46 protein-coding genes and 1 pseudogene (1 of these 47 running past the window's edge) are annotated in these 57,671 nt (G+C 67.9%); 31 read left to right on the forward strand and 16 right to left on the reverse strand.

Annotation, left to right across the window (positions count from 1 at the left end):
- The coding region (locus tag BDO18943_RS20055) for an MMPL family transporter (protein ID WP_175023722.1) at positions 1-1,719 on the reverse strand (1,719 nt) is incomplete at its 3' end.
- 323 nt (positions 1,720-2,042) lie between these two features.
- Here BDO18943_RS20055 and BDO18943_RS20060 point away from each other — a divergent pair.
- Positions 2,043-2,639, forward strand: coding sequence for an MlaC/ttg2D family ABC transporter substrate-binding protein (locus tag BDO18943_RS20060; protein WP_011353639.1), 597 nt, complete (start codon positions 2,043-2,045; stop codon positions 2,637-2,639).
- Positions 2,640-2,719: 80 nt separating this feature from the next.
- On the opposite strand, the gene BDO18943_RS20065 is transcribed toward BDO18943_RS20060, so the two are convergent.
- Entirely contained in the window at positions 2,720-3,358 is a 639-nt protein-coding gene (locus BDO18943_RS20065) for a TetR/AcrR family transcriptional regulator (protein WP_175023723.1), read from the reverse strand.
- Positions 3,359-3,503: 145 nt separating this feature from the next.
- Between BDO18943_RS20065 and BDO18943_RS20070 the strand changes: the two genes are divergently transcribed.
- Complete coding sequence (locus BDO18943_RS20070) at positions 3,504-5,024, forward strand: MFS transporter (RefSeq protein WP_175023724.1); 1,521 nt, start codon at positions 3,504-3,506, stop codon at positions 5,022-5,024.
- Between the two features lie 53 nt (positions 5,025-5,077).
- Here BDO18943_RS20070 and BDO18943_RS20075 read toward each other — a convergent pair whose 3' ends face one another.
- From BDO18943_RS20075 to glcD, 8 genes are all read right to left on the reverse strand, one after another.
- The gene (locus tag BDO18943_RS20075; RefSeq protein WP_175023725.1) at positions 5,078-5,722 is read right to left on the reverse strand and encodes a response regulator; all 645 of its coding nucleotides are present in this window, start codon (positions 5,720-5,722) and stop codon (positions 5,078-5,080) included.
- 29 nt (positions 5,723-5,751) lie between these two features.
- Complete coding sequence (locus BDO18943_RS20080) at positions 5,752-7,137, reverse strand: cache domain-containing protein (RefSeq protein ID WP_175023726.1); 1,386 nt, start codon at positions 7,135-7,137, stop codon at positions 5,752-5,754.
- Between the two features lie 157 nt (positions 7,138-7,294).
- Positions 7,295-8,857, reverse strand: coding sequence for a sensor domain-containing diguanylate cyclase (locus BDO18943_RS20085; protein ID WP_175023727.1), 1,563 nt, complete (start codon positions 8,855-8,857; stop codon positions 7,295-7,297).
- A gap of 563 nt (positions 8,858-9,420) precedes the next feature.
- On the reverse strand, positions 9,421-11,595 hold the full coding sequence (locus tag BDO18943_RS20090; RefSeq protein ID WP_175023728.1) for a malate synthase G: 2,175 nt from the start codon (positions 11,593-11,595) through the stop codon (positions 9,421-9,423).
- Between the two features lie 46 nt (positions 11,596-11,641).
- The gene (locus tag BDO18943_RS20095) at positions 11,642-12,046 is read right to left on the reverse strand and encodes a GlcG/HbpS family heme-binding protein (RefSeq protein ID WP_175023729.1); all 405 of its coding nucleotides are present in this window, start codon (positions 12,044-12,046) and stop codon (positions 11,642-11,644) included.
- A gap of 20 nt (positions 12,047-12,066) precedes the next feature.
- Entirely contained in the window at positions 12,067-13,287 is a 1,221-nt protein-coding gene (gene glcF, locus BDO18943_RS20100) for a glycolate oxidase subunit GlcF (RefSeq protein WP_089451552.1), read from the reverse strand.
- Between the two features lie 23 nt (positions 13,288-13,310).
- Positions 13,311-14,387, reverse strand: a complete 1,077-nt coding sequence (glcE, locus tag BDO18943_RS20105; RefSeq protein WP_175023730.1) for a glycolate oxidase subunit GlcE — start codon at positions 14,385-14,387, stop codon at positions 13,311-13,313.
- Entirely contained in the window at positions 14,387-15,886 is a 1,500-nt protein-coding gene (gene glcD, locus BDO18943_RS20110; protein WP_175023731.1) for a glycolate oxidase subunit GlcD, read from the reverse strand. Before glcD ends, glcE begins: the two co-directional genes overlap by 1 nt.
- A 219-nt stretch (positions 15,887-16,105) precedes the next feature.
- Here glcD and glcC point away from each other — a divergent pair, with 219 nt between their 5' ends.
- From glcC to BDO18943_RS20135, 5 genes and pseudogenes are all read left to right on the forward strand, one after another.
- The gene (glcC, locus tag BDO18943_RS20115) at positions 16,106-16,876 is read left to right on the forward strand and encodes a transcriptional regulator GlcC (protein ID WP_175023732.1); all 771 of its coding nucleotides are present in this window, start codon (positions 16,106-16,108) and stop codon (positions 16,874-16,876) included.
- Between the two features lie 273 nt (positions 16,877-17,149).
- Positions 17,150-17,593 (forward strand): annotated as a pseudogene (locus BDO18943_RS20120) (DUF6306 domain-containing protein); the annotation flags it as partial.
- 1,105 nt (positions 17,594-18,698) lie between these two features.
- Positions 18,699-20,723, forward strand: coding sequence for a diguanylate cyclase family protein (locus BDO18943_RS20125; protein WP_175023734.1), 2,025 nt, complete (start codon positions 18,699-18,701; stop codon positions 20,721-20,723).
- Positions 20,724-20,825: 102 nt separating this feature from the next.
- Positions 20,826-22,334, forward strand: a complete 1,509-nt coding sequence (locus tag BDO18943_RS20130) for an NAD(P)/FAD-dependent oxidoreductase (protein WP_175023735.1) — start codon at positions 20,826-20,828, stop codon at positions 22,332-22,334.
- Positions 22,331-22,783 (forward strand): GtrA family protein, encoded by a 453-nt coding sequence (locus BDO18943_RS20135; protein ID WP_175023736.1) that lies wholly within the window; start codon positions 22,331-22,333, stop codon positions 22,781-22,783. Before BDO18943_RS20130 ends, BDO18943_RS20135 begins: the two co-directional genes overlap by 4 nt.
- Positions 22,784-22,998: 215 nt before the next feature.
- Here the strand turns inward: BDO18943_RS20135 and BDO18943_RS20140 are convergent, their stop codons facing one another.
- Positions 22,999-23,640, reverse strand: coding sequence for a GntR family transcriptional regulator (locus tag BDO18943_RS20140; RefSeq protein ID WP_043186335.1), 642 nt, complete (start codon positions 23,638-23,640; stop codon positions 22,999-23,001).
- 131 nt (positions 23,641-23,771) lie between these two features.
- Between BDO18943_RS20140 and BDO18943_RS20145 the strand changes: the two genes are divergently transcribed.
- Positions 23,772-24,248 carry an OsmC family protein gene (locus tag BDO18943_RS20145; protein ID WP_089451558.1) on the forward strand — a complete coding sequence of 159 codons (477 nt, stop codon included), beginning with the start codon at positions 23,772-23,774 and terminating at the stop codon, positions 24,246-24,248.
- Between the two features lie 28 nt (positions 24,249-24,276).
- A complete protein-coding gene (locus tag BDO18943_RS20150; protein ID WP_175023737.1) occupies positions 24,277-24,921 on the forward strand; it encodes a glutathione S-transferase family protein in 645 nt (214 codons plus the stop codon).
- A gap of 91 nt (positions 24,922-25,012) precedes the next feature.
- Here the strand turns inward: BDO18943_RS20150 and BDO18943_RS20155 are convergent, their stop codons facing one another.
- The gene (locus BDO18943_RS20155; protein ID WP_089451560.1) at positions 25,013-25,963 is read right to left on the reverse strand and encodes a LysR family transcriptional regulator; all 951 of its coding nucleotides are present in this window, start codon (positions 25,961-25,963) and stop codon (positions 25,013-25,015) included.
- Positions 25,964-26,076: 113 nt separating this feature from the next.
- Between BDO18943_RS20155 and BDO18943_RS20160 the strand changes: the two genes are divergently transcribed.
- From BDO18943_RS20160 to BDO18943_RS20230, 15 genes are all read left to right on the forward strand, one after another.
- Positions 26,077-27,828 (forward strand): IlvD/Edd family dehydratase, encoded by a 1,752-nt coding sequence (locus BDO18943_RS20160; protein ID WP_175023738.1) that lies wholly within the window; start codon positions 26,077-26,079, stop codon positions 27,826-27,828.
- Between the two features lie 104 nt (positions 27,829-27,932).
- Positions 27,933-29,291 (forward strand): MFS transporter, encoded by a 1,359-nt coding sequence (locus tag BDO18943_RS20165; RefSeq protein ID WP_175023739.1) that lies wholly within the window; start codon positions 27,933-27,935, stop codon positions 29,289-29,291.
- Between the two features lie 45 nt (positions 29,292-29,336).
- On the forward strand, positions 29,337-30,266 hold the full coding sequence (locus BDO18943_RS20170; protein WP_089451563.1) for a dihydrodipicolinate synthase family protein: 930 nt from the start codon (positions 29,337-29,339) through the stop codon (positions 30,264-30,266).
- 21 nt (positions 30,267-30,287) lie between these two features.
- A complete protein-coding gene (locus BDO18943_RS20175) occupies positions 30,288-31,217 on the forward strand; it encodes a Gfo/Idh/MocA family protein (protein WP_175023740.1) in 930 nt (309 codons plus the stop codon).
- Positions 31,218-31,291: 74 nt separating this feature from the next.
- Entirely contained in the window at positions 31,292-32,305 is a 1,014-nt protein-coding gene (locus BDO18943_RS20180; RefSeq protein ID WP_175023741.1) for an arabinose ABC transporter substrate-binding protein, read from the forward strand.
- A 20-nt stretch (positions 32,306-32,325) separates the two neighbouring features.
- On the forward strand, positions 32,326-33,879 hold the full coding sequence (gene araG / locus BDO18943_RS20185) for an L-arabinose ABC transporter ATP-binding protein AraG (RefSeq protein ID WP_175023742.1): 1,554 nt from the start codon (positions 32,326-32,328) through the stop codon (positions 33,877-33,879).
- Between the two features lie 33 nt (positions 33,880-33,912).
- Positions 33,913-34,932, forward strand: a complete 1,020-nt coding sequence (gene araH, locus BDO18943_RS20190; RefSeq protein WP_175023743.1) for an L-arabinose ABC transporter permease AraH — start codon at positions 33,913-33,915, stop codon at positions 34,930-34,932.
- Between the two features lie 45 nt (positions 34,933-34,977).
- On the forward strand, positions 34,978-35,877 hold the full coding sequence (locus BDO18943_RS20195; RefSeq protein WP_175023744.1) for an SMP-30/gluconolactonase/LRE family protein: 900 nt from the start codon (positions 34,978-34,980) through the stop codon (positions 35,875-35,877).
- A gap of 172 nt (positions 35,878-36,049) precedes the next feature.
- The gene (locus BDO18943_RS20200; RefSeq protein WP_175023745.1) at positions 36,050-36,565 is read left to right on the forward strand and encodes a MarR family winged helix-turn-helix transcriptional regulator; all 516 of its coding nucleotides are present in this window, start codon (positions 36,050-36,052) and stop codon (positions 36,563-36,565) included.
- 220 nt (positions 36,566-36,785) lie between these two features.
- Complete coding sequence (locus BDO18943_RS20205) at positions 36,786-37,616, forward strand: p-hydroxycinnamoyl CoA hydratase/lyase (protein WP_175023746.1); 831 nt, start codon at positions 36,786-36,788, stop codon at positions 37,614-37,616.
- Between the two features lie 37 nt (positions 37,617-37,653).
- The gene (locus BDO18943_RS20210; RefSeq protein ID WP_175023747.1) at positions 37,654-39,102 is read left to right on the forward strand and encodes an aldehyde dehydrogenase; all 1,449 of its coding nucleotides are present in this window, start codon (positions 37,654-37,656) and stop codon (positions 39,100-39,102) included.
- Positions 39,099-41,000, forward strand: coding sequence for a feruloyl-CoA synthase (locus tag BDO18943_RS20215; RefSeq protein ID WP_175023748.1), 1,902 nt, complete (start codon positions 39,099-39,101; stop codon positions 40,998-41,000). The genes BDO18943_RS20210 and BDO18943_RS20215 overlap by 4 nt, the downstream gene beginning before the upstream one ends.
- A 202-nt stretch (positions 41,001-41,202) precedes the next feature.
- The gene (gene mhpT / locus BDO18943_RS20220) at positions 41,203-42,408 is read left to right on the forward strand and encodes a 3-(3-hydroxy-phenyl)propionate transporter MhpT (RefSeq protein ID WP_175023749.1); all 1,206 of its coding nucleotides are present in this window, start codon (positions 41,203-41,205) and stop codon (positions 42,406-42,408) included.
- A gap of 70 nt (positions 42,409-42,478) precedes the next feature.
- On the forward strand, positions 42,479-43,627 hold the full coding sequence (locus BDO18943_RS20225; RefSeq protein WP_175023750.1) for a porin: 1,149 nt from the start codon (positions 42,479-42,481) through the stop codon (positions 43,625-43,627).
- A 28-nt stretch (positions 43,628-43,655) separates the two neighbouring features.
- Positions 43,656-45,377, forward strand: a complete 1,722-nt coding sequence (locus BDO18943_RS20230; RefSeq protein ID WP_175023751.1) for a tannase/feruloyl esterase family alpha/beta hydrolase — start codon at positions 43,656-43,658, stop codon at positions 45,375-45,377.
- A gap of 67 nt (positions 45,378-45,444) precedes the next feature.
- On the opposite strand, the gene BDO18943_RS20235 is transcribed toward BDO18943_RS20230, so the two are convergent.
- Positions 45,445-45,921 carry an Lrp/AsnC family transcriptional regulator gene (locus BDO18943_RS20235; RefSeq protein ID WP_043186374.1) on the reverse strand — a complete coding sequence of 159 codons (477 nt, stop codon included), beginning with the start codon at positions 45,919-45,921 and terminating at the stop codon, positions 45,445-45,447.
- A 158-nt stretch (positions 45,922-46,079) separates the two neighbouring features.
- Here BDO18943_RS20235 and BDO18943_RS20240 point away from each other — a divergent pair, with 158 nt between their 5' ends.
- On the forward strand, positions 46,080-47,312 hold the full coding sequence (locus BDO18943_RS20240; protein WP_175023752.1) for a diaminopropionate ammonia-lyase: 1,233 nt from the start codon (positions 46,080-46,082) through the stop codon (positions 47,310-47,312).
- A gap of 49 nt (positions 47,313-47,361) precedes the next feature.
- Entirely contained in the window at positions 47,362-48,537 is a 1,176-nt protein-coding gene (locus BDO18943_RS20245; protein WP_175023753.1) for a M20 aminoacylase family protein, read from the forward strand.
- Between the two features lie 43 nt (positions 48,538-48,580).
- Here the strand turns inward: BDO18943_RS20245 and BDO18943_RS20250 are convergent, their stop codons facing one another.
- Positions 48,581-49,297 (reverse strand): GntR family transcriptional regulator, encoded by a 717-nt coding sequence (locus tag BDO18943_RS20250; protein WP_175023754.1) that lies wholly within the window; start codon positions 49,295-49,297, stop codon positions 48,581-48,583.
- Positions 49,298-49,469: 172 nt separating this feature from the next.
- On the opposite strand from BDO18943_RS20250, the gene BDO18943_RS20255 reads away from it, so the two are divergent.
- The 5 genes from BDO18943_RS20255 (at position 49,470) to BDO18943_RS20275 (ending at position 55,511) form a co-directional block, all read left to right on the forward strand.
- The gene (locus BDO18943_RS20255) at positions 49,470-50,768 is read left to right on the forward strand and encodes an MFS transporter (protein WP_043186384.1); all 1,299 of its coding nucleotides are present in this window, start codon (positions 49,470-49,472) and stop codon (positions 50,766-50,768) included.
- A gap of 33 nt (positions 50,769-50,801) precedes the next feature.
- Positions 50,802-51,530: a maleate cis-trans isomerase family protein gene (locus BDO18943_RS20260; RefSeq protein ID WP_043186387.1), complete on the forward strand. Its 729-nt coding sequence runs from the start codon at positions 50,802-50,804 to the stop codon at positions 51,528-51,530.
- Between the two features lie 10 nt (positions 51,531-51,540).
- Positions 51,541-52,956: a dihydropyrimidinase gene (gene hydA, locus BDO18943_RS20265; RefSeq protein WP_175023755.1), complete on the forward strand. Its 1,416-nt coding sequence runs from the start codon at positions 51,541-51,543 to the stop codon at positions 52,954-52,956.
- A gap of 78 nt (positions 52,957-53,034) precedes the next feature.
- Entirely contained in the window at positions 53,035-54,231 is a 1,197-nt protein-coding gene (locus tag BDO18943_RS20270) for a serine hydrolase domain-containing protein (RefSeq protein ID WP_175023756.1), read from the forward strand.
- A 77-nt stretch (positions 54,232-54,308) separates the two neighbouring features.
- The gene (locus BDO18943_RS20275) at positions 54,309-55,511 is read left to right on the forward strand and encodes a serine hydrolase domain-containing protein (protein WP_235996123.1); all 1,203 of its coding nucleotides are present in this window, start codon (positions 54,309-54,311) and stop codon (positions 55,509-55,511) included.
- 196 nt (positions 55,512-55,707) lie between these two features.
- On the opposite strand, the gene BDO18943_RS20280 is transcribed toward BDO18943_RS20275, so the two are convergent.
- Positions 55,708-57,066: an aspartate aminotransferase family protein gene (locus BDO18943_RS20280; protein ID WP_175023758.1), complete on the reverse strand. Its 1,359-nt coding sequence runs from the start codon at positions 57,064-57,066 to the stop codon at positions 55,708-55,710.
- Between the two features lie 296 nt (positions 57,067-57,362).
- Positions 57,363-57,671: the 3' portion of a GNAT family N-acetyltransferase gene (locus BDO18943_RS20285; RefSeq protein WP_175023759.1), read on the reverse strand. 201 nt of this gene lie beyond the right edge of the window; only the last 309 of its 510 coding nucleotides appear in the window; its start codon lies beyond the right edge, outside the window; it ends in the stop codon at positions 57,363-57,365.

Consider the following 57,671-nt stretch of genomic DNA (forward strand, 5'->3'; position numbering starts at 1 on the left):
GGTCGCGGGCGGCGCGGCCGGCTGCGTCAGCGCGGGCAGCAGGTCGCTCGCGGCGGCGGCGATCGCCGCGCGCTTGGCCGGCTGGTCGGCGGGGATGAAGGTCGATAGTGTGGTCGTGCGGCCGACTTCGGGCAGCGCGTCGAGGCGCTTCGCGGCCGCGTCGGCCTCCGCGAGCGACGGCGCGAGCAGCGTGACGTCGTTGACGGCGGCTTCCGGCGAATCCTTCAGTGCGAGCAGCGTCGCCATCGATTCGCTGTGCGGATCCTTCAGGTTCAGCGGGTTGAAGTCGAAGCGCAGGAACGCGAGCAGCGGCAGCGCGCCGATCACGACCGCGAGCGTGCCGATCAGGATCGGCTTGCGATGGCGATCGAGGAAATCGTCGACCGGCGCGAGCCACGGGAAGCCGGGCGTTTTAGATTCGCCCGGCGGCGCGAACAGGCGCAGCAGCGCGGGCAGCAGCGTGAGCGTGGTGAGCAGCGCGACGAACATGCCGACGCCCGCGATCAGGCCGAGCTCGGACACGCCGCGATACGCGGTGGGGATGAACGAGAAGAAGCTCGCCGCGACCGCCGTGGTGGCCAGCGCGAGCGGCATGCCCATCGAGTGCGCGGCGCCGATCAGCGCGTGATCGATGCGTGGATCGCGGAAGCGCTCCTCGCGGTACTTCACGCCGTACTGGATCGAGAAGTCGACGCCGAGGCCGACGAACAGCACCATGAACGCGACCGAGATCATGTTCAGCGAGCCGACCATCGCGAGGCCGAGCGCGGCGGTCACGACGAGGCCGACGAACAGCGTGACGAGCACCGAGCCGATCATCCGCTTCGAGCGCAGCGCGAGCCACAGGATGACGAGCACGGCGAGCAGCGTGAAGACGCCGTTGAGCGCCGCGCCATCTTGAACCGACGCGAATTCGTCGTCGGCGAGCGGCTGCTCGCCGGTCAGGCGCACGGCTGCGCCAAAGTGCTTCTCGAGGTTGAGCGAACGGGCCGCGTCGCGGATCACCTGGCTCGTTTCCGCGCCGGCCTTCAGTGCACCGTAGTTGACCACCGGCTGCACGGTGACGAATGCGCGCGCGGGCTGCCGCGCGGCATCGCTGTCGACCAGCGCGCGCCACGAGAACGCGGCCGGCTTGCCGGCCAGCACGTCGTCGACCGTCGCGGCACTGCGCGAGAGCAGCTTCGCCATCGTGGACAGTTTCACCTGGCCGGTCAGCAGCGGCTGGCCGAGCGTGGTGGACAGCGTGGTGGCGAGCCCGGTCAGGCTCGGGTTCTTCGCGAGTTCATTGACGAGCGGACGCGCGCTCGCGAGCTGCGACGTGGTATCCGTGACCTCCTGCGGCGACAGGAACAGCAGCCCGTTGTGCTCGAAGAACGGACCGCCGCCGGGCTCGGCGACCTGGCCGATGCGGCCGGCTTCGGCATCCTTCTGCAGGGCTTCGGTCAGCGCATGCGCGGCGGCGTTCGCGAATTCGGGCGCAGGTGCCTCGACGACCGCGAGGATCGTGCCGTTGCGTTGCGGGAACGCTTTATCGACGGCCTGGCCGAGTGCGGCAAATTGCGGTTCCGCATCGACGAGCTTGCTGATGTCGGTGTTGATCTTGAAATGCTGCGCGACATAGACGCCGCTGAGCGCGGCGATGACGAGCGACAGGACGACGACCCAGACGGGGCGTCGCACCGACCATGCAACGAGTCGGACGATGAGAGATGTCACCATGTGGCGGTGGGGAGCGGCTGGCAAGGGCAAAGTAGCCAAGTATACCGGCGCAGCGTGGCGGCGGTCGTGACGTTGGGGGTTTCGGGGAGGGAAGGAGACTTGTTCACAGCGGCGGAATCGATACCGATGGCCGGCTGGTTTGTAAGGGGATATTTACATAATCGCCGCCGCGCTGCTTCGACGTGCCGCTGCACGCCTGTGACAAACGAAGCTGAAAGGTAACAGTCGGTCACGGCGGCACACCGAGGCGTCAGGCCCGGTATACTTTGCTTCGTCGGCCGGTGCAATGAACCGGTCGTTTTTTCTCATCGAGCGATATTCGTATGAAACGTCATCTGTTTGCTTTCGTCGCGGCGGCCGCCGTGTCGGTTTCCGCTTTCGCGCAGAGCGCGCCGGTCGATATCGTCCGCAATGCGGTCGAGGGCACCGTTACCGCGATGAAGGCCGATCCGGCCGCCCGCGGCGGTGACATGGCGAAAGTCACGCAAGTCGTCGAGCAGCGCTTCCTGCCCGCGACCAACTTCGAGCGCACGACCCGCATCGCGGTCGGCGACGCGTGGAAGCAGGCCACGCCGCAACAGCAGCAGGAGCTGTACAAGCAGTTCAAGCTGCTGATGACGCGCACCTACGCCGCGTCGCTCGCGCAGCTCGGCAGCCAGGACGCGAAGTTCTCGTTCAAGGCCGGCGGCGCGTCGGGTGCCGACGCGCTCGTCCAGTCGACGGTCACGACGCCGGGCGACAGCCAGTCGGTCGGCTATCGTCTCGGCAAGGTCGGCAACGACTGGAAGATCTACGACATCGACATGTCGGGCGCGTGGCTGATCCAGGTCTACCAGGGGCAGTTCAAGAGCCAGCTCGCGTCGGGCGGGATCGACGGGCTGATCGCGTATCTGCAGAAGCACAATTCGCGGACGAACTGACGGCCGTTGCCAGGCCGCAGTCCGGATCGACGAAGGGCGCCCTCGGGCGCCCTTTTTCATGGCTGTGCGCTGGCTGCGCGTCACGCGCCGATGCCGAGCATCCGCAGGCAATCGTCGACCACGGCATCGACGAACGCGGCACGATCCGTTTCCGCGGCCGCGATGATGTGATCGGTCGCGCCATGCACGCCCGCATAGATCAGCAGCGCAGTTACTTGCGGATGCGCGAGCCGCCAGGTGCCGGCCCGAGCGCCGCCGTCGAGAATCGCGCCGAGCTGCTCGAGGATCGCGTTCTTGTCGGCATTCGCGCGATCGTGGTGATGGTGGTTCGCGTAGACGATGTCGTGCGTGCGGTAGGTCGCCGCATAGGTTTCGATGTTGGCGCGGATCCACGCGCGCAGGCGCGCGAGCCAGTCGTCGGCGTCGCACGCGTCCACCGCGTGCTGCAGCCGGTCGAGGAACGACGACGTGTAGCGCTGCGCGAGCGCGGCGAGCATGTCGGACTTCGATTCGAAGTAGTGATAGAACGTGCCTTTCGCGACCTGCGCGTGCTCGACGATCTCGCTGATGGTCGTCGCTTCCACACCCTGCGCGAGGAACAGCGTCTCGGCCGCCGCCATCAGTTCCTCGAGGCGCACTTCCGCCGGCTTCGTGCGCGGCTTGCCTGCCGGCGCGTCGTCTTTCACTGTCGTGGTCCCTGCCTTTGTCCTGTCCGTCATCGCGCGGCTCGACGCCCGTTCGTGCAAAGCCCGCAGTTTAGGCCAGCACCCCCGCTCGCGGCCAACGCAATCCATTGACTGACGGTCAGTCGATATATATGATGAGAATCATTCTCATCCTCATGCCCGTGAAGGGCAGCCCGCCATGCCTCGCTACCGTCGCGCCGCACTCGTCCTGGCCGCCTGTCTCGGCACCTTTCTCGCCACGCTCGACATCAGCATCGTCAATGTCGCATTGCCGACGCTGCAGACGGCGCTCGACACCGATATCGGCGGCCTCCAGTGGGTCGTCAACGCGTATGCGCTCGCGCTGTCCGCGTTCATGCTGTCGGCCGGGCCGCTCGGCGATCGCTACGGACACAAGCGCGTGTGGCTCGCCAGCGTGGTTTTGTTCACGGCCGGGTCGGTGGTCTGCGCATGCGCGGGCAGCATCGAGCCGCTGCTGATCGGGCGCGCGATCCAGGGGCTTGCCGGCGCATTGCTGATACCGGGCGCGATGCCGATCCTCACGCATGCGTTTCCCGACGCGCGCGAGCGCGCCCGCGCGATCGGCGGATGGTCCGCGTTCAGCGCGCTCGCGCTGATCCTCGGGCCGCTGGTGGGCGGCCTGCTCGTCGAGCACGGCGGATGGCAGAACATCTTCCTCGTCAACGTGCCGATCGGCATCGTGACCGTGCTGCTCGGCGCATGGGGCATTCCGGAGCGCCGGCATCCGCAGCATGCGGCGTTCGATCCGCTCGGCCAGGTGCTGAGCGTGGTGTGGCTCGGATTGCTCACGTACGGGCTGATCGGCATCGGCGAAGCCGGCGCGGCGCACGCGAAGGTGCTCGCGCCGCTGGCGGGCGCCGCGGTGGCGTTCGTCGTGTTCGTGCGGGTCGAAACGCGCGTCGAGCGGCCGCTGTTGCCGGTCTGGCTGTTTCGCGACCGGCGGCTGGTGCGCGCCAATCTCGCGTCGTTCGTGCTCGGATTCTCGGGGTACAGCAGCCTGTTTTTCCTGTCGTTGTTCTTGCAGCAGGCGCAGGGGCGCACGCCGGCTGAGGCCGGCTGGCAACTGATGCCGCAGTTCGTGATGACGGCGATCACGTCGATGCTGTTCGGGCGCATCGCGGCGCGCATTCCGTTGCATACGCTGATGGTGGCCGGGTACGGCCTGATCGGCGCGATGCTCTCGGTCATGGCCGGTTTCGGCGCGGGAACGCCGTATGTGCCGGTCGGTGTCGCGCTGGCGGTGCTCGGGGTCGGCATGGGGCTCGCGGTGCCCGCGACCGGCATGACCGTGATGGAACTGGCGCCGGCCGAACGCGCGGGCATGGCGTCGGCGACGATGAACGCGTTGCGTCAGACCGGGATGAGCATGGGCATCGCGGTGCTCGGCAGCATGATGAGCATCGGTGCGCTGCACCGGATGACGGCCGCGATGCAGGCGGCGGGGAGTGCGCAAGCGGATACGCTCGCGCGGCAGGCGGTGATGGAGCATGTGTTCGCTGCCGGCCGGCCGGAATTGCTCGGTGCGTATCGGGAGGCGATGGCGCACGGGTTTTCGATCGCGGTTTTGTGTTCTGGAATCCTGAGTGTTGCAATGGTGGCGATGCTGATGGTGCGGCGTGAATCGGAGAAGCAATCGGGACGCGCGGCGGCGTGCGTGACGTCTTCACTGCCGGAATGATCCGGCGTGTGACAGGTCGGGCCTTTCGCCGCGGATCGCCGCGTCGGGCTCGCCTACCTGCGCCGATGCTCCACGGCGAATTTGATCAGCTCGGCCTGCCCTTCGATCTCCAGCTTGCGCTTCAAATTGAGCCGGTGCGTCTCGACCGTACGCACCGACAGCCCCGTTTGCTGCGCGATCTGCTTGCTCGACAGCCCTTCCGCCAGCGCATCGAGGATGTCGCGTTCGCGCGGCGTGAGCCGGTCGAGCGGTGACGCGGTCGCGCTCGCGTGGATCATCCGCGCGGCGAGCCCTTCGCTGAAGAACGTCTGGCCGGCCAGCACCGCGCCGATCGCGCGCACGATCTCGCTCGCGGGCGAATCCTTCAGCAGGTAGCCGCTCGCGCCGGCGCGCACGGCCTGCGTCACGTATTCGATGTTGTCGTGCATCGACAGCATCAGCACGCGGATGCCCGGAAAGCGTTCGTGAAACACGCCCGCGAGCGTGATGCCGTTCATCCCGTTCATGCCGACGTCCATCAGCGCGAGATCGGGTTCGAGCGACGCGGCGAGCGTGAGCGCCTCGTCGGCGTTGCCGGCTTCGCCGACGACGGACAGGTCGGCCGCTTCGAGCCGCATCCGCAAGCCGTCGCGCACGAGCGGGTGATCGTCGACGAGCAGCAGTCGGGCGACGGGCCGGGCGGTGTCGGGGGCGCTCATGCGTGAAAGGTCTCCTGTGATGGGGCGCGTCATGACGCGGTGCCGGGCAGCGGCACGCGCGCGGCGACGATCGTGTGGCCGACCTGCGACGTGATCGTCAGCATGCCGCCGAGCGCATCGAGGCGCTCGCGCATGTTGCGCAGGCCGATGCCGCGGCGCGCGTCGGCCTGCGAGCGTTCGGCGTCGAAGCCGCAGCCGTTGTCGGCGATGGTCAGCGTGACGGATTGCGCGCCGACGTCGAGCGTGACGGCTGCGCGCGACGCCTGCGCATGATGCACGATGTTGCTGAGCGCTTCCTGCGCGATCCGGAACAGCGCGGTGTTGACCGCCGCGGGCAGCGGCCGGGCGCCGCTGTGCGCGACCTGCGTATAGCCGATGTCGATGCCGCTTTCGGCGCCGAGTTCACGCACCAGCTGCTCGAGTGCCGCCGCGAGGCCGAGATCGTCCAGCATTGCGGGACGCAGCGCATGCGAGATGCGCCGCACTTCGCGCAGCGTGTCTCCGAGCCGCACGACGCCCGATGCCAGCGCCTGCTCGGCCTCGGGCATGCGCGCCGAGCCGCGTTCGAAGCGTGCGAGCGCGGATTCGAGCATCAGCTTCGCGGACACCATCATCTGGCTGATGCCGTCATGCAGCTCGCGCGACAGCCGCGCCCGCTCCTGCTCCTGCGATTCGACGACGCGCTGTGCGAGCAGCTTGAGCTTCGCGTCGGCACTGCGCGACTCGCTGACGTTCAGCACCAGCGCGCACACGACGATCGCCGCCGCGCCCGTGAGCGCGATCGCGGTGAGCCAGCTCATCGTGCGCTCGATGTTCGCGGACGCGCGCGCGTCGATGCGCTGCAGCGCGGTGTCGACGTCGTCGAGATAGATGCCGGTGCCGACCATCCAGCCCCAGCGTTCGAGCGCGACGACGTAGCCGAGCTTCGGCGCGACGCGGCCCGTCGACGGCCGCTGCCAGGTGTAGCGCACGTAGCCGCCGCCGCTCGACGCGGTGCCGATCAGCTTCTGGATCGTCAGCGCGCCCTGCGGGTCGCGCATCGACCAGTAGTTGTGGCCGACGCGCTCGGGCTCGCGCGGATGCATCAGCGCATTGCCGTGCAGGTCGTACACGAAGAAATAGCCGTCGGGGCCGAAATCCATCTTCTGCAGCATCGCGAGCGCCTGCGTGCGCAGCATCGCGTCGTCGCGCGCGTTGCGGCCGCTCGCGTCGTAGAGCGGCATGATCGCGCTCGTCGCGAGCTCGACGTAGTGCTTCAGCTCGACTTCCTTGCTCGACAGGTACGCGGCCTGGATCGTCGCGTGCTGCGTGCGCGCGAGGGACGTCGCCTGCTGGCGCACGCCGAAGCCGATGCCGGCGATCGCGAGCAGGAACGGCACGATGGCCAGAAGGAAGATCTTTGCCTTGAGTCTCATGGTGGTGCGAAACGGCCGCGCACCTGCGCGGGCCGACCGGGCGCGTCAGTCGCGCGGCGGCGTGTCGAGGCGACATTGTCGGCGATTTTGCGCACGGGAGGCGACCGCGGCCCCGGCAACCGCCCCGCCGCCGCCCGGGGCGTGGGCTTCCGGCCGCTCAGGCCTGCCGCGCCGTGAGGCCGCCGGAAGCGGCCGCGTGCACGACGATGCGGTTGCGCCCGCTTTCCTTCGCGCGATACAGCGCGTCGTCGGCGAGCTTCAGCGCGCCCTGCATGTCGTCGTCGCGTTCGGGATAGCTGGTCGTCACGCCGATGCTCACCGTCAGGCGGCCGGACGTGCCGGCGTCGTGCCGGATGCCGAGATCGAGGATGCCGGTACGGATCGTCTCGGCAATCGTCACCGCGCCGTCCGTGTCGATGTCGGGCAGCACCACGACGAATTCCTCGCCGCCGTAGCGCGCCGCGTAATCTGCCGGGCGGCGCAGGCAGCCGGCGATGCAATGGCCGACCGCGGCAAGCGCGTCGTCCCCGGCCTGGTGCCCCTGCGTGTCGTTGTAGCGCTTGAAGTAATCGACGTCGATGAACAGCAGCGACAGCGCGTGCTGCGCGCGCGCGGCGCGGCGCCATTCGCGCGCGAGCGTAACGTCGAGCATCCTGCGGTTGTCGAGGCCCGTGAGGCCGTCGGTGCGCGCGAGCGCCTGCAGCTCGGTTTCCGCACGGTGGCGCTTGCGCAACTGCACGTCGAGCAGCAGCGACAGGCCGACGAAGCCGATCGCGAGCGCGGCCATCGCGGAGCCGATCGGAATCGCACGGTCGTACCACGCGGCGTAGGTGTCGGCTTCCGAGCGCGCGACCATGATGATGAGCGGCAGGTTCTCGAGGTGCCGGAACACGTACAGGCGCCGCACGCCGTCGATCGACGCGGTGTCCGCGAAGCTGCCGTCGTTGGCGCTCATGAACCGCCGGAACGTGCTGGCGCGGCTGATGTCGCGGCCGACGATCTTGGGGTCGTACGGCTCGCGCGCGAGCATCTTGCCGTCCGTGTTGATCACCGCGATCGAGCCGCGATCGCCCAGCGACAGGCGCGAGAACAGGTTCTGGAAATATTCGAGCCGGATCGACACCACGGCGACGCCGCCGAACGAGCCGTCGGGCCGCGTGATTCGCCGGCTGAGCGCGACGCTCGGCGAGCCGCCGCGCAGCCGCGAGTGATACGGGGGGCTGACGTACAGGCCGGCGTCGGGGTGGTCGCGGTGCACGACGAAGTACGGTTCGTTGCCGAAGTTGGCCTTGCGCGGCACGTCGCTCTTGCCGTCGACCTCGATGTCGCCCTTCGCGTCGAGCACGTAGATGCCGCCGAGGTATTTGGCGGTCGTCGCACGGTCGAACAGCACCTGGCGGCGCAGCGGCATCGGCAGCTTGACGACATCCGGGTCGTTCTCGCCTTCGACGACGGCCTGCAGCGACAGCGAATAGATCTCGATGTTGCGCTCGATGTCCCACGACGCCATCAGCGCAAGATTTTGCTGCATCGCGGCCGAGCGGTCGCGCGCGTCGATGCGGCCTTCGTACAGCACGATCCCGCACAGGAGCAGCAGGACCAGCGCGATCAGCAGCCCGGTATAGAAGATCAGGTGCGGCAGCAGGAACCGGCGCAGATGAGCGGCGACACGGCTTGTCAGGCCGGATTCGCTGGGCATTGCGTAGTCGGTTTCTGCCATGGTCCGTGGATCGATGGGCATTGCCGCCGGGGGGCGGGCCGATGCGATTGTTCGTATGCCGTGCCGGCGGCGATCCGTTACGCGGCCATTCCGACGCCTTCCTGCCGGCCGGCGGAGAAAATGGACGCCGATTATCGGTAATCGCGGCCAGATATACCGGTAAATCAAGCATTCACAGGTGACATCTGCGCCGATTCAACGATCCGACGAATCGGGCAGCGCGAATGCAACGGAGTATAGCGCGCGCGTTCACGCGCGCGAAAAATGTTGCGGGCCGTTGATCCGGATCAAATTACAGTGAAATCCCGGACTTGCGAATATCGGGCAGAGCGTTTTAGCACAAGGCTTTGCGGCAAGAGCGGCCGTGGCGCGCGGCATGCCGCTGCCGATTCCATCCGGTTAACGGCACTTGAACGCGAAAAATGAAGGGGTGCGATATACGCCGATTATTCGTTTCAACCGCCGGGCGCGCGCGAAAATGAAAACGGGCGGCCATTACGGCCGCCCGTTTCGTGAAGCAGGGATGGGCACCGGCATGCCGGAAGCCCGCAGCACGCCGATACTTACGCGCCGTGCTGTTCCGCCTTGAACGCAAGCCGGAACCGGTGCAGCAGCGGCTCGGTATAGCCGCTCGGCTGCGACGTGCCCTGCAGCGCGAGCGCGCATGCGGCCTTGAACGCGGTCGACTGGTCGTAGCCGGGCGCCATCGGGCGATAGTTCGGGTCGCCGGCGTTCTGCTGGTCGACGACGCGCGCCATCCGCTTGAACACGTCGAGCACGAACGCCTCGGTGATCACGCCGTGGCGCAGCCAGTTCGCGATGTGCTGGCTCGAGATGCGCAGCGTCGCGCGGTCTTCCATCAGGCCGACGTCGTGGATGTCGGGCACCTTCGAGCAGCCGACACCCTGTTCGACCCAGCGCACGACGTAGCCGAGGATGCCCTGCGCGTTGTTCTCGACTTCGCTCAGGATCTCGGCCTCGCTCCACGCGGCTCGCTCGACGACCGGCACGGTCAGCAGGCCTTCGAGCAGCGTGTCGCGTTCGCTCGCGTACGGCGTCTTCTCGAGTTCCTGTTGGACGGCCTGCACGTCGACCAGGTGGTAGTGCAGCGCGTGCAGCGTCGCGGCGGTCGGCGACGGCACCCACGCGGTGTTCGCGCCGGCGCGCGGATGCGCGATCTTCTGTTCGAGCATCGCGTGCATCAGGTCCGGCATCGCCCACATGCCCTTGCCGATCTGCGCGCGGCCGCGCAGGCCGGCCGACAGGCCGGCGAGCACGTTGTTGCGCTCGTACGACTGGATCCACGCCGACGACTTCATGTCGCCCTTGCGGATCATCGGGCCCGCTTCCATCGCGGTGTGCATCTCGTCGCCGGTGCGATCGAGGAAGCCGGTGTTGATGAACGCCACGCGCGCGGCGGCTGCGGCGATACACGCGGCGAGGTTCACGCTGGTGCGGCGCTCCTCGTCCATGATGCCCATCTTCAGCGTGTTGCGCGGCAGGCTGTACAGATCCTCGATGCGTGCGAACAGCGTATCGGCGAACGCGACTTCGACCGGGCCGTGCATCTTCGGCTTCACGATGTAGATCGAGCCCGTGCGCGAGTTGCGCTTCGCCTTCAGGTCGTGCAGCGAGCACAGCACCGTGACGACGCCGTCGAGGATCCCTTCCGGAATCTCGTTGCCGTCGCGATCGAGCACCGCGCCGTTGGTCATCAGGTGGCCGACGTTGCGCACGAACAGCAGCGAGCGGCCGTGCAGCGACAGCGTGCCGCCGTCGGGCGTGGTGTACTCGCGGTCGTCGTTCAGGCGGCGCGTGAAGGTCTTGCCGCCCTTCGCGACTTCTTCGACCAGCGTGCCCTGCATCAGCCCGAGCCAGTTGCGGTAGAGCTGGACCTTGTCGTCGGCGTCCACCGCCGCGACCGAATCCTCGCAGTCGATGATCGTGCTGACCGCGGCTTCGAGCACGACGTCCTTCACGTTCGCGAGATCGGCGCGGCCGATCGGCGTCGACGCGTCGATCTGGATCTCGAGGTGCAGGCCGTTGTGCTTCAGCAGGATCGCGGACGGCGCGTCGGCCGCGCCCTGGTAGCCGACGAACTGCGCCGGCTGCGCGAGATGCACGACGCCCTTCGCGGTTTCGACGGCGAGCTGGCCGTCCTGCACGCGGTAGCGCAGCGCGTCGCGGTGCGACGCGCCGGCGAGCGGCGCCGCGTTGTCGAGCACGTTGCGCGCGTAGTCGATCACGTGCTGGCCGCGCGTCGGGTTGTAGGTCGCGGTGCGTTCGGCGCCGCCGTCTTCCGGCAGCGCGTCGGTGCCGTACAGCGCGTCGTACAGGCTGCCCCAGCGCGCATTCGCGGCGTTCAGCGCATAGCGCGCGTTCGACAGCGGCACGACGAGCTGCGGGCCGGCCTGCGTGGCGATCTCGCTGTCGACGTTCGCGGTGGCTGCCGCGACGTTCGACGGGACCGGCACGAGGTAGCCGATCTGTTCGAGGAACGCGCGATACGCGGCGTGGTCGCGCACGGGGCCGGGGTGCGCGCGGTGCCAGGTGTCGAGTTCCTGCTGCAGGCGGTCGCGTTCCGCGAGCAATTCGCGGTTGCGCGGCGCCAGGTCGTGCACCAGGGCCGAGAAACCGCTCCAGAACGCGGCCCTGTCGATGCCGGTGCCCGGCAGCGCTTCGTTTTCAATGAACTGGCTCAGCGCTGGCGCGACTTGCAGTCCTGCTTGGTCGATCATCGTCAATCCTCCCGGGGAATAAAGATTCGCGCGCGGCTTGGGCTGGTTATGCCGCGACGCTTTGTGTGCCGGCGCGGGCGATCTGCGCGTCCTGTTCGGACTTTACGCCAGACACGCCGATCGCGCCCGCGATCCGGCCGCCGACCGTGACCGGCACGCCGCCTTCGAGCAACCCCGTCAGCGGCACGCTGAGAAACGCGGTGCGGCCACCGTTGATCATATCCTCATACGCCTTCGTCTCGCGCCGGCCGAGCGCCGCCGCGCGCGCCTTGTCCTGCGCGATATAGGTGGTGGCCGGCGATGCGCCGTCCAGGCGCGCAAACGCGAGCAGGTGACCACCGTCGTCGACGATGGCGATCGACACGGCCCAGCCGTGGCGTTCCGCTTCCGCGCGGGCGGCGGCAAGCATGCGGTCGGCGTCGGCGAGTTCGAGTTCGGGTTTCGTTTGCATGGCAATCCTCCGGAATCAGGTCAGTTGACGAGATGGTTGTCGACGAGCTCGATCCAGTGGCGCACGGGCGTGCGGCCCGCGCCGTTCAGGTGAGTCTGGCAGCCGACGTTGGCCGTGACAATCAGGTCCGGCCGCGCGGCTTCGAGCGCGTCGAGCCGGTTGTCGCGCAGTTGCGTCGCGAGCTCGGGCTGCGTCAGCGAATACGTGCCGGCCGAGCCGCAGCACAGATGGCCATCGGCGACATTCGTCAGATCGAAGCCGAGCTGCGTCAGGATGCGTTCGACGGTGCCGCCGAGGCGCTGGGCGTGCTGCAGCGTGCACGGGCAATGGACCGCGATGCGGCGTGGCGTCGAACCGGCCAGCGCGTCGAGCGGCTCGGCCGCGATCATCTCGGCGAGATCGCGCGCGAGCGCGCTGACGCGTCGTGCTTTCTCCGCATAGACGGGGTCGGAGCGCAGCAGGTCACCGTATTCCTTGACGAATGCGCCGCAGCCGCTCGCCGTCAGCACGATCGCTTCCGCACCCGCTTCGATCGCGGGCCACCATGCGTCGATGTTGCGGCGCGCGCGGGCGAGGCCGGCGTCCTGCGCGTTCAGATGATATTCGGTCGCGCCGCAGCAGCCGGCTTCACGTGCCGGGCTCACGCTGATGCCGAGCCGGTCGAGCACGCGCGCGGCGGCCGCGTTGGTGTTCGGCGACAGCGACGGCTGCACGCAGCCCTCGAGCATCAGCACGCGCCGCGCGTGGCGCACGGGCGGGCGCGGTGCGGCGGCGGGGATCGCGGCCGGGATCTTGTCCTGCAACGTGCCGGGCAGCAGCGGGCGCAGCGCGCGGCCGGCCTTCAGCAACGCGGCGAATGTCGCCGGGCGCGGCACGACGTGCCGCAGCCCCGCGCGCAGCAGGCGCTCGCGTGCCGGCCGCTGCGCGCGTTTCTCGGCTTCCGCGCGGCCGATGTCGAGCAGCGTGTGATAGCGCACGCCGGACGGGCAGGTCGTCTCGCAGTTGCGGCACGTCAGGCAGCGGTCGAGGTGCTGCTGCGTGCGTTCGCCGCACGGTTCGCCTTCGAGCAGTTGCTTGATCAGGTAGATGCGGCCGCGCGGCCCGTCGAGCTCGTTGCCGAGCACCTGGTAGGTCGGGCAGGTCGCATTGCAGAAGCCGCAGTGCACGCACGCGCGCAGGATCGCTTCCGCTTCGTCGGCCCGGGCGAGGGCCTTGCTTGCTTCGCTGAGATTGGTTTGCATCGGCGGTCGGGATCGGGTTCGCGTCAGAAATCGGCGTACAGGCGGCCGGGATTGAAAATCGCATGCGGGTCGAGCTGCGCCTTGAGCTGCCGGTGCACGCGCAACAACGCGGGCGGCAGCGGCTGGAACGGCTCGCGTGTCGTGCCCGGCGTGAAGCAGGTCGCGTGGCCGCCCCATTGCGCGGCGAACCGCTGCACGTCGGCCGGTGCGGCGTCGCTCTTCAGCCAGCGCTGTGCGCCGCCCCAGTCAGCAAGCAGCGCGCCGGGCAACGCGTCGAGCGGCGCGGCGGCCGGAACCGACACGCGCCACAGCGGGCGCGGATCGTCGAAGAACGGCAGCGCAAGGTCGCGCAGCCGTGCCCAGAACGCATCGTCGCGGTCGTCCATGCGCTCGCCGCCGATCGTGTCGCGCGCGGCCTTCACCGAGCCCTCGCCGCCTTCGATCCGCACCCGCAGCACGCCGTCGGCGTGGCATGCGCCCGCGAGCGGCAGCCCCGCGCGCCGCCATGCGGCGACACGCTGCACAGCTTCGTCCACGGCAAGCGGCAACGCGAGATCGCCGGTCGCGCGCGGCTTCGGCAGTACCTTCAGCGACACCTCGGTCACGACCCCGAGACAGCCGAAGCTGCCCGCGAGCAGCCGCGACACGTCGTAGCCCGCGACGTTCTTCATCACCTCGCCGCCGAAGCGCAGGTGCTTTGCGTGGCCGGTAATCACGCGGCAGCCGAGCACGAAGTCGCGCACCGCACCGGCCCACGGGCGGCGCGGGCCCGACAGCGCCGCCGCGAACATGCCGCCGACCGTTGCTGCGCCACCGAACGTCGGCGGCTCGCACGGCAGCATCTGGCCGGCCGCGTCGAGCATCGCTTCGAGATCGGCGAGCGGCGTGCCCGCGCGCGCGGTGACGACGAGTTCGGTCGGGTCGTACGCGACGACGCCGCGATGCGTGCGCACGTCGAGCGTGCGGCCTTCGACCGGTCGGCCGAGGAACGCCTTCGTGCCGGCGCTGCGGATGTGCAGCGGCTGGCGGTCGTGGATCGCGGCGTCGACCTGGGCGACGAGCGCCGCGCTGTCGTCGATCGATTCGATTTCGCGTCGCATCAGAAGCGCTCCAGTTCGGGAAACGGCAGCTTGCCGTGATGGATGTGCATCGCGCCGAATTCGGCACAGCGGTGCAGCGTCGGGATGTTCTTGCCGGGATTGAGCAGGCCCTGCGGGTCGAACGCGGCCTTCACTGCGTGGAAGAACGTGATTTCGTCGGCGTTGAACTGCACGCACATCTGGTTGATCTTCTCGCGCCCGACGCCGTGCTCGCCGGTGATGCTGCCGCCCGCCGCGACGCACAGCTCGAGGATCTTGCCGCCGAGCGCTTCCGCGCGGTCGAGTTCGCCGGGCCGGTTCGCATCGAACAGGATCAGCGGGTGCATGTTGCCGTCGCCCGCGTGGAATACGTTCGCGACCGGCAGCCCGAATTCGGCAGACAGCGCGGCGATCCCTTCGAGCACGCGCGGCAGCGCGCGGCGCGGGATCGTGCCGTCCATGCAGTAATAGTCGGGCGACATGCGGCCGACCGCCGGGAACGCGTTCTTGCGGCCGGCCCAGAAGCGCTGGCGCTCGGCTTCGTCGCGCGCGACGCGGATCCCGGTTGCGCCCGCGTCGCGCAGCAGCGCGGCGACGCGTTCGGCGTCTTCTTCGACGTCGGCCGGCGAGCCGTCGAGTTCGCACAGCAGGATCGCCTGCGCGTCGACCGGGTAGCCCGCGTGGATGAAATCCTCGGCCGCGCGGATCGCGAGGTTGTCCATCATCTCGAGGCCGCCTGGGATCACTCCCGCGCCGATAATTTTCGCGACCGCGGCGCCCGCTTCCGCGACGTCGTCGAAGCTCGCCATCAGCACCTTCACGCTGGGCGGCTTCGGCAGCAGCTTCACGGTCACTTCCGTGACGATGCCGAGCATCCCTTCCGAGCCGGTGAACAGCGCGAGCAGGTCGAAGCCCGGCGCGTCGAGCGCGTCGGCGCCGAGCGTGAGCGTATCGCCGTCGATCGTCAGGATCTCGACCTTCAGGATGTTGTGCACGGTGAGCCCGTATTTCAGGCAGTGCACGCCGCCCGCGTTTTCGGCGACGTTGCCGCCGATCGAGCACGCGATCTGCGACGACGGATCGGGCGCGTAGTAGAGGCCGTACGGCGCGGCTGCCTGCGAGATCGCGAGGTTGCGCACGCCGGGCTGCACGCGCGCGATGCCGGCTTCGGGGTCGATGTCGAGAATCTTGTTGAACTTCGCCATCACGAGCAGGAGGCCCTTCTCGAGCGGCATGGCGCCACCCGACAGCCCGGTGCCCGCGCCGCGCGCGACCACCGGCACGCCGAGCGTGGCCGCGACGCGCAGCACCGCGCGCACCTGCTCGACCGTGTCGGGCAGCACGACCGCGAGCGGCACCGTGCGATATGCGGCGAGGCCGTCGCATTCGAACGGCTTGAGCGCCTCGCGGTCGTGCAGCACGTCGAGGCCGGGCGCCGCCGCGTGCAGCGCGGCAACGAGCGTGTTGCGGTCGACGGTCGCCAGCGGGCCGTCGATCCGTTCGTCGTAGGTGAAACTCATCGGGGTTGTCTCCACCATGCAGGCGGCTGCGCGACGCGCGGCACGCCGGAAGGGATGGATTCTTGGCGGGCGGCGCGCGTGTGTCCAGACGTCGCGAGTGTGGTCATACCAGTTTTTATCGAGTGACCATGAAGCGGCTGGATCGATTGCCATGAAACTGAATGACAACAAGGGTTTGTGGGAAAATCTCCGATCTCTTTCCGAAGTGGTCATACCAGTATGGAAATGCAGGATCGAGCGGGCCGGGCGCGGAACGTGGCCGACGTCGTTGCCGAGCGCATCGAGAAACTGATCGTCGATGGCGTGCTGAAGGCCGGACAGGCGCTGCCGTCCGAGCGGCGGCTGACCGAGAAGCTCGGCGTGTCGCGCACGGCCGTGCGCGAAGGGATGAAGCTGCTGCGCGCGCGCGGGATCATCGACACCACGCACGGCAAGGGCTCGTTCGTTGCGAGCCTGACCCCGCAACGCGAGATCACGCCGATGATGCATCTGCTCGGCTCGCAGCCGCGCACGCTGTACGACCTGTTCGAGGTGCGCGGGATGCTCGAGACGGAGGCCGCGCGGCTCGCGGCGCTGCGCGGCACGCCGGCCGATTTCATCCTGATCAAGCGTCGCTACGAGGAGATGACTGCGGCTGACGCGCTGGATCTCGACCCGGCCGCGCGCGCGAAGCTCGATCATGCGTTTCATCTCGCGATCTGCGAGGCGTCGCATAACCCGGTGCTGGTGAATACGCTGCAGTCGTTGACGGATCTGCTGCTCAGTTCGGTGTTCGCGTCGGTGAACAATCTTTATCACCGTGAGCCGTTGAAGAAGCAGATCGACCGCCAGCATGCGCGGCTCTATAACGCGGTGACAGGGCAACTGCCCGATCAGGCGCGCAAAGCCGCGAGCGAACATATTCGTCAGTGCGTCGAGTATCTGCGGGAGATCGAGCAGGAAGAGCAGCGGCTCGTGCGTTCGACGTTGAGGCTTGAAGGGTGGACGTGACGTCGGCCGCGCGTTGCGCTGTGTCTTGATGCGCATCACGCACAGCGGGCCGTCTCGCGACGCGTGTCACATGGCTATGTCAGACTGTGAGCCATTCTTCGTGTGGCCCGCTGTCGTCCGCCATGATGCGTGGACGCCGTCGCGTGAGCAGTGCCTGACGGCATCACGCAGGACGAACCGGTGCGCCACCCTTCCCGAAACGGAGGACATCGCATGTCGAACCGGACCCACGACGACGGGCACGACGCCCGTCCCGCCCAGGCGGCGGACCAATCCGCCGATGCGCAGCGCGACGCGTTGCTCGCGTTGCTGAACGAACTGCTGGAAGCCGAGCGCGCCGGCGCGCGGGTTGCGTCGGAGACGGCGGCGGAAATCGGCGATCCCGAACTTCACCGGCTGGTGGCCGGTATTCGGCAGGATGAGGCGCACTGGTGTGCGGTGCTGGTCGATGCGATTCGGTCGCTCGATGCGACGCCGACGCATGCCACGGGTGCGTTCTACGAGAAGGCGATGGCGATCGACGATTTGCCGGAGCGGTTGGCGTTCTTGAATCGCGGGCAGCGGTGGGTCGTGCGGAAGTTGCAGGCGTTGCTGCCGACGCTCGCGCAGCCGGACATGCACCATGCGCTTACGCAGATGCTCGTGTCGCACGAGAAGAACATCGGGTCGGTTGATGTGCAGCTGCGGATCAAGGGTGGAGAGCCGGGGACGGTGTAGCTGCGGCGGGCCGGAGAAAGGTTCATCGCCGATTGACGTCGATGTCGCTTGTCGACTGCGGATTCAACCCATTGCGGACTTTGGGCCCGGCGAGATCGCAAGGTCATCGGCCATTGGCAAAACCTGCGTCCGTCGAAACCGTCGCCTGGCTTCATAGGGCGGCTTCGTTCCATACCTGGGACGCTCGCCCCTCCGATCGAGGCGCTGACCGGCCGACCGACCGGCCACGACGTTTCAACTCTGCAACATAAAGCACTTTCCGGTTGTCCGGTCGCGCCCCATGCGCACACGGTCCGACGAAACCGCCGATTACCGTCATACCCGTCACGGATGCCGCTTGGCGGCCAGTTCTGGCACCGATGCGTGGCTTGCGCCGGCACGGTCTTGCCATTGCGCTCGCCTGCCACCGATTCAGGACTGAAACCGATCGGAAAGTGCCCGCGGCTGGCGTTCAGCAGCGGCGCGATCGATGGTCGAGCCGAACCGGCCATTCCCGACCGTTTCAAGACCGACACATTTTCCGCGACGACCGGCATCTCGGCTTGCATCGACGCCTCCTCGTCAGACTAAACGTCCTCCCCGACGGCCGTGGCACGCTCCATGCTTCCACGCCACATGCGCTGGATCTCCCGTTCCGGCGCTCAACCAAATATTTCGACAAAGTTCGCGTCCGACGCCCCGGTAACGGCACTGTTTCGGTGGGGGACGCATCGGGGGGCACAATGAAAACAAGTATCACGATCTCGATCGCGACATCGTCGGGGATGGGCAGTGGCGCAGCAACGATCACACCGGAACCGGCTTCCGCCCGATGCCGGACATGCCAGCGTGCATCCGCGCCCGATCGGAAGCAACGGACGCCGGCGCACGCGCGAGCGCACCATGCCGCCCCCCACTTCACCGGCATGCGCGTCTGCGTACCGCTGACTCTCGACTGCAGGCCGAAACGAGTGCCCTGAGCACCCTGCGGCATTTCACCTGAACGGCGCTCGTGCCGTCAGATGCACCGCGCCGCGGTCAGCGACGCCGGAACCACGCGGTTCGTTCTGCCGCGTGCGGATGGCCGGCTCACGAAATTTCGTCGATACGAGTCTTTCATTCGATCATGAATCGGACTGAGAACCGCCCTTGTTCGGTCATCGCGCTTGCACTTTCGCTGGCCGTACTGTTCCTGATTACGCATCCTTATACGGGCATTCGGCACGATGCGATCCTGTACACCGCGCAGGCGCTTTATAACGCGCATCCCGAGAATTTTTCGCACGACCTGTTCTTTGAATACGGTTCCCAGGATCAGTGGACGATTTACGGCCGGATCTTCGCGAAGATCGTCTCGGCATTCGGACTCCGAGCGAGCAATCTCGCGGGCCTGATTGTCGCTCAGGCACTCTGGTGGAGCGGCATCTGGCGCCTGACGAAGAGACTGCTGCCAGAACCTTGGCACTGGCTCTCGTTGTGCTTGATTGCCTGCATGCCGTCCGATTACGGCGCCGGGCTGATCTTCTCGTACGACGAAGGCTTTCTCACCGCCCGGCTTCCCGCCGAAGCACTGGGCCTGTGGGCGATTGCGCTGATGTTCGATCGCCGGTATCGCATGGCCATTGCGCTGGCACTCGTCGCAACGGCCGTTCACCCGCTGATCGGCGGCGTTTCACTGGTCTTCGTCGTACTCGACCGGATGCCACGCGTGACGTGGTGGCGGCTATTGCCGCTCGCGCTGATCGCTTTCGCCGTCGTCGAGATGCCGGCGTTCAAGGCATTGCACCTGTATCCGTTCGATCCGGCATGGCGGTCGATTGCGCAATTCAACGTGCCCTTCCTGTTCCCGACCTTGTGGTCGGTCAATGCATGGAGCAAAGCGTGCTGGGCTATCGCCGTACCCGCGATGCTCTGTGCGACGCGAGTGCAGGATCACCGAACCCAGTGGTCGACGCTCACGCTGATCGGTGTGGCCGGCGTCGCACTGACCACGATCGCGGACTTGACTGGACAGGACGCGGTCTGGATACAGCTGCAGCCCTGGCGCGTGCTGTGGCTGCTGACGCTGATGCAATGGCCTGCGGCCATTTTGCTCGTGCGACGCGAACGCCATGCGCGACCGACGCTGATCTGGCTGCTGGCGATCTGCTGGCTACTGATCGACGTCGGCGGCGGGATCGTCGCGCTGGCGATTGCCGCGGCGCTCCACGCGGCAGCCCGTTGGCCGGCGCTCCGCGCCCCGAGGGCGCTGCGTGGCGACTTCGCCCCGGCGCTTCGCTATACGCGGATCGGGGTGACGCTCGTTGCCGCGATCGTCTGGATTGTCTTCCAGTGCGCGTATCAGGTCAGTCGCATCCAGTATCCAACCGGTAGCGTGATGCTCGACCTCCCCTGGCTCGAAACACTGATTCACACGCACCTGGTCGTCACACTGATCGCGTTGCTCGCGATGCTCAATCTGTCGCGCAACCGAATCGCGGTCGTCGGGCTGCCGGTGATATTGGCGGCATTCGCCGCATACGGACTCGTCAATATCGACCAGCGCTCGGAGCCCACCAAGATCATGGAAGCCGGCGCCGACCGTGCGGACTTTGCACCGTTCGAAGGGACGGTCGCGCGCGGCAACATCGTCTATTGGGACGGCCCGGCAGATGAAGTCGTCTATCCGTGGCTGATGATGAGGACATCGAGCTATTACTCGCCGGCTCAGGCCGCGGGTCTGATCTTCCACCGCCGGACGACCTTCGAGGCGCTACGGCGGCTCGAATTGATCAAGCAGGACCCGTACGCGGCCCGGCCTCGCGGCAACCACGACGCGGGCCAAAAGTCGACCGTATTCGTGTCCAAATATGAATACCTTCCGCTGACCCGAACGGGTATCCGGCACATCTGTGCAGATCCGGTGCTGGATTTCATCGTGTCGCATCAGCGCTACCCGGAGTTGGCGACACGCTACGCCTGGTCGCCCGAACCAAACAGCACGGTCTGGCTGTACGACTGCCGCAGCATCAGGACGACGGCTGCCGGTCAGGACGCGTCATTGGTGTACGCGCAACCAGCCAGCCAGAAGACCGTGGTGCCCGCACGACCGCCGACTGCTTTCCGACGCGGGGCCTCTCGGCCTCGCCACGCGCAAGTGCACGACGTTTGAACGGGAAATACAAAGCATCGATTCAACAGCGCGTTTGCCGCCTGGCTGGAGCGGCCGATACAACAGTCAATGGACCAGCGACTAGAGACTCGGGGTGACAACATGGATCAGTCGGTTGACGTACTCATCATCGGCGCGGGCCCGGGCGGCCTAACCGCCGCCTATCTTCTGACCAAGCAGACCGACCTTTCGGTCGCGCTCGTCGAGAAAGATCCTCGCTATGTCGGTGGCATCAGTCGCACCGAACAGTTCGACGGCCACTGTTTCGACATCGGGGGACACCGCTTCTTCTCGAAGTCCCCGGACGTTGTCGCACTGTGGCACGAACTGCTCCCGGACGACTTCATCGAGCGGCCACGCAGCTCGCGCATCTTCTACCGGAACAAGTTCTACCGCTACCCGCTCGACGGAATCGAGGCCTTGCTCAATCTCGGCATCGTGGAAAGTACTCGCTGCGTGCTTTCGTACGTCGCCGCGCGCATCAAGCCGTGCCCGCACCCGAAGTCCTTTCATCAGTGGGTCGCCAATCAATTCGGAGAACGGCTGTTCTCGATCTTCTTCAAGACCTACACGGAAAAGGTCTGGGGCATGTCATGCGACGAGATTTCGGCGGACTGGGCCGCGCAGCGCATCAAGGGCCTGAGCCTGTCTACCGCCATCGTCAGTGCCGTCAAACGCTCACTCGGCATCCGGTCGAGCAAGACCGACGTCAAGACCCTGATCGAATCCTTCCACTACCCGCGCCGTGGCCCCGGCATGTTGTGGGAAGCTGCCGCCCGGAAATTTCAGGATCAGGGTGGACAGCTGATGATGGGACAAGCGGCCGGCGCGATGCAGTACGACAGTCGCGCGCGGCGCTGGCTCGTCGAAACCGTCGGCAAGGACGGCCAGATCAATCGCATCAGCGCGCGTGACGTGGTGTGCACCGCGCCGCTGCGCGAAACGCTCAACGCGATTTCGCCCCGTCCGACCTCCGCGGCTGCCGCGTCGAGGCTGCAGTATCGAGACTTCATCACGGTCGCGCTGATACTCGACCGGCCCGCCACGTTCACGGACAACTGGATCTACATCCACGACCCGTCCGTCAAGGTCGGGCGCATCCAGAATTTCGCGTCGTGGTCGCCTGAGATGGTGCCCGACGCGACGACCGGCGGCTGCCTCGGGCTCGAGTACTTTTGCTTCGATGGCGATTCGATGTGGGAAAGCGGCGATGCCGACCTCACCGAACTCGCGATCGATGAACTCGAGAAAGTCGGTCTCGCGACCCGCGATCAGATTTGCGGATCGCGCGTCGTTCGTCAGCCGAAGGCGTACCCCGTGTACGACGACGATTATCGCGACATCGTCGATCAGGTCCGCGCGGATCTGGTTGAGCATTATCCGAACCTGCATCTCGTCGGCCGTAATGGCATGCACAAGTACAACAATCAGGACCATGCAATGATGACCGCGATGCTGACCGTCGAGAACATCGTCGCCGGGTACAAGCTTCGCGACGTCTGGGCCGTCAACGAGGACGCGGAATATCACGAGAGCGGTAGTGAACCGCAAGTCAGTACATCGGGGTTGCGCGCTGTCCCGACCCGCACGGTTCAGTGGGGGCAGAAATGATGTTTTCCGCTTATTTCTTCGTGAGTGCCTTGTCGCTCGTCACGGACTGGTCGCTCTTCCTCACGCTGAGCTCGGCCATGCAGATCGATGCCGGGATTTCGGCATGGATGGCGTACCTGATCGGGGGCGTCTTGAATTACGTGCTTTCGCGCCGCTTCGTGTTCCACTCGGACGCGACCGGCCGCCGGCAGATCGGCGAGGCGCTGCTGTTCGCCGCGAGCTGTGGGCTGGGTTCGCTGCTGACCGGCGGCATCGTGCACGTCGCGGCGACACTGCTCGGCAATATTGCCGCGAAGTGGATCGCGGTCGTGGTCAGTTTTGTCACGCTCTATGTGATCCGCAGGGTCGCCGTATTCCGGGTGCCGGGCGCGCGTGCTACGGCCGCGATTCTGGCGACCGAGCGCCAGGAAGTTGACCGGGACGTGTGTGTCAAGGCAACGGTGCGTTGAGGGTGGGCGGAGGGCGTTGAAGTTCGCGAACGATCGCGGCCAGCCCCCGGCGTGACCCTCGACCCGCTCTTCGGTCGAGCGCACCGGGATGCCGTGCCCGGCGATCGGCGCGAGCATGCAGCGCGCGAGCCAGACTACGTTGTTGTGCCGCGCGGTGTAGACCGTCGGCGATGCAGCCGCGCCGCATGGTGCAAGCGGCAAACGTACCGCCGTCCTCAACCGCCTTCGACGAGCCGCATCACGATGCGCCTGGCCGATTCGAGATGCGCGACCGTCATCGAGCGCGCCGCACGCGCATTGCGGTCGCGGCACGCCTGCAGGATCTCCTCGTGCTCGACCTGGAACGAGGGCGTATCCGCGAGCAGCGTGGCTTGCAGGCGCTCGTACCGTTCGACCTGGCTGCGCAGTTCCGCGATCGTCTTCAACTGCCGCGCGTTGCCGCAGCACGAATACAGCAGCGCGTGGAATTCGCGGTTCAGTTCGCCCTGCCGGCGCGCCACGGCCGCATCGCCAAGCAAGCGATGGACGAGCTCGGCGCGCGCGAGCGTCTCGTCGTCGAGCCGCTTCACGCTCCGGTAGATCGCATCACCTTCGAGCAGCGTGCGCAGGTCGTAGATTTCCTGCACGTCGGACGCGGTCAGCATGCGCACGACAGCGCCGCGATTCCTGAAGATGTCCAGCAATCCTTCGCGTTCCAGGCGCTGGATCGCCTCGCGCATCGGAATCCGGCTGATGCCGAACCGGTCGGCCAGGTCGCGCTCGACGAGCCGCTCGCCGGCTTCCAGCTCGCCGTTGATGATCATGTCCCGCAACGAGGCGGCCACGGCGTCTGCCGTGGAATCGAGTTTGGCTTCCATGCCTGCGTGTTTCGTCAATTTGGAATAATGGTATACCAAACGGGAATCCAATGCCAAAATGGCGAGCACAGGCGGGCTACGCACAACGCAATCCGGCCCGGTCGAAGCAACCCACATCAATGGAGAGCGAGATGGCATCTGGCGAACACAAATATCGCGTCGCGGTCGAGTGGACGGGCAATCGCGGCACCGGCACGTCGGGGTATCGCGAGTACGGGCGGGATCACGTGATCCGGGCCGGTTCCAAGCCGGACATTCCCGGTTCGTCGGACCCGGCGTTTCGCGGCGATGCCGCGCGCTGGAATCCGGAAGACCTGCTGCTGGCGTCGGCATCGGCGTGCCACAAGCTCTGGTACCTGCATCTGTGCTCCGATGCGGGGATCCGCGTGCTCGCCTATGTCGACGACGCGGAAGGCACGATGATCGACAGCCCCGATGCGGGCCGCTTCACGGACATCGTGCTGCGCCCGCACGTGACGATCCAGGCCGGCGACGATCTTGAGCGGGCGGAACATCTGCATCATGACGCGCACGCGCAGTGCTATATCGCGAACTCGGTCAATTTTCCGATCCGCTGCGAACCGGTCGTCGTGTTCGCCGCCGCGTGATGCCGACACCCGCCGAACGAAATCGACGATGAAGCTCTTCTACTACCCCAGCAATGCCAGCATGGCGCCGCACTTCGTGCTGGAAGAAATCGGCAAGCCGTTCGAACTCGAATTCGTCGACCGCACGCACGACCAGCACAAGTCGCCGGACTACCTCGCGCTCAATCCGAACGGGCTCATCCCGGTGCTGATCGACGGCGACCTGGTGCTGTACGAAGCCGCCGCCATTTGCCTGCATCTCGCCGATACGCATCCCGAGCAGCGGCTTGCGCCCGAACTCGGCACGCCGGAACGCGCGCAGTGCTACAAATGGCTCATGTGGCTCACCAATACGCTTCAGACGACGCTGCTCGCGTACTTCTATCCGGAGCGCTGGGTCGACGTGGGCAACGCGGCGGGCGCCGCGCTGGTGAAGGCGCGCGCGGAGGCGAAAATCGCGGCGCTGCTGGATCAGCTCGACCGTCAACTGGACACGAGCGGCGGCCCGTGGCTGCTCGGCGCGCGCTACACGGTGCTCGATCCGTATGCGCTGATGCTGTGCCGCTGGACGCGCGGCCTTGCCGAGCCGGCGCGGCAGCGGCCGATACTGGGCGGCTATCTGCAGCGCGTGCTCGCGCGCCCGGCGATCCAGCGGGCGTTGCAGACCGAAGGGCTCGCGCAGCCCTGGGTGTAACGCGTGATCGGGGCCGCGTGCGCGTCAGCCGGCGCGCATCGGTTCCGGGCAATCCGGAGACGGCTACGACGCCGCGTCGCCCGCGCGAGCGTCACAGTTCGACGCCATACACCTCCCGCGCGGCCGCGCGGATCGCATCGGCCATCACCGCGACGGCCGGCGAATGCAGCCGGTCGGTGCGCGTGATGATCCCGAAATCGTCCATCCGGCAATCCATCTGCAGCGGCAGCACCGTGACGATCCCGTGCCGCGCATAGTAGCGCGCGACGTCCTCGGCGAGCACCGCGATCATGTCGCTCTGTTCGAGCAGTTGCGTGATGAACAGCAGCGCGGATGTCTCGACGAGGTTCGCCGGCGGCGCGAGGCTCGCGCGCTGGAACACGAGTTCGAAGCGGTGGCGCAGCACGCTGCCGGCCGGCGGCACGACCCACGCGGCGCGCTGCACGTCCGCGAGCGACAGCGGCGCCTGCGCGAGCAGCGGATGGCCCGGCCGCACGACCGCAGCCACCGGTTCGCCCGTCAGCGGTTCGTAGCGCAGGTGCAGCTTGTCGTGCTCGGCGGAGAGCCGGCCGAGCACGATGTCGATCTTCTCCTGCGCGAGATGTTCGAGCAGCACGTTGCTGGTGTCGATCTCGACCGACACGTGCAGACCGGCATGCGTGCCCTTCACGGCGGCGACGGCTGGCGGCACGAGCCGCAGGCCCGGCGACGTGATCGCGCCCACCGCCACGTGTCCGAGGTGGCCGGCCTTCAGCGCGGCCAGCTCCTCGTGCGCTTGGTCGAGGCTGCCGAGCGCCGCGCGCGCGTGGCGGATCAGCGCGTCGCCGTACAGCGTCGGCCGCATCCCGCGCGGCAGGCGCTCGAACAGCACCGCGCCGATCGATTCCTCGAGTTCGCGCAGCAGCTTCGACGCGGCCGGTTGCGTCATGTTCAGCGCGGCCGCCGCGCGATGAATGCTGCCTTCGTCGGCGAGCGCGACGACCAGCAGAAGCTGGCGCGTCTTCAGGCGGCCACGGTTTCCCCATGGGCTGGCATCGGGCATCGTACGGGTTTATATCGATATCGAAACCGGTATCGTAATCGCCCAAAACGTCATTAGCGAGTTATCAAAATTCTGCCTAGACTGCGCCGGTACCCGTCACCACAGGACTGACGATGTCGGCAACAAAACCCAGGCTGCGCTCCGCCCAATGGTTCGGCACGAACGACAAGAACGGCTTCATGTACCGGAGCTGGATGAAGAACCAGGGCATCCCCGATCACGAGTTCGATGGCCGGCCGATCATCGGCATCTGCAACACGTGGTCCGAACTGACGCCGTGCAACGCGCACTTCCGTAAGCTCGCCGAGCACGTGAAGCGCGGGATCTCCGAGGCGGGCGGCTTCCCGGTCGAATTCCCGGTGTTCTCGAACGGCGAATCGAACCTGCGCCCGTCGGCGATGCTTACGCGCAACCTCGCGTCGATGGACGTCGAGGAAGCGATCCGCGGCAATCCGATCGACGCGGTCGTGCTGCTCGCCGGCTGCGACAAGACGACGCCCGCGCTGCTGATGGGCGCCGCGAGCTGCGACGTACCGGCGATCGTCGTGTCGGGCGGCCCGATGCTGAACGGCAAGCTGGAAGGCCGGAACATCGGCTCGGGCACGGCCGTGTGGCAACTGCACGAAGCGCTGAAGGCCGGCGAGATCGACCTGCATCACTTCCTGTCGGCCGAAGCCGGGATGTCGCGCTCGGCCGGCACCTGCAACACGATGGGCACCGCGTCGACGATGGCGTGCATGGCCGAGGCGCTCGGCGTCGCGCTGCCGCACAACGCGGCGATTCCGGCCGTCGATTCGCGCCGCTACGTGCTCGCGCACATGTCCGGCATCCGCATCGTCGAGATGGCGCTGGAAGGGCTCGTGCTGTCGAAGATCCTCACGCGCGCGGCGTTCGAGAACGCGATCCGCGCGAATGCGGCGATCGGCGGCTCGACCAACGCGGTGATCCACCTGAAGGCGATCGCGGGTCGCATCGGCGTGCCGCTCGAACTGGAGGACTGGATGCGCATCGGCCGCGACACGCCGACGATCGTCGACCTGATGCCGTCGGGGCGCTTCCTGATGGAAGAGTTCTATTACGCGGGCGGGCTGCCGGCCGTGCTGCGCCGGCTCGGCGAAGGCGGGCTGCTGCCGAACCCGGACGCGCTCACCGTGAACGGCAAGTCGCTGTGGGACAACGTGCGCGAAGCGCCGAACCATGACGACGAGGTGATCCGTCCGCTCGACCGGCCGCTGATCGCGGACGGCGGCATCCGCATCCTGCGCGGCAATCTCGCGCCGCGCGGCGCGGTGCTGAAGCCGTCGGCGGCGAGCCCCGAACTGCTCAGGCATCGCGGCCGCGCGGTCGTGTTCGAGAACTTCGAACACTACAAGGCGACGATCAACGACGAGGCGCTCGACGTCGACGCCAGCTCGGTGCTCGTGCTGAAGAACTGCGGGCCGCGCGGCTATCCGGGGATGGCCGAGGTCGGCAACATGGGGCTGCCGCCGAAGCTGCTGCGCCAGGGCGTGAAGGACATGGTGCGGATTTCCGACGCGCGGATGAGCGGCACCGCGTACGGCACGGTCGTGCTGCACGTCGCGCCGGAGGCCGCCGCCGGCGGGCCGCTCGCGGCCGTGCGCAACGGCGACTGGATCGCGCTCGACTGCGAGGCCGGCACGCTGCATCTCGACATTACGGATGACGAACTGCAGCGCCGCCTGTCGGACGTTGATCCGAGCGCGGCGCCGGGCGTGGCCGGCCAGCTCGGCAAGGGCGGCTACGCACGGCTGTACATCGATCACGTGCTGCAGGCCGACGAGGGGTGCGACCTCGACTTCCTGGTCGGCATGCGCGGCGCGGACGTGCCGAGCCATTCGCATTGAGCACGACGAAGCGCCGCGCGAGCCGGCACGGCACGCGCGGCGATGAACAGGCGCAGCAGGACAGACCGGTGACGACGCCGGCGCAGCCCACCCTTGGAGACAGCATGACGACGCAACAACCGTCCGCGACATCGGCCACGTCCCGGCCCGGCATGCCGGCCGCCATCGACGAGCGGCATCTGATGCGCGTGCTCATACGCAAGCTGGTGCCGTTTCTCGCGCTGATCTACGTGGTCGCGTACGTCGATCGCACGGTCGTCGGCTTCGCGAAGCTGCACATGAACGCCGCGATCGGTTTGAGTGACGCGGCGTACGGGCTCGGTGCGGGCCTGTTCTTCATCGGCTACTTCCTGTGCGAGGTGCCGAGCAATCTCGCGTTGGGCCGCTTCGGCGCGCGTGTGTGGTTCGCGCGCATCCTCGCGACGTGGGGCGTGATCACGATGGCCATGGCATTCGTGCAGGGGCCCACCAGTTTCTACGTACTGCGCTTCCTGCTGGGGGCAGCCGAGGCCGGCCTGTATCCGGGCATTCTCTATTTCCTCACGCAGTGGTTCCCGATGCGCGATCGCGCGCGGGTGATCGGGCTGCTCGTGCTCGCGCAGCCGGTCGCCGGCATCGTGACGGGCCCGCTTGCAGGGTGGCTGTTGTCGACGCACGGGCTGTTCGGCCTGTCGAACTGGCAGACGCTGTTCGTCGTCAGCGGCCTGCCGGCCGTGCTGCTCGTGTGGCCGACGCTGCGGCTGCTGCCCGAGTCGCCCGATCGCGCCCGCTGGCTGAACGATGCGGAACGCCGCTGGATCGCCCGCCAGCTTGCCGCCGATCGCGATACCTATCGCCCCGACACGCACCGCAATCCGCTCGCGGCGCTGCGCGACCGCCGCGTGCTGCTGCTCGCCGCGCTGTTCCTGCCGTTTCCGCTGTGCATCTACGGGCTGTCGCTGTGGCTGCCGACGATCATCAAGGCGTTCGGCACGGGCGATGCGGCGACGGGCCTGCTGTCGGCCGTGCCGTACCTGTTCGCGGTGGTCGGCCTGCTGGTCGTGCCGCGCCATTCGGACCGCACGCGCGAACGCTACTGGCACATCGTCGTCGTGTCGGCCGCGGCCGCGCTGACGATGGCCGCGAGCGCATGGGTGCGGCAGCCGGCACTGCAGTTCCTGTTCATCTGCCTCACGGCGTTTTCGCTCTATTCGATCCAGGCCGTCGTGTGGGCGCTGCCCGGCGAGTTCCTGACCGGTACGAGCGCGGCGGTCGGCATTGCCGCGATCAATTCGCTCGCGAATCTCGGCGGCTATGTCGGGCCGTACGGAATCGGCCTGATCAAGCAGGCGACCGGCAGCCTCGCGGCCGGCCTGTATTTTCTCGCGGCGACGCTGCTGTTCGCGGTGCTGATCACGTTCGTGGTCCGTGCGGCGCTGCGCACACCGCAACCCATCGACGGCGCGCTCGCCCGCGAATCGTGATGCCTTGCGGCGACGCATCGTCTTGACTGACGCAGGATCCGAACCATGACATCGAGCAGCACGCCGCGCTACCGCGGCATCTTCCCCGTCGTTCCGACGACGTTTACCGACACCGGCGAGCTCGATCTCGCGAGCCAGAAGCGCGCGGTCGATTTCATGATCGACGCGGGCTCGGACGGGCTGTGCCTCCTCGCGAACTTCTCCGAGCAGTTCGCGATCACCGACGATGAACGCGACGTGCTCACGCGCACGATCCTCGATCACGTCGCGGGACGTGTGCCGGTGATCGTCACGACGTCGCACTACAGCACGCAGGTATGCGCCGCGCGCAGCCTGCGCGCGCAGCAGCTCGGCGCCGCGATGGTGATGACGATGCCGCCGTATCACGGTGCGACGTTCCGCGTGCCGGAAGCGCAGATCGTCGATTTCTATGCGCGCGTGTCCGATGCGATCGACATCCCGATCATGATCCAGGACGCGCCCGCGAGCGGCACCGCGCTCTCCGCACAGCTCCTCGCGCGGATGGCGCGCGAGATCGAGCAGGTCGCTTACTTCAAGATCGAGACGCCGGGCGCCGCGAACAAGCTGCGCGAGCTGATCCGCCTGGGCGGCGACGCGGTCGAGGGGCCGTGGGACGGCGAGGAGGCGATCACGTTGCTGGCCGACCTGCATGCGGGCGCGACCGGCGCGATGACGGGCGGCGCATACCCGGACGGCATCCGGCCGATCCTCGCAGCCTTCCGCGCAGGCCGGCACGACGACGCGTTCGCGCATTACCAGGCGTGGCTGCCGCTGATCAACCACGAGAACCGCCAGTCCGGGATCCTGACCGCGAAGGCGCTGATGCGTGAAGGCGGCGTGATCGCGTGCGAGCGGCCGCGGCATCCGATGCCGGAACTGCACCCGGACACCCGTGCGGAGCTGATCGCGATCGCGCGCCGGCTCGATCCGCTCGTGTTGCGCTGGGCGCACTGAGCGACGCAGGAGGAACGCACGATGAGCGACGCGATTTCGTTGGGCGTGGTCGGGATCGGCAAGATCGCGCGCGACCAGCATCTGCCGGCGATCGATGCCGAACCGGGCTTCAGGTTGACCGCGTGCGCGAGCCGTCACGCGGAAGTCGCCGGCGTGCGCAACTACCCGGATCTCGGTGCGCTGCTCGCGGCCGAACCCGGTCTCGACGCCGTGTCGCTGTGTGCGCCGCCGCAGGTGCGCTATGCGCAGGCACGCGCGGCGCTCGAAGCCGGCAAGCACGTGATGCTCGAGAAGCCGCCGGGCGCGACGCTCGGCGAAGTGGCGGCGCTGGAGGCGCTCGCGCGCGAGCACGGCCTCACGCTGTTCGCGACCTGGCATTCGCGCTGCGCGAGTGCGGTGGAGCCCGCCCGCGCATGGCTCGCGACGCGCGCGATCCGCGCGGTGCAGGTGCGCTGGAAAGAAGACGTGCGGCGCTGGCATCCGGGGCAACAGTGGATCTGGGAGCCAGGCGGCCTCGGCGTGTTCGATCCGGGCATCAATGCGCTGTCGATCGTCACGCGGATCCTGCCGCGCGAGCTGGTGCTGCGCGAGGCGACGCTGATCGTGCCGAGCGACGTGCAGACACCGATCGCGGCCGAACTCGATTGCGCGGATACCGACGGCGTGCCGGTGCGCGCGGAATTCGACTGGCGGCATGGCCCGGTCGAGCAATGGGAGATCGCGGTCGACACGGCCGACGGCGTGCTCGCGATCAGCCGCGGCGGCGCGCAGTTGTCGATCAACGGCGAGCCGGTCGAGATCGGCCCCGAGCGCGAGTACCCGGCGCTGTATGCGCAGTTCCGCGCGCTGATCGCGCGCGGCGAAAGCGACGTCGACGTGCGGCCGCTGCGGCTCGTCGCCGACGCATTCCTGTTCGGCCGGCGCGTGCAGACCGACGCGTTCGGCCGCTGACCATGCGGGCGCGCCGCGGCGCGATCGCACACGACGAATCATTACGGCATGAGCCGACACCAAGGAGACACCGCATGAACCGCACGATTCACACGATTCGCCGCCATACCTTGCGCGCCCTGCTGGCCGCGCTATGCATCGCACCGCTCGGCATGCAGGGCGCCGCGCGCGCCGACGCGCCGCTGAAGATCGGCTTCCTGGTGAAGATGCCCGAGCAGGCCTGGTTCATCAACGAGCAGAACGCCGCGTCCGCGCTGGGCCAGAAGGAGAATTTCTCGGTCGTGAAGATCGGCACGCCCGATGGCGAGAAGGTGCTCGCCGCGATCGACAACCTCGGCTCGCAGGGCGCACAGGGTTTCGTGATCTGCGCACCGGACGTGCGCCTCGGCCCGGCGATCGCCGCGCGTGCGAAGCGCTACAACATGAAGTTCGTGACCGTCGACGACCAGCTCGTCGATTCGACCGGCAAGCCGCTGCCGAACGTGCCGCACCTCGGGATGTCGGCGACCAAGATCGGCAACCAGGTCGGCCAGGCGATTGCCGACGAAATGAAGCGGCGCGGCTGGAAGCCCGAGGAAGTCGGTGCGCTGCGGATCACGAACTACGAGCTGCCGACCGCGAAGCTGCGCACCGACGGCGCCACGCAGGCGTTGCTCGCGAACGGCTTCCGCAAGGAGAACATCTTCGACGCGCCGCAGAAGACAACCGACGACGAAGGCGGTTTCAGCGCGGCCGCGCCGGTGCTCGCCCGCCATCCGAACGTGAAGAAATGGGTGGTCTACGCGCTGAACGAGGAAACCGTGCTCGGCGCGGTGCGCGCGACCGAGCAGCTGCATATCCCGGCGGCCGACGTGATCGGCGTCGGCATCAACGGCGCGGGCGAGGCGTTCGCCGAATTCCAGAAGAAGGAGCCGACCGGCTTCTACGGGACGATTGCCGTCAGCTCGACGAACCACGGCAAGGACAGCACGCAGAACCTCATCGACTGGATCCGCAATGGCAAGACGCCGCCGGCCGACACGCAGACGAGCGGCAAGCTGATGACGCGCGCGAACTGGCAGGCCGTGCGCACCGAGCTCGGCATCTGAGCGCGCGACGCGAGAACGCGATGACGACGCAGACGATGACGGCCATATCCGGCAACGACGGCGGCGACGACGGCACACCGCCGCCCGGCGGCCCGCTGCTCGCGCTCGACGGCATCACGGTGACGTTCCCGGGCGTGCGCGCGCTCGACACCGTGTCGCTGTCGGTGCGCGCGGGCGAAGTGCATGGGCTGATGGGCGAGAACGGCGCGGGGAAGTCGACGCTGCTGAAGGTGCTGTCCGGCGTGAACCAGCCGCAGGCCGGCACGCTGACGCTGAACGGCACGGTGCAGCGCTTCGCGTCGACACGCGCGGCGCTGGAGGCCGGCATCGCGATCATCTACCAGGAGCTGCATCTGGTGCCCGAGCTGACGGTCGCCGAAAACCTGATGCTCGGGCAGTTGCCGAGCCGGCTCGGCGTGGTCGACGAACGCACGCTCGCCGCGCGCGCGCTCGATGCGCTGGAGCGGCTCGGCGAGCACATCGATCCGGGTATTCCGGTGAAGTATCTGTCGATCGGCCAGCGCCAGATGATCGAGATCGGCAAGGCGCTGATGCGCGACGCGCGCGTGATCGCGTTCGACGAGCCGACGAGTTCGCTGTCCGCGCGCGAGACCACGCAACTGTTCCGGATCATCCGCGCGCTGCGCGCGGAGGGCCGCGCGATCATCTACGTCACGCACCGGATGGAAGAGGTGTATGAACTGTGCGACCGCGTGACCGTGTTTCGCGATGGCCGCCGCATCGACACGTTCGATTCCGTGACCGATCTCGACCGCGACCGGTTGATCGGCTGCATGGTCGGCCGTTCGATCGAGGACGTGTACGGCTACCGGCCGCGCGCAGCCGGCGACGTGCTGATCGAGGCGAAGGGGCTCGTGGGGCCCGGCTTGTCCGAGCCCGTGTCGTTCACCGCGCGGCGCGGCGAGATCGTCGGCTTCTTCGGGCTGGTCGGCGCGGGTCGCTCGGAGCTGATGAAGCTGCTATACGGCGCCGCGCGCCCGAGCGCGGGGCACGTCGAGCTACACGGGCGGCGCGTCGCGTTCGGCAGCCCGCGCGACGCGGTGCGCGCCGGCCTCGCGCTGTGCCCGGAAGACCGCAAGCAGGAGGGCATCGTCGCGATCGCGTCGGTGGCCGACAACTTGAACATCAGCGCGCGCCGGCATTTCAGCCCGGCGCGGATGCTGCTCGACGTGCGGCGCGAACGCGAGCTTGCACAACGCTACATCGAACGGCTCGCGATCAAAACCCGCGACGGCGACACGCCGATCGGCGCGCTGTCCGGCGGCAACCAGCAGAAGGTCGTGCTCGCGCGCTGGCTGGCCGAGCGGATCGACGTGTTTTTGATGGACGAGCCGACGCGCGGCATCGACGTCGGCGCGCGCGCGGAAATCTACAACCTGTTCTACGAACTCGCGGAAGCGGGCCGCACGGTGATCCTCGTGTCGAGCGACCTGGCCGAGGTGATCGGCGTGTCGGACCGGATCGTCGTGATGAAGGAAGGACGGATCGCGGGCGAGGTCGCGAAGGCGCAGGCGACGCCCGACGCGCTGATCAAGCTCGCACTGCCGCGCTAGCCCCCCGCAACGATCAACCGGAATGCCAATGACATGAGCCAGGCCATGCAACCCCAACGCACTTCCCCGTCCCCCGATGCTGCCGCCGTGCCCGCACGCGCACGCGGCGGCATGTGGCAGCTGATCAACCGCTCCGGCATCGTAATGGTGTTTCTCGTGCTGTTCGCGACGCTGTCGCTGACCGTGCCGGACTTCCTCACGCCGCGCAACATCCAGGGCCTGCTGCTGTCGGTCACGCTGATCGGCTCGATCGCGGTGACGATGATGTTCGTGCTCGCACTCGGCGAGGTCGACCTGTCGGTTGCGTCGATCGTCGCGTTCTCGGGCGTCGTCGCATCGACGCTGATTACCGCGACGCACAGCGTGGCGCTCGGCATCGCGGCCGGCATACTGGCGGGCGGCGCGGTCGGGCTCGTCAACGGCGTGCTGATCGCGCGCTGGCGGATCAACTCGCTGATCGTCACGCTCGCGATGATGGAGGTCGTGCGCGGGCTTGCGTTCATCACGTCGAACGGCGACGCGGTGATGATCTCCGAGGAGCGCTTCTTCGAACTCGGGTCCGGCTCGTTCCTCGGTATCTCGTATCCGATCTGGAGCAACATCGTCGGCTTCGTCGTGTTCGGCTTCCTGTTGCGCAAGACGGTATTCGGCAAGAACGTGCTGGCCGTCGGCGGCAACGGCGAGGCTGCGCTGCTCGCGGGGCTGCCGGTGATGCGCATCAAGATCACCGTGTTCGTACTGCAGGGGCTCGTGACCGGTTTCGCCGGCGTGATGCTCGCGTCGCGGATGAGCCTCGGCGATCCGAAGACGTCGGTCGGGCTCGAGCTCGGCGTGATTTCCGCGTGCGTGCTCGGCGGCGTGTCGCTGACGGGCGGCGTCGCGACGATCTCCGGCGTATTGGTCGGCGTGCTGATCATGGGTGCCGTGCAGGACGCGATGAGCCTGCTGAATGTGCCGACGTTTTACCAATATCTGATACGCGGCGGAATTCTGTTGCTCGCGGTGCTGTTCGACCAGTATCGTCGCAACCAGCGCCGCGCGATGAAGATCTGACGAAAGCGCGGCTGCCCGCGAATGCGAAAAATATCGGGAGACGGCATGCAACAGATTGATCCGGCCGGGCAGGCGACGCTGCTGGCGGACACCCGCAACACGCTCGGCGAAGGTGCGACATGGTGCGACCGGACGCAAGCGCTGTACTGGGTGGATATCGAAGGCGCGCAACTGTGGCGCTGCCACGCGGATGGTTCGGACCTTGCACACTGGCCGATGCCCGAACGGCTCGCGTGTTTCGCACTGACGCACGATCCGGACGTGCTGCTCGTCGGGCTCGCGACGCATCTCGCGTTCTTCGACCTGCGCAGTTGCGTGTTCACGCGAATCGTCGACGTCGAGCCCGATCTGCCGACGCGGCTGAACGACGGGCGTTGCGATCCGTCCGGCGCGTTCGTGTTCGGGATGAAGGACGAGGGTAGCGAGCCGCCGCAAGCGGTCGGCGGGTTTTACCGGCTCAATGCCGACCTCACGCTCGAACGGCTCGCGTTGCCGCGGGCGGCGATCGCGAACAGCATCGCGTTTTCGCCGGACGGGTCGAAGATGGTCTTCTGCGATTCGCTCGTGCGAGAAATCCTCGTGTGCGATTACAGCCGCGCCGGTGTGGCCGGCGTGCGGCCGTTCGCACGGCTGACCGATGCGGACGGCGACCCGGACGGCTCGACGATGGACCGCGACGGCGGCTTGTGGAACGCGCAGTGGGGCGGCCGGCGGGTAGTGCGCTACGCCGCGGACGGCGTCGAGACGGAACGCATCGCGGTGCCGACCGCGCAGCCGAGCTGCGTGACGCTTGACGGCGAAGGCCGTCTGTACGTGACGAGTGCCCGCATCGGGTTGAGCGACGACGCGCTGGCCGGCGATCCGCATGCGGGCGGCGTGTTCGTCGCGCAGACGCGGCACGCGGGGCTACCGACCGCGCGGTTTGCGGGGACGCCGCGTAGCTGATCGCGTACGGGATGCCGTTCATGGGATGTCGCTGACGCAGCGGGTTTCGCGGTCAGACCAGCAGTCCGCCGCGCATGCGTGAGCGCGCAGCGGCTGTCCGGCATTACTGGAACGCCCCGTTTGCCTCCTGACGTGCTGGTAAGATGGCCCGCAATTCCATCCCGCCCGCACCATGAGTTCCGCACCGACCAAACCCGCGAACCCGAAGAACGCCACGAAGAACGCCACGAAGAACGCCGCCCGCGCGACGGGCGACAAGCCGAGGGCGCGCGTGCAGCAGCGCCTGACCTACGTGATCGGCGGCCTCGACCGGCTGCTGCGCCGCCACATGACCGACGCGCTCGCACCGCTCGGCATCACGCTCGCGCAATACACGGCGTTGTCGGTGCTCGAGGCGCGCGGTGCGTCGTCGAATGCGCAATTGGCCGAGCGCTCGTGGATCACGCCGCAATCGGCGAACGAAGTGATGAGCGTGATGGCCGCCCGCGGCTTCGTCACGCGTGAAGCCGATCCGTCGCACGGCCGCATCATCCTGCTGACGCTGACCGACGAAGGCGCGGCGATGCTGCGTGAATGCGAAGCCGTCCTGCGCCCGCTCGAGACGCGCATGCTCGGCGACGTCTCTGCCGACACCGCCGCGGACGTGCAGCGCGCGCTCGAACTGTTCTCGCGCAACCTGCGCGGCTGACCGCCTTCCGGAACCTTCATCACGCGGGCCCGTGCGGCCCGCGTTCGCTTTGCCGGTCGCCTGACCGTTCCCCGATTCCGTCGTTTCCGCCGCTTTCCGATCCGGGTTTACACCGGCGCTCGTGCCGCTTGCAATATCAGGTAGCCTGATATTAAATGAAGCCGTCCGCAGCAGGGATGCTGCGCACCGAATCGCACAGGAACGAACGACAGGAACCGATATGAGCAAGTACGACAACCGCTGGCAGACCGTTGAAGTGAAGGTGGAGGCAGGCATCGCGTGGGTCACGCTGAACCGTCCGGACAAGCGCAATGCGATGAGCCCGACGCTCAACCAGGAGATGCTGCAGGTACTCGACGCGGTTGAGTTGGACGACGAGGCGAAGGTGCTCGTCCTCACCGGCGCGGGCGCCGCGTGGACGGCCGGCATGGACCTGAAGGAATACTTCCGCGAGATCGACGGCGGCTCCGACGCGATGCAGGAAAAGGTGCGGCGCGATGCGTCCGAATGGCAATGGCGCCGGCTTCGGATGTACAACAAGCCGACCATCGCGATGGTGAACGGCTGGTGCTTCGGCGGCGGTTTCTCGCCGCTCGTCGCGTGCGACCTCGCGATCGCGGCTGAAGAGGCGGTGTTCGGGCTGTCGGAGATCAACTGGGGCATCCCGCCCGGCAACCTCGTCAGCAAGGCGATGGCGGACACGGTCGGGCACCGTCGCGCGCTGCACTACATCATGACCGGCGACACGTTCACCGGCGTGGACGCCGCCGAAATGGGCCTCGTGAACAGCAGCGTGCCGCTCGCCGGGCTGCGCGACGCAACGATCGCGCTCGCTGTGCGGCTGATGGACAAGAACCCGGTCGTGCTGCGCGCGGCGAAGCACGGCTTCAAGCGCTCGCGCGAGCTCACGTGGGAGCAGTGCGAGGATTATCTGTACGCGAAGCTCGACCAGGCGCAGCTGCGCGATCCGGAACACGGCCGCGAACAAGGGCTCAAGCAGTTCCTCGACGACAAGACGATCAAGCCGGGCCTGCAGGCCTACAAGCGCTGACGCAACCGGACGAGAGACACGCATGGCAGGAGACAACATGACCGACAGACGGATGCTGATCGCCGGCGAGTGGTGCGCCGCGTACGACGGGCGCACCTTTGACCGATTCAATCCCGCGACGGGCGCGCTGGCGTCGCGCGCGCCGGCGGCCGGCCAGGCCGACGCCGACGCGGCGATCGACGCCGCGCACCGCGCGTTTCCCGCATGGTCGGCACTTGCGCCGACCGAGCGGCGCCGGCTGCTGCTGAAGGCGGCCGATCTGATGGACGCCCGCATCGACGCGTTCATCGCGACCGGCGTGGCCGAAACCGGCGCGACGCCGGGCTGGATCGGCTTCAACGTGACGCTTGCGGCGAACATGCTGCGCGAAGCCGCGTCGATGACGACCCAGATCGCCGGCGACGTGATCCCGTCCGACGTGCCCGGCAACCTCGCACTCGCGATGCGCGTGCCGTGCGGCGTCGTGCTCGGCATCGCGCCGTGGAACGCGCCGGTGATCCTCGGCACGCGGGCGCTCGCGATGCCGCTCGCGTGCGGCAACACGGTCGTGTTGAAGGCGTCCGAGGCGTGCCCCGGCGTGCATGCGCTGATCGGCGCGGTGCTGGACGAAGCGGGGCTCGGCGCGGGTGTGGTCAACGTGATCACGCACGCGGCGGCCGACGCCCCCGAACTCGTCGAGCGGCTGATCGCGCATCCGCATGTGAAGCGCATCAACTTCACCGGGTCGACGCATGTCGGGCGCATCATCGCGCGACACGCGGCCGCCCACCTGAAACCGGTGCTGCTCGAACTCGGCGGCAAGGCGCCCGTGCTCGTGCTGGACGATGCCGATCTCGACGCGGCCGTCGACGCGATCGCGTTCGGCGCGTTCTTCAACCAGGGGCAGATCTGCATGTCGACCGAGCGCGTGATCGCCGCGCGGCCGATTGCCGATGCGCTCGTCGAACTTCTCGCCGCGAAGGCGCGCACGCTGGTCGCGGGCGATCCGCTGGCCGGCCATCCGCTCGGCACGATGGTCGACGCGGCGGCTGCCGCGCGTGCGGCGTCGCTCGTCGAGGATGCGCGTGCGCACGGCGCGCAGCTGCCGCTCGGCTGCCGCGTCGAAGGCGCGACGATGCAGCCGGCGATCGTCGATGGCGTGACGCGCGACATGCGCCTGTATCGCGAGGAGTCGTTCGCGCCGGTCGTTGCGATCCTGCGCGCGGACAGCGACGACGAAGCGGTCGCGCTCGCGAACGACAGCGAGTTCGGGCTGTCGGCGAGCGTGTTCAGCCGCGATGTCGCGCGCGCGATGGCAGTCGCACGACGGATCGAATCGGGGATCTGCCACATCAACGGCCCGACCGTGCACGACGAGGCGCAGATGCCGTTCGGCGGCACGAAGGCGAGCGGTTATGGCCGCTTCGGCAGCCGTGCGTCGATCTCTGAATTCACCGAGCTGCGCTGGATTACCGTGCAGACCACGCCGCGTCACTACCCGATATGAGCGAGCCGACGATGAATGATGCAACGCTCGCCAGCGAGCCGGTGCACGACACGGGCGGCGTGCGTTATCGCGCGGCGGCCGTCGCCGTAGGCGCGGCCGAGATTCGACGCGCGGAAAACGGCGCGTGGTACCTGCGCTCGCGCGAACTGCTCGGCGACTACCCGACGCGCCTGACCGACTGCCTCGTGAACGGTGCGCAAGCGCATCCCGATCGCGTGCTGGCCGCGAAGCGTGGCGCCGATGGCCGCTGGATCGAGATCACTTACGCGCAGATGCTCGAACGCGCCCGCGCGCTCGGCCAGGGCCTCGTCGATCTCGGGCTGTCGGTCGAGCGTCCGCTCGCGGTGCTGTCCGGCAACGATCTCGAGCATCTGCAACTGATGTTCGCGGCGATGCTGGCCGGCGTGCCGTATTCGCCGATCTCGCCTGCGTATTCGCTGGTGTCGACCGACTACGGCAAGCTGCGTCACACGCTCGGCGTGCTGCGGCCGGGTGCCGTATTCGTCGCCGAGCGCGCGCCGTTTGCGCGTGCGCTCGACGCCGTGTTGCCGGCCGATACGACCCTGATCGTCGCGCGCGATGCCGATGCGCAGGGCCGGGTGGTGCCGCTCTCGCACTTGCTCGCCGCCGTCCCGCGCACGATCGACGCGATCCATGCGGCGGTCGGCCCCGACCATCTTGCGAAGATCCTGTTCACGTCCGGCTCGACGAAGCAGCCGAAGGCCGTGCCGACCACGCACCGGATGCTGTGCAGCAACCAGCAGATGCTGCGCCAGACGATGCCCGAACTGACGCGCGAACCGCCGGTGCTGGTCGACTGGCTGCCGTGGAATCACACGTTCGGCGGCAGTCACAACCTCGGCATCGCGCTGTACAACGGCGGCACGCTTTATATCGACGACGGCCGTCCGGTGCCGGGCCGCTTCGACGAAACCGTGCGCAACCTGCGCGAGATCGCGCCGACGATCTACTTCAACGTGCCGAAAGGCTGGGAAGAACTGACGGCCGCGCTCGAACGCGATGCCGTGCTGCGCGACACGTTTTTCTCGCGCGTGAAGCTGTATTTCTTCGGCGGCGCGGGCCTGTCGCAGGCCGCGTGGGACCGGCTCGACCGCGTGACCCATGCGCATTGCGGCGAGCGCATCCGGATCATGGCCGGCCTCGGGATGACGGAGGCGTCGCCGTCGTGCCTGTTCACGACGGGGCCGCTGATGTGCGCCGGCTATATCGGGTTGCCCGCACCCGGCTGCGACGCGAAGCTCGTGCCGAGCGGCGGCAAGCTCGAACTGCGTTTCAAGGGGCCGAACGTGATGCGCGGCTACTGGCACGCGGACGTCGATCCGCGCGACGTGTTCGACGACGAAGGGTATTACCGCAGCGGCGACGCGGGCGTCTTTGCCGATCCGGAGCGGCCGGAGCTCGGGCTGCTGTTCGACGGGCGGCTGACCGAGGATTTCAAGCTGAGCAGCGGCACCTTCGTCAGCGTCGGGCCGCTGCGCGCGAACGCGGTGTCGAGCGGCGCGCCGTACGTGCAGGACGTGGTCGTCACCGGGATCAATCGAGACGACATCGGGCTGCTGGTGTTTCCGCGCGTCGACGCGTGCCGTGCGTTGGCGGCGCTTGCCGCCGAGGCCTCGGTGGCCGACGTGCTGCGTGCGCCGGCCGTGCGCGCCGTGTTCGAGACCTGGCTCGCCGCGCTGAACCGGCATGCGAGCGGCGGCTCGACGTTCGTCGCGCGTATCCGGTTGATGGACACGCCGCCGTCGCTCGATCTCGGCGAAGCGACCGACAAGGGTTCGCTGAACCAGGCGGCCGTGCAGCAGCATCGCGCGGCGACGATCGACGCGCTGTATGACCCGGCGCGCCGCGATCCCGATGTGATTCACGCATCGGCTTAGCGATATGCATCGGTACACGTGACGACCTGCCGGCCACGAGACCGGCAGGCTTTTTTACGGCCAGTGAATCAGGCTGCCTGATAAAAGGGCGGCCGTTCGACCGACCCATTGCGCGCCTGCCCGCCCCTGGCCGGCGGCGGCGCGCGCTGCGAGCGGCCCTGCGAGGCACGCCGACGACGACACGACAAGGATTGGAGACACGATGAACACCTACGTTGCCGAAAGACCGGCGGTCGCGACGACACTCGCGCTGTGCTTCGCGATCGCGTTGCTCGAAGGGCTCGACCTGCAGTCGGTCGGCGTGGCCGCGCCGCGCATGGCGCGCGAATTCGGGCTGACCGTGTCGCAAATGGGGATTGCGTTCAGCGCGGGCACCTTCGGGCTGCTGCCGGGCGCAATGCTCGGCGGGCGGCTGGCCGACCGGATCGGGCGCAAGCGCGTGCTGATTGCGTCGGTCGCGCTGTTCGGGCTGCTGTCGATCGCCACCGCGCAGGCGTCGAGCTTCGCGATGCTCGTCGTCGTGCGCGTGCTGACCGGCATCGGCCTCGGCGGCGCGATGCCGAACCTGATCGCGTTGTCGTCGGAAGCGGTCGAGCCGCGCTCGCGCAGCAGCGCGGTGGCGACGATGTATTGCGGCATCCCGTTCGGCGGCGTGATCGCGTCGCTGATCGGCGTGCTGCTCGCCGGCGATACCGAGTGGCGCCACATCTTCTACGTCGGCGGCGCGGGGCCGCTGCTGCTCGTGCCGCTGCTGGCGATGCTGCTGCCGGAATCGCGCGCGTATCTCGACATCGCCGGCACGTCGGCCGCGCGTACGAGCGTCGCCCGCACGCTGTTCGGCGACGGCCGCACGATATCAACGCTCGCACTGTGGATCAGCTATTTCTGCACGCTGATCGTCCTGTACTTCCTGCTGAACTGGCTGCCGTCGCTGATGGCCGCGCGCGGGCTCGATCGCGAGCATGTCGGTCTCGTGCAGATCGCATTCAACGTCGGCGGCGGGCTCGGCGCGCTCGGTATCGGCGCGGCACTCGACCGGATGCGCGCGTCGCGCGTGGTCGGAGGCATGTACGTCGGGATCGTGCTGTCGCTGGCCGCGCTGGCGGCCGCGCCCGGTTTCGCATCGCTCGCGGCGGCCGCGTTCGCGGCCGGGATGTTCGTGGTCGGCGGGCAGTCGGTGCTGTATGCGCTCGCGGCGATCTACTATCCGACCGCGATGCGCGGCACGGGCGTCGGCACGGCGGTGGCCGTCGGCCGGCTCGGCTCCGTCGTCGGGCCGCTCGCGGCCGCGACGCTGCTGGCCGCGGGCCGCAGCGCGCCGGTCGTGATCGGCGCGAGCATCCCCGTCACGCTCGTCGCGGCCGTCGCCGCGCTGCTGCTGATCCGCCGCCCGCGGGCCGGCGACTGACATCGTTTTCCGTTTTTTCAATGCGTGCCGTCAGAGCGCGCGATTACTCAAGGTCTGGAGACACAACGACATGAACAAGAGCACCAGGAACGGCCTGCTGGCCGCCGGCGCATGCTGCGCGCTGGCCGCGCCGGCGGCACACGCGCAGTCGAGCGTGACGCTGTACGGCATCATCGATACGGGCGTCGAATTCGTGTCGCACGCGAACGCGGCGGGCGACCACGTGGTGCGCATGCCGGCCGTGACGGGCGAGTTGCCGTCGCGCTGGGGGCTGCGCGGCGCGGAGGATCTCGGCGGCGGCTATCAGGCGGTATTCACGCTGGAAAGCGGCTTCAACGTGCGCGGCGGCGATCTCGGCCAGGGCGGGCGGCTGTTCGGGCGGCAGGCGTTCGTCGGGCTGAAGGGCGGCTTTGGCACGCTCGCGTTCGGCCGCCAGTACACGATGACCTACCTCGCGCTGCAGGGCGCGGACATCATCGGCCCCGACATCTACGGGCTTGGTTCGCTCGACGCGTACGTGCCGAACGGGCGCGCCGACAACGCAGTGACCTACATAGGCACGTACCGCGGCGTGACGCTCGGCGCTGCGTATTCGTTCGGCCGCGACGGCGCGGGCACCGGCAACTCGCCGGGGCAGGGCACGTGCGCGGGGCAAGTGCCGGGCGACGCCGTCCAGTGTCGCAACTGGTCGGTGATGCTCAAGTACGACAGCGCGTATTTCGGTGCGGCGGCCTCGTACGAGGAACAGCGCGGCGGCACCGGCGCGGCCGCGAACTTTTTCGACGGCATCGCGCCGGTCGCTTTCACCCGCAGCGGCGGCAAGGACGCGCGCACGCACGTGAGCGCATACGCGCAGGCGGCGGGCGCGCGGATCGGCGCGGGCTGGATCGGGCGGCGCGTATCGACCGGTTCGCCGGCCGCGGCCGGTGCGCATTCCGACCTGTTCTTCGTCGGGGCGTCGTATGCGGTCAAGCCGGATTTCGTCGTCGACGGCGAAGGCTACCGGATCGTCAACAGCGCACACGACACACGCGCGACGATGGCGACATTGCGCGCGACTTATCTGCTGACGAAGCGCACGGCGGTCTACGCGCAGTCGTCGTATCTGTGGAACAGCACGCATGCGCGCTACGCGGTCAGCGGCGGCGGGGCCGGCACGACACCCGGCGAAGGGATGGGGCAGCTCGGCGCGATGGTCGGCATCCGGCACATGTTCTGATCCGGCAGCCTGACGAACGGGAGCTATCTTGAACAGACACTCTGCATTCCTCTGTATTGCGCCCATCACCGCTGCGATGCTCGCTGGTTGCGGCGGCGACGATTCGGTGAATGCCGCCCCGACGCACCTGAGCGCCGCGACACCGGCCGCGATGGCGCAGACCTGCGACGTGCTCGCCGCGAAGCTCGCGTATGCGAACACGTCGTTCACGTCGGTGACGACCGCGGCCGCCGGCGCGCTCACGGTGGCCGGCAAGCCGATCGCCGAGCACTGCGTGATCGATGGGAAGATGAACGAGCGCGTGAGCGCGGTCGACGGCAAGACCTATGCGATCGGCTTCGAAATGCGCTTGCCGAAGGCGTGGAACGGCCGCTTCTTCTACCAGGCGAACGGCGGGCTCGACGGCAACGTCGTGACTGCGACCGGCGAGATCGGCGGCGGCGGGCCGCTGACCGACGCGCTGAACCAGGGCTTCGCGGTGATCAGCTCGGATTCCGGGCACAGCGCCGCGCAGAATCCGCTGTTCGGCATCGATCCGCAGGCGCGCATCGACTACGCCTACGGCGCGGTCGATGCGCTGACGCCGATGGCGAAGCAGGTGATCCGGCTCGCGTACGGCAAGGCGCCCGACCGCAGCTATTTCGACGGCTGCTCGAACGGCGGCCGTCACGCGATGGTCACGGCGGTGCGCAACCCGGCCGACTACGACGGCATCATCGCGGGCGATCCGGGCTTTCATCTGCCGAAGGCGGCGATCGGCGAGATGTACGGTGCGCAGCAGTTCGCGAAGATCGCATCGGCGACCGGATCGAACGGGCTGCCCGATATCCGCAGCGGCTTCACCGATGCGGAGCGGCAGTTCGTCGGCGCGAAGATCCTCGAGAAATGCGATGCGCTCGACGGCGCGGCGGACGGGATGGTGCAGGACGTCGCCGCGTGCCAGGCGCACTTCAGCGTCGAGTCGGACATCCCGACCTGCGCGAACGGCATGCGCACCGGTGCCTGCCTGACGACCGCGCAAAAGACTGCGCTCGAGAACGTGTTCACGGGCGCCCGCAACAGCGCGGGCACGGCGCTCTACGCGGGCTTTCCGTACGATCCGGGCATCGCCGGCAGCGGCTGGGCTGCGTGGAAGCAGTCGAATTCGATCACGCTCGACCCGGCCGCGATGGCGTTCACGTTCATGACGCCGCCGAAAACCGCCGCGACGCTCGCGAACCTGCCCGGTTTCGCGCTCGGCTTCGACATGGACAACGACGCGCCGGCGATCTTCGCGACCAACGGCGAGTACACGGAATCCGCGTGGTCGTTCATGACGCCGCCCGACGAGACCAACCTGTCCGCGCTGAAGGCGCGCGGGGCGAAGCTGCTCGTCTATCACGGCACCGGCGACCCGGTGTTCTCGTTCGACGACACGCGCGACTGGTACGCACGGGTCGCGCAGGCGAACGGCGGCGATGCGTCGGATTTCGCGCGCTTCTATCCGGTGCCGGGGATGAACCATTGCTCGGGCGGGCCGGCGGCCGACCAGTTCGACCTGTTGACGCCGCTCGTTGCGTGGGTCGAACAAGGGCAGGCGCCCGGCGCGGTGGTGGCCGCCGCGCGCGATGCGACGAACGCGGTGCCGAATGCGGATGTGCCCGCGTCGTGGGGCGCGGGACGCACGCGGCCGCTGTGCCCGTATCCGCAGGTGGCGCGCTACAACGGGTCGGGCGACGTGAATTCGGCGGCGAGCTTCAGCTGTCGCTGACGTAGCCGTCGATGGGAGGCGACCGGCGCATGCAAGCGCCGGTCGCCTCATGTGTGCAACCGCTCACTTACTCGCCCGGCTCGACCGGCACCTCGAGCCCGACCTTCACGCGGCTCATGCTCACCAGCGTCTTGAACCGCTTCACGTTGTTGTTCGCGAAGAACAGCTCGCGTGTGAGCGCGTTGTACTGATCCATGTTGCGCACGGCGAGGATCAGCACGAAATCCCATTCCCCGGTCACGTAGTAGCACTGCTGGATCTGCGGGCAGCGCTCGAAGGTCCGCTTCATCGCGTCGAGCTGGTCGATCTGCTCGCTTTCGACTTCGACGTTGACGACGATCGTCAGCGGATGATCGACCTTGTCCGGTGCGACGATGGCCGTGTAGCGCTCGATCACGCCGTCGTCCGCGAGACGCTTCAGGCGCCGGTTCACGGCGGCGGTCGACAGGTTGACGCGCGCGCCGAGTTCGCTTTGCGGCGTCTGCGCGTCGCGCTGGAGTTCCATCAGCAGCTTGCGATCGAACGCATCGAGTGGGGTGGTCATGATGGCGCGTGAAGCCTCGAAAGAATGAGAAATTTTTGCGTGACGGCTGCCGAATTGGCGATTTTATTGACCCGCGTGCGCAATATTATTTTTCGAACCGGCGGCGCGTGCAACCCGTGCGCGCCCGACCCGAACCGACTCACGGAGTGCTGCCCGCCATGCTGATCGCCAACCCCCGCGCATCGCGCGCCGCCTATCCCCACGCGCTGCGCCGCGTGATGAACATCGCCTCGGCCGACGAAAGCGGTGCGTGGCTGTCGCACTGGCCGCTCGTCGGCAACGCGCGCACGCCGCTGCGCGCGCTGCCGGATCTCGCCGCGCGGCTCGGCGTCGCGAGCGTCAGCGTGAAGGACGAGTCGTGCCGCTCGCCGCTCGGCAGCTTCAAGGCGCTCGGCGCGCCGATCGCGCTGGTGCGGCTCGTGAAGCGCCTGCGGCGCACGCAGGATCTCGATCCGCAAGGACTCGTCACCGGCCGCTACGCGGCGGAACTGGCCGACCTGACGGTGATCAGCGCGACCGACGGCAATCACGGCCGTGCGCTCGCCGCCGCCGCGCGCGCGATCGGCTGCGCGTGCGTGATCGTGCTGCACGCGAACGTCGAAGCCGAGCGCGAGCGCGCGATCTCGGCGTACGGCGCGCGGATCGTGCGCATCGAGGGGAACTACGACGAGTCGGTCGTCTGCGCGGCGCAGCTCGCGCAGGCGAACGGCTGGTACGTCGTGTCGGATACGTCGTACGACGGCTACGAAGCGATTCCGCGCGACGTGATGCAGGGCTACGGCGTGATCGCCGCCGAGGCGGCCGCGCAGGCGGCGCAGGACGACGGGCAGCCGTTCACGCACGTGCTGCTGCAGGGCGGCGTGGGCGGCCTCGCCGCGGGCGTCGCGAGTTATCTGTGGGAGCGCGACGGCGTGCAGCGGCCGCATTTCATCGTCGTCGAGCCGCGCCAGGCCGATTGCCTGTACCAGAGCGCGCTCGCGGGGCGCGCGACCAAGGCGACCGGCAGCGTCGATTCCGTGATGGCCGGGCTCGCGTGCGGCGAGGCGTCGCCGCTGGCGTGGGATTTCCTCGAGATGTGCGTCGACTACTTCATGCTGATCGACGACGAGGACGCGGTGCAGGCGATGCGCGGCCTCGCGGCCGGCAGCGAACGCGACGTGCCGCTCGTGGCCGGCGAATCGGGCGCGGCCGGCGTCGCGGGGCTCGAGGTGCTGATGCGCGACCCGGTGCTCGCACGGCAGGTGGGGCTCGACGCGCATTCGCGCGTGCTGGCGATCAATACGGAAGGCGCGACGGCGCCGTCCGTGTACCGGCAGTGCGTCGGCGAGACGGCCGACGCGGTGCTCGCGCGGCAGCGCGCCTGGCTGGACCGCGCGGCGGTCGCGGCCTGAACGACATCCCGACCGATCCCGACCGACTACGACTGACGAGGCAAACGCCATGGACGCAATCGAAGAAAGCACGCTGCAGGGGCAATTGAAGACCTGGCGCCGCCATCTGCACCAGCATCCGGAGACGGGTTTCGAAGAAGTGAACACGTCGGACTACGTCGCGCGCATCCTGACGACGCTCGGGCTCGACGTGCATCGCGGGATCGGCGGCACGGGGCTCGTCGCGAACCTGACGGCCGGCACCGGCAACCGCGCGATCGGCATCCGCGCGGACATGGATGCACTGAACATCGCCGAGCACGCGCCGGGCCGCGAATACGCATCGTGCACGCCCGGCAAGATGCATGCGTGCGGACACGACGGTCACATGTCGATGGTGCTCGGCGCTGCGCAGCTGCTGGCCGAGCGCAAGGATTTCGACGGCACCGTGCGTTTCATTTTCCAGCCGGCCGAGGAGCATGGCCGCGGCGCGAAGGCGATGATGGCCGACGGGCTGTTCGAGCGCTTTCCGGTCGACGCGATCTTCGGCGCGCACAACATGCCGGGGATGCGTGCGGGCACCTTCTCGACGCGCGCGGGCGGCATCATGGCGAGCGAAGACAACTTCGTGATCCGGATCGACGGGCGCGGCACGCATGCGGCGCGCCCGCACATGGGCATCGATCCGATCGTGATCGGCGCACAGGTCGTGCTCGCGCTGCAGACGATCGTGTCGCGCAATCTCGATCCGGGCCAGCAGGCCGTGATCTCGTGTACGGAGTTCATCACCGACGGGCTGCGCAACGTGCTGCCGTCGACCGTGACGATCAAGGGCGACACGCGCAGCTATTCGCGCGACGTGCAGGCGTTGCTGGCCACGCGGATGCGCGAGATCAGCGAAGGGATCTGCCGCACGCACGGCGCGGCGTGCACGTTCGACTACACGCACGAGTTCGCGCCGACGGTGAATTCGCCGGAATGGGTCGACACGGCCGTGCAGGCCGCGGCGCAGGTCGCGGGCGCCGACGCGGTGAACGCCGACGTGCAGCCGATGATGATCTCGGAGGATTTCGGCGCGTTCCTGCAGGCCGTGCCCGGCAATTTCGTGTTCATTGGCAACGGCGACGCGGCCGGGCGCGGCGGCGTGCCGCTGCACAACGCGGGCTACGATTTCAACGACGAGATCCTGCCGGTGGGCGCGCGGTATTTCGCGGAAGTGGCGCGGCGGGCGCTGCGCGCCGCGTAACGGACGACAATTCAGGCCGCCACGCACCCGCGTGGCGAGGCCGTCACGCTTCGGCCGCGCGCTTGCCCTGCGTGTCGGCCGTGCCCGTCGTCCGGTCGAGGATGGCGAGCACTTCGCGCGCGGTGTTCTCCGAATGGCTGCGCAGGATCTGCGGCAGCACCGCGTGGTCGGGATCAGCGAGCGCGGCCATGATGGCCTCGTGCTCGTGCAGCGACTCGGCCCAGCGCAAGGTATCGGCGTTCGCCGCGCCGCGCGCGCGATGCACCTTCGACATCAGCGACGCGTAGATGCCCGACAGCACAGGGTTGCCGGCCGCGTCGACGATCATCTGATGAATCTGCTGGTTCAGCCGGAAATACTCGACGCGCTTGCCGGCCTCGTGGCATTCGACCATCCGCCGGTGCTTCGCCTGCAGCGCGGCGAGCGTCGCCGCGCCGATCCGCCGGCGCAGCAGCTCGCCGGCCATCGCTTCCAGGCCGTGCAGCAGCTCGAAGGTCGAGATCAGGTCGTCGAGGTCGATCGACGCGACGCGATAGCCGATGTACTGGCGGTGCGTGACGGCCCCTTCCGCGACGAGCACCTTCAGCGCTTCGCGCAGCGGCGTCTTCGACACGTCGAACGCGAGGCTGAGCTCCTTCTCGTCGATCCGCGCGCCGGGCGGCAGCTCGCCCTCGTCGATCATCACGCGCAGGCGCGCGGCGATCTCCGCGGCCATGCCGCGGGTGCGCAAAAGCAGGGGATTGCGGGGTGTCTGGCTCATGATGGTGCAAGCTTATCACGATCCCGGTGCAGGCCAAGCTCACCGATAACGTAAACACAATTCCAATAAAACCAATCGTTTACACCATGTGTAATTATAAATTTCTAATCCTATACTCGGCTCCACGTTGCGCGACGTTCCGACCATCCTCGTTCAATCCTGGAGTCCGTCCATGTCTTCAACCTCCGGTGTCGCCGCCTTGACGGTCGGCAAGTCCGCCGTCCGCTGGAAGATATTCGTCGTCATGCTGAGCCTGATCGCGATCAACTACGTCGATCGCGCGTCGCTGTCCGTCGCCATGCCTTACATCTCGCAGGAGTTCAACATCGGGCCCGCGATGGAGGGTCTGATCCTCAGCTCGTTCTTCTGGACCTACGCGGTGATGCAGATCCCGGGCGGGATGCTCGCCGACCGCTTCAAGCCGCGCATCGTGATCGCGACGGCCACCGTGTTCTGGGGCTTCTTCCAGGCGATCGCGGCGCTGTGCACGAACGCGCCGTCGCTGCTGCTCACGCGCCTCGGCCTCGGCGCGGCCGAAGCGCCGATCTATCCGGCCGGCGGCAAGCTCAACGCGATCTGGATGACGCAGACCGAGCGCGGCCGCGGCGCCACGCTGCTCGACGGCGGCGCACCGCTCGGCGCGGCACTGGGCGCGGTGCTGATCGCCGGGCTGATCGCGCTGCTCGGCTCGTGGCGGCTCGCGTTCGCGGTGGCCGGCGTCGGCACGGTGCTGGCGGGCGTGGTCGCGTGGTACTACATCCGCAACACGCCGCGTGAGCATCCTGGCGTCAACGATCTCGAGGCCGACTACATCGAGGCGTCGCACGCGAGCGATCTCGCGGCGGAGCCGGCCGGCGCGTCGGGCCGTTCGCGCGACTTCTTCAAGTACCGCTCGGTGTGGTGCATGTTCTTCGGCTGGATGTGCTTCAACAGCGTGTTCTACGGGCTGCTCACGTGGATGCCGAACTACCTGCACAAGGTGCACGGCTTCGACATCAAACAGATGGGCGGCTCGACCTTCATCATCTTTTTCAGCGGCTTCGTCGGCGAACTGCTCGGCGGCTGGATCGCCGACAAGTGGAAGGCCGCGGGCGGCCGCCCGAACGTCGTGATGCGCACGCTGTTCGGTATCGCCGCGGTGATCGCCACCGTGTCGATTTTCTCCGTCGCGTACGTGAAGGACCCGATCGTGTGCGTCGCGCTGCTGTCGTCGACGCTGTTCTTCCTGCGCTGGTGCGGGCTGTACTGGTGCATCCCGTCGTCGCTCGGCACGCGCAACAAGATCGGCTTCCTCGGCGGCCTGATGAACCTCGGCGGCAACATCGGCGGCGTCACCGTGCCGATCGTCGTCGGCGCGATCGTGCAGTTCACCGGTTCCTATTTCCTTGCGCTGATGGTGTTCGCGGCGGCCGGCGTCGGCCTGCTCGTGTGCTCCAGCGCGATCGACTACGAAAGCAAGCTCCCGGTCTGACCGACCCTTTTCACTGGTAGAGAGAAACCCATCATGAAAAAACGTACGCTGCTCGGCATGCTCACGCCGTCTTCCAACACCTCGCTCGAACCGCTGACGAGCGCGATGGTCGCCGGCCTGCCGGGCGTGTCCGCGCACTTCGCGCGCTTCCCGGTCACCGAGATCTCGCTGACGGGCCAGGCGCTCGGCCAGTTTGACGACGACAAGATCATCCAGGCCGCGATGCTGCTCGCCGACGCGAAGGTCGACGTGATCGCGTGGAACGGCACGTCATCGGGCTGGCTCGGCTTCGAGGCCGACGAGCGGCTGTGCGAGCGCATCACCGCGGCGACCGGCATTCCGGCCACCACGTCGGTGCTCGCGCTCAACGAGATCCTGAAGAAGACGAACGCGCACGAGTTCGGCCTCGTCACGCCGTATCTCGACGACGTGCAGACGAAGATCGTCGACAACTACCGCCGCTCGGGCCTGAACTGCATCGCCGAGCGCCACCTGAACCTGAAGGTCAATTTCTCGTTCTCCGAAGTGGCGGGCGACACGATCGGCGACATGGTGCGCGAAGTCGCGAAGGCCGGCCCGCGCGCGATCTCGATCTTCTGCACGAACCTGAACGCCGCGCATCTCGTGCCGGCGCTCGAGGAGGAGACGGGCATCCCGATCTACGACACGATCTCGACCGTCGTGTGGAAGTCGCTGCAGCTCGCCGATTACGACACGCGGCAGGTGAAGGGCTGGGGGCGGCTCTTCAGCGACGTGATCTGAGGCGCGCGCCATGTCGAACGATCTCGATTTCGTGATCCGTCACGCGGATGTCGTGACGGCGGCGGACCGGTTCTCGTGCGACATCGGCATTCGCGCGGGGCGCGTGGCCATGCTCGGTCACGGGCTGCCGCGCGCGCCGCGCGAGCTCGATGCGAGCGGGATGCTCGTGATGCCGGGCGGCGTCGATGCGCACTGCCACCTCGATCAGCCGATGCCCGACGGGCTGCGGATGGCCGACGATTTCCTGTCCGGCACGCGCTCGGCGCTGTGCGGCGGCACGACCACCGTGATCCCGTTCGCCGCGCAGGCGAAGGGCCAGTCGCTGCAGGCGGCCGTTGACGACTATCACCGGCGTGCGGAAGGGCGCGCGCTGGTCGACTACGGCTTCCACCTGATCGTCGCCGATCCGACGCCGCACGTGCTGGCGGAAGAGCTGCCGCGGCTGATCGCGAACGGCTATACGTCGTTCAAGGTGTACATGACCTACGACGATCTGAAGCTGAACGACCGGCAGATGCTCGACGTGCTGTCGGTCGCGCGCGAGCACGGCGCGCTGGTGATGGTGCATGCGGAGAATTCCGACTGCATCGGCTGGCTGACCGAACGGCTGCTCGGCGACGGCCACGTCGCGCCGCATTTCCATGCGCACGCACGGCCGGCCGTGGTCGAGCGCGAGGCAACCCATCGCGCGATCGCGTTCGCGGAACTCGTCGACGTGCCGATCCTGATCGTGCACGTGTCGGGCGCCGAGGCGATCGAGCAGATCCGCTGGGGGCAGTCGCGCGGGCTGCCGATCCTCGCCGAAACCTGTCCGCAATACCTGTATCTGACCGCCGCCGATCTCGGTCACGATGGCCGCGACGGCTACGAAGGCGCGAAGTGCGTGTGCAGCCCGCCGCCGCGCGATCCGGCGAACCAGCAGGCCGTGTGGAAGGCGCTGAAGCAGGGCGTGTTCTCGGTGTTCTCGTCCGATCACGCGCCGTTCAACTACGACGATCCGTGCGGCAAGCATCCGGGCGGGCATCCGGTGTCGTTCGACCACATCCCGAACGGCATCCCGGGGCTCGAGACGCGGCTGCCGCTGCTGTTCAACGGCGTGCGCGAAGGGCGGCTGTCGCTGCACGAGTTCGTCGAGCTGACGTCGCTGCGGCCCGCGAAGCTGTACGGGCTGTATCCGCGCAAGGGGACAATCGCGATCGGCGCCGACGCGGATATCGTCGTGTGGGATCCGGACAAGCGTGTGCGGATCGCGAATGCGTCGCTGCATCACGCGGTCGACTACACACCGTACGAAGGGATCGAGGTGACGGGCTGGCCGCGTCATTGCCTGTCGCGCGGCGAGCTGCTCGTCGAGGACGGCCGGCTGCTCGCGGCCGAGCCGGGGCGCGGACGCTTCCTGCCAGCCGGCAAGCCGTGCCTGGATTGATGTTCGATGCGACGGAACGAGGAGCGCCCGCGCGACGCGCGGGCGTCATCCGTATCAAACGATTTTGAAGGAGCGGACATGAGCGTTACCCACGCAATGCGGCGCCTCGTGGCGGCGACCGTCGTCGCCGGTTCGTGCGGCGGCCCGGCGCTGGCCGCCGGCGATGCGGCGCAGGACATGCCGAGCGTCGTGCCCGAATCGGTCGGCGTCGATTCGGCGCCGCTCGTGCGGTTGTCCGAATGGCTGCGCCGCGACCGGATGGACGTGCGCAGCCTCGTCGTCGTGAAGGACGGCAGGATCGTGTTCGAGCGTTACGGCGATGGCCTCACGCGCGACAACAACTACGAGCTGTATTCGGTGACGAAGACGGTCACCGCGCTGCTCGCCGGCATCCTCGACGGCGAGGGCAAGCTCGGCCCGGCGACGAAGGTCGCGCCGTTGATCGCAGCCGCGCGGCCCGATCTCGCGGCTGAACTCGCGGACAAGCAGGACATCGAGCTGCGGCACCTGATGGCGATGTCGAGCGGGCTGCGCTACACGACGCGCGAGGGCACCGATCCGCTGTACTACGACGCGCCGGACCGGTTGCGCGTCGCGGTGACGAGCCGCGCGGCGCAGCCGCCCGGCAAGCAGTTCGACTATATCGACGTGAATCCCGTGCTGGTCGGCACGGCCGTGTCGATCGCCGCGCGCGAGCGCGAGGACGAATTCGTGCGCAAGCGGCTGTTCGAGCCGCTCGGCTTCGCGCACTACCGCTGGAGCGGCGCCGACGGCACGGGCGCGGTGGCCGGCGGCTGGGGCTTGCGGCTGCGTGCCGTCGACATGGCGAAGATCGGCATGCTGCTGCTCGATCAGGGCCGCTGGAACGGCCGGCAGGTCGTGCCGGCCGATTGGGTCCGGCAGATGACCACGCCGTCGCCGGCTGCGGCGGATTACGGTTACTACTGCTGGATTCGCCACGTGGTCGAGCACGGCACGCCCGAGTTCGGCGCGATGGGCTTCAAGGGGCAGTTCATCACGGTGCTGCCCGCGCAGCGCGCGGTCGTCGTGATGACGAGCCTGCTGCCGACCGACGGCGGGCTGCGCGATGCGACCTATCTGAACCTGTATCGCAAGATGGTCGGCGACTACATCCTGCCCGCGCTGACACCGGCGCAGCCGCCGGTCGAGCGTGCGGAAACCACGCAGGCGCTGCGCGACGAACTCGCGCGCAGCCGGCAGACGAAGGGCGTGCCCGGTACCGCCGCCGCGTTCAACGACGCACCGGAGATTTGATGAGGATGACGAAAATGATGGCCGGCTCGGCTGCGTGGCCCGACGTGCGGCGACCCGCCTCGCGCGCCGTGCCTTTCATGCGACGACTGCTCGCGCGGGTTGCGGCGCTGCTGATCGGCGGCGGTGCGTTCGCGCCCGCGCTTTCTGCCGCACAGGCGGCCGATGCGTTGTCGCCGCTGCATGAAACAGGCATCGCCGCCGCCGCGCCGGAGGAGGTCGGCGTCGATTCGCGGCGGCTCGTCGATCTGTCGCGCTGGATCCGCGAGCAGAAGCTCGACGTGTACAGCCTGCTGATCGTGAAGGACGGCAAGCTGATCTTCGAGCGCTACGGCGCGAATGCGTCGCGCGACGCGACCTACGAGCTGTACTCGGTCACGAAGGCCGTGACGTCGCTCGTCGCGGGCATCCTCGTCGATCAGCGCGCGGTGCATCTCGACGATCCGGTAGCCGCGCGGCTTGCCGCGTGGCGTCCCGACCTCGGCGGCGCGCTCGCGGACAAGCGCGATATCCAGCTGAAGCATGTGCTGTCGATGTCGAGTGGATTGCACTACGACTTCAGCCCGAAGGACGATCCGATCTACTACACCGCGCCGGACCGGCTGAAGCTCGCCGCGTCGGCGCAGCCGAAGGTCGCGCCGGGCACCGAGTTCGAGTACACCGACGTCAATCCGATCCTGGCGTCTGCGATGTTGAGCGCGGCCGCGGGGGAGCCGGTCGAGCGCGTGGCGCAGGCGCGGCTGTTCGGCCCGCTGGGCATGAAGCACGCGGCGTGGGAGCGCGCGGACCGCACGGGGCTCGTGTCGGCCGGCTGGGGGCTGCGGCTGCGCGCGATCGACATGGCGAAGATCGGCATGCTCGTGCTGGACGGCGGCCGCTGGCAGGGGCAGCAAGTCGTGCCGCGCGCATGGATTGAGCAGATGACGTCGCCGGCCGTGTCGCCGCATTTCGGCTACTACTGGTGGATCAACAACATCGTCGACAGCGAGCCCGAGTTCGACGCGATGGGCTTCAAGGGACAGTTCATCACGGTGCTGCCCAAGCGCGATACGGTCATCGTGATGACGGGCGTGCTGCCGGTGGACGGCGGCCTGCGCGATGCGGAGAACGTGAAGCTGTTCCGCCGGATGGTGAACGGCTATATCCTGCCGGCGCTCGACGGCGGCGCGGCGGGGCCGGCTACCGTCGAAACGCGCGCGGTGCTGCACGACGAACTGGCGCTGAGCGCGCGAACCGAAGGCGTGCCGGGCACGCAGGTCGATCCGACCGATCTGCCGAAGTAGGCTGGATGGCGGTGCGCCCGCGCGGGCTTCCATCGAAGCGCGCATGGTGCTGCACGGCGAACTCGCGCTGAGCGCGCGCGCCGAAGGCGTGCCGGGTACGGAGGTCGATCCGACGGAACTGCCAAAGCAGGCGGGAGGTGGTGCTTTGCGGCGAATGCGCCCGGCCCGCGCGATCGCGAGCCGGGCGCGCGCGGCGTCAGACCAGTTCGCCCAGGCACGCGTCGAACTGCGCGACGAGGCGATCGACGTCGTCGGCCGTCGTCTGCGGGCACACGAGCATCATGTTGTGGAACGGCGTGATCAGCACGCCACGATTCAGCAGGTACAGGTGCACGATGTGCTCGAGTTCGCTGTCGAGCTGCGCGCCTGCGATCGTGCCGTTGCGCGGCGGCGTGGGCGCGAACTGGAACTCGGTGCGCGCGCCGATGCGCGTCACGCACCACGGCAACCCGCGTTTCGCGATCGCCTGTTCGAGCCCGCCGGCGAGCCGCGCGGCGAGTTCGAACATGTGAGCGTAGGCCGCGTCGGTCGCGACTTCGGCCAACGTCGCGCGCATTGCATGCATCGCGAGCATGTTCGCGGTGAGCGTCGTGCCGATTCCCGAATGGCCGGGCGGCGCGTTCAGCTTCGCCTGCTTCGCGCGTTCCGCGAATTCGGCGCTGAATCCGTACACCGCGCACGGCACGCCGCCCGCGATCGGTTTGCCGACCACCAGCATGTCCGGCTCGAGATCGTGCGCGACGGCGTAGCCGCCCGGGCCGCTGCTGATCGTATGCGTTTCGTCGATCACGAGCAGCGTGCCGTAGCGGCGCGTCAGTTCGCGCGCCGCCTCCCAGAAGCCCGGATCGGGCAGCACCATCCCGATGTTCGTCATCGCCGGTTCCGCGAGCACGCAGGCGACATCGCCGCCTTTCAGCGCCGCTTCGAGCGCGGCGAGGTCGTTGAATTCGACGACGCGGGTGTTCGCGAGCAGGTCGTAGGACTGTCCAAGCAGGCTGTCGCGCTGCACCGGGCGGCCGTCGACGAGATCGACGAATACGTCGTCGACCGTGCCGTGATAGCAGCCGTTGAACACGACGATCGTGTTGCGGCCGGTGGCCGCGCGCGCCCAGCGCAGCACGAAGCGGTTCGCGTCGCTCGCGCTCAGCGCGAACTGCCAGACCGGCAGCCGGAAGCGGCGCGCAAGTTCGCGCGACACCCACGCGGCATCCTCGCTCGGCAGCATCGTCGTGTAGCCGCGCGTGGCCTGCTCGATGAGTGCCCGCGCGACGGGTTCAGGCGCATGGCCGAACATCGCACCGGTGTCGCCGAGGCAGAAGTCGGCGTAGCGGTGGCCGTCGACGTCGGTGAACGTCGCGCCGCGCGCTTCCTTCACGTACAGCGAGAACGGCGTCGACCAGTCCTGCATCCAGTGCAACGGCACGCCGAACAGCAAGTGCTCGGATGCTTCCGCGGACAGTGCGCGGGATTGAGGCATCGCTTCGCTGAATGCGCGGCGCTCGCGATCGAACAGCGCGCGGGCGCGGATGAGGTCGACTCCGTGGCGGGAAGGCAAAGGCAGCTCCTGGGCTGTGAAGGTACGGAAACGATAGCGCGGGCGCAGGGGGGATGAACAGGGGCGGAATTACGGAGGCGGGTTGGTGTGGGTGCGGCAACGTGGGACGGGGCTGACGCGCAGATATTTTTTCTAAAAGTTTTTGCGCATAAACCGGCGAGGGTCGGCCCGGCCTGTTTTATTGCATGAAAAGTCGGTGGGCGCTCACATCTTTGACATCGGATCCGGTGCGGACGAAGCGGGCACAAGGACGCGTCTGGCTGCGTCTCACGATGCCCGTTCGCCGCTGGTTCGCGTCACCCGAGCGTCTTGACCATGTGGTGCTCGTCGTAAAAGCGGCCATCGAAGAACATCGAGCGCGGCTCCGTACCGAACCGGACGAACCCTTGCGACGCATACAGCCGCTCCGCGGTGGCGTTGACCTCGTTCACGCACAGCATCAGCTGCTTGCACTGCCACGCCTGCGCCGCATGCGCGGTCGCGCTTTCGAGCAGCGTTTGCGCGATGCCTTGCCCGCGATACGCGGGATCGACGAACACGCCCCAGATCGTCGCCTTGTGCGCGATCTTCACGCGCGCATCGCGGCGCACGCCGGTGATGCCGAC

It is taken from the genome of Burkholderia aenigmatica (genome assembly GCF_902499175.1).
Classification (GTDB): Bacteria; Pseudomonadota; Gammaproteobacteria; order Burkholderiales; family Burkholderiaceae; genus Burkholderia; species Burkholderia aenigmatica.

Excerpts from the sequence above, each read along its gene's own strand:
- BDO18943_RS20155 (WP_089451560.1), bottom strand. The coding sequence starts at position 25,963 with ATGCCCGATGCCAGCCCATGGGGAAACCGTGGCCGCCTGAAGACGCGC.
- hydA (WP_175023755.1), top strand. The coding sequence starts at position 51,541 with ATGTCGAACGATCTCGATTTCGTGATCCGTCACGCGGATGTCGTGACG.
- BDO18943_RS20260 (WP_043186387.1), top strand. The coding sequence starts at position 50,802 with ATGAAAAAACGTACGCTGCTCGGCATGCTCACGCCGTCTTCCAACACC.
- glcF (WP_089451552.1), bottom strand. The coding sequence starts at position 13,287 with ATGCAAACCAATCTCAGCGAAGCAAGCAAGGCCCTCGCCCGGGCCGAC.
- BDO18943_RS20200 (WP_175023745.1), top strand. The coding sequence starts at position 36,050 with ATGAGTTCCGCACCGACCAAACCCGCGAACCCGAAGAACGCCACGAAG.
- glcE (WP_175023730.1), bottom strand. The coding sequence starts at position 14,387 with ATGCGACGCGAAATCGAATCGATCGACGACAGCGCGGCGCTCGTCGCC.
- BDO18943_RS20095 (WP_175023729.1), bottom strand. The coding sequence starts at position 12,046 with ATGCAAACGAAACCCGAACTCGAACTCGCCGACGCCGACCGCATGCTT.
- BDO18943_RS20170 (WP_089451563.1), top strand. The coding sequence starts at position 29,337 with ATGACATCGAGCAGCACGCCGCGCTACCGCGGCATCTTCCCCGTCGTT.
- BDO18943_RS20070 (WP_175023724.1), top strand. The coding sequence starts at position 3,504 with ATGCCTCGCTACCGTCGCGCCGCACTCGTCCTGGCCGCCTGTCTCGGC.
- BDO18943_RS20195 (WP_175023744.1), top strand. The coding sequence starts at position 34,978 with ATGCAACAGATTGATCCGGCCGGGCAGGCGACGCTGCTGGCGGACACC.
- BDO18943_RS20085 (WP_175023727.1), bottom strand. The coding sequence starts at position 8,857 with ATGGCAGAAACCGACTACGCAATGCCCAGCGAATCCGGCCTGACAAGC.
- BDO18943_RS20135 (WP_175023736.1), top strand. The coding sequence starts at position 22,331 with ATGATGTTTTCCGCTTATTTCTTCGTGAGTGCCTTGTCGCTCGTCACG.
- BDO18943_RS20090 (WP_175023728.1), bottom strand. The coding sequence starts at position 11,595 with ATGATCGACCAAGCAGGACTGCAAGTCGCGCCAGCGCTGAGCCAGTTC.
- BDO18943_RS20165 (WP_175023739.1), top strand. The coding sequence starts at position 27,933 with ATGACGACGCAACAACCGTCCGCGACATCGGCCACGTCCCGGCCCGGC.
- BDO18943_RS20150 (WP_175023737.1), top strand. The coding sequence starts at position 24,277 with ATGAAGCTCTTCTACTACCCCAGCAATGCCAGCATGGCGCCGCACTTC.
- BDO18943_RS20225 (WP_175023750.1), top strand. The coding sequence starts at position 42,479 with ATGAACAAGAGCACCAGGAACGGCCTGCTGGCCGCCGGCGCATGCTGC.
- BDO18943_RS20130 (WP_175023735.1), top strand. The coding sequence starts at position 20,826 with ATGGATCAGTCGGTTGACGTACTCATCATCGGCGCGGGCCCGGGCGGC.
- BDO18943_RS20160 (WP_175023738.1), top strand. The coding sequence starts at position 26,077 with ATGTCGGCAACAAAACCCAGGCTGCGCTCCGCCCAATGGTTCGGCACG.
- BDO18943_RS20205 (WP_175023746.1), top strand. The coding sequence starts at position 36,786 with ATGAGCAAGTACGACAACCGCTGGCAGACCGTTGAAGTGAAGGTGGAG.
- BDO18943_RS20240 (WP_175023752.1), top strand. The coding sequence starts at position 46,080 with ATGCTGATCGCCAACCCCCGCGCATCGCGCGCCGCCTATCCCCACGCG.
- BDO18943_RS20275 (WP_235996123.1), top strand. The coding sequence starts at position 54,309 with ATGCGACGACTGCTCGCGCGGGTTGCGGCGCTGCTGATCGGCGGCGGT.
- BDO18943_RS20270 (WP_175023756.1), top strand. The coding sequence starts at position 53,035 with ATGAGCGTTACCCACGCAATGCGGCGCCTCGTGGCGGCGACCGTCGTC.
- BDO18943_RS20060 (WP_011353639.1), top strand. The coding sequence starts at position 2,043 with ATGAAACGTCATCTGTTTGCTTTCGTCGCGGCGGCCGCCGTGTCGGTT.
- BDO18943_RS20235 (WP_043186374.1), bottom strand. The coding sequence starts at position 45,921 with ATGACCACCCCACTCGATGCGTTCGATCGCAAGCTGCTGATGGAACTC.
- araH (WP_175023743.1), top strand. The coding sequence starts at position 33,913 with ATGAGCCAGGCCATGCAACCCCAACGCACTTCCCCGTCCCCCGATGCT.
- glcD (WP_175023731.1), bottom strand. The coding sequence starts at position 15,886 with ATGAGTTTCACCTACGACGAACGGATCGACGGCCCGCTGGCGACCGTC.
- BDO18943_RS20180 (WP_175023741.1), top strand. The coding sequence starts at position 31,292 with ATGAACCGCACGATTCACACGATTCGCCGCCATACCTTGCGCGCCCTG.
- BDO18943_RS20175 (WP_175023740.1), top strand. The coding sequence starts at position 30,288 with ATGAGCGACGCGATTTCGTTGGGCGTGGTCGGGATCGGCAAGATCGCG.
- BDO18943_RS20255 (WP_043186384.1), top strand. The coding sequence starts at position 49,470 with ATGTCTTCAACCTCCGGTGTCGCCGCCTTGACGGTCGGCAAGTCCGCC.
- BDO18943_RS20210 (WP_175023747.1), top strand. The coding sequence starts at position 37,654 with ATGACCGACAGACGGATGCTGATCGCCGGCGAGTGGTGCGCCGCGTAC.
- araG (WP_175023742.1), top strand. The coding sequence starts at position 32,326 with ATGACGACGCAGACGATGACGGCCATATCCGGCAACGACGGCGGCGAC.
- BDO18943_RS20140 (WP_043186335.1), bottom strand. The coding sequence starts at position 23,640 with ATGGAAGCCAAACTCGATTCCACGGCAGACGCCGTGGCCGCCTCGTTG.
- BDO18943_RS20250 (WP_175023754.1), bottom strand. The coding sequence starts at position 49,297 with ATGAGCCAGACACCCCGCAATCCCCTGCTTTTGCGCACCCGCGGCATG.
- BDO18943_RS20125 (WP_175023734.1), top strand. The coding sequence starts at position 18,699 with ATGAATCGGACTGAGAACCGCCCTTGTTCGGTCATCGCGCTTGCACTT.
- glcC (WP_175023732.1), top strand. The coding sequence starts at position 16,106 with ATGGAAATGCAGGATCGAGCGGGCCGGGCGCGGAACGTGGCCGACGTC.
- BDO18943_RS20080 (WP_175023726.1), bottom strand. The coding sequence starts at position 7,137 with ATGAGACTCAAGGCAAAGATCTTCCTTCTGGCCATCGTGCCGTTCCTG.
- BDO18943_RS20065 (WP_175023723.1), bottom strand. The coding sequence starts at position 3,358 with ATGACGGACAGGACAAAGGCAGGGACCACGACAGTGAAAGACGACGCG.
- BDO18943_RS20145 (WP_089451558.1), top strand. The coding sequence starts at position 23,772 with ATGGCATCTGGCGAACACAAATATCGCGTCGCGGTCGAGTGGACGGGC.
- BDO18943_RS20245 (WP_175023753.1), top strand. The coding sequence starts at position 47,362 with ATGGACGCAATCGAAGAAAGCACGCTGCAGGGGCAATTGAAGACCTGG.
- BDO18943_RS20075 (WP_175023725.1), bottom strand. The coding sequence starts at position 5,722 with ATGAGCGCCCCCGACACCGCCCGGCCCGTCGCCCGACTGCTGCTCGTC.
- BDO18943_RS20215 (WP_175023748.1), top strand. The coding sequence starts at position 39,099 with ATGAGCGAGCCGACGATGAATGATGCAACGCTCGCCAGCGAGCCGGTG.
- mhpT (WP_175023749.1), top strand. The coding sequence starts at position 41,203 with ATGAACACCTACGTTGCCGAAAGACCGGCGGTCGCGACGACACTCGCG.